At 55.1% G+C, this 56,586-nt stretch carries 58 protein-coding genes, 1 tRNA gene and 3 pseudogenes (2 of these 62 only partly in view); 42 read left to right on the top strand and 20 right to left on the bottom strand.

Translation table 11 applies throughout. From position 1 onward, the window contains the following. Together TRICHSKD4_RS05430 and TRICHSKD4_RS05425 are read left to right on the top strand one after the other, a co-directional pair. Positions 1–820, top strand: the end of a protein-coding gene (locus TRICHSKD4_RS05430; RefSeq protein WP_009466455.1) for an acyl-CoA dehydrogenase family protein. 869 nt of this gene lie to the left of the window's left edge; the window shows 820 of its 1,689 coding nt (coding positions 870–1,689); the start codon falls outside the window, past its left edge; it ends in the stop codon at positions 818–820. 98 nt (positions 821–918) lie between these two features. Next, positions 919–1,314: a YkvA family protein gene (locus TRICHSKD4_RS05425; RefSeq protein WP_009466454.1), complete on the top strand. Its 396-nt coding sequence runs from the start codon at positions 919–921 to the stop codon at positions 1,312–1,314. Here TRICHSKD4_RS05425 and TRICHSKD4_RS05420 read toward each other — a convergent pair. Continuing rightward, complete coding sequence (locus TRICHSKD4_RS05420) at positions 1,311–1,802, bottom strand: hypothetical protein (protein WP_009466453.1); 492 nt, start codon at positions 1,800–1,802, stop codon at positions 1,311–1,313. The two genes, TRICHSKD4_RS05425 and TRICHSKD4_RS05420, sit on opposite strands and share 4 nt — an antisense overlap. A gap of 303 nt (positions 1,803–2,105) precedes the next feature. Between TRICHSKD4_RS05420 and infC the strand changes: the two genes are divergently transcribed. Beyond that, positions 2,106–2,645, top strand: a complete 540-nt coding sequence (gene infC / locus TRICHSKD4_RS05415; RefSeq protein WP_083782732.1) for a translation initiation factor IF-3 — start codon at positions 2,106–2,108, stop codon at positions 2,643–2,645. 53 nt (positions 2,646–2,698) lie between these two features. Here the strand turns inward: infC and TRICHSKD4_RS05410 are convergent, their stop codons facing one another. Both TRICHSKD4_RS05410 and ppk2 read right to left on the bottom strand, forming a co-directional pair. Beyond that, positions 2,699–3,706 carry a Gfo/Idh/MocA family protein gene (locus TRICHSKD4_RS05410; protein WP_040616393.1) on the bottom strand — a complete coding sequence of 336 codons (1,008 nt, stop codon included), beginning with the start codon at positions 3,704–3,706 and terminating at the stop codon, positions 2,699–2,701. A gap of 163 nt (positions 3,707–3,869) precedes the next feature. Further along, the gene (gene ppk2 / locus TRICHSKD4_RS05405; protein WP_009466449.1) at positions 3,870–4,778 is read right to left on the bottom strand and encodes a polyphosphate kinase 2; all 909 of its coding nucleotides are present in this window, start codon (positions 4,776–4,778) and stop codon (positions 3,870–3,872) included. A 179-nt stretch (positions 4,779–4,957) separates the two neighbouring features. On the opposite strand from ppk2, the gene TRICHSKD4_RS05400 reads away from it, so the two are divergent. The 7 genes from TRICHSKD4_RS05400 to TRICHSKD4_RS05370 are packed head-to-tail and all read left to right on the top strand — an operon-like array spanning position 4,958 to position 12,899. Then, the gene (locus tag TRICHSKD4_RS05400) at positions 4,958–5,593 is read left to right on the top strand and encodes a TetR/AcrR family transcriptional regulator (protein ID WP_050763350.1); all 636 of its coding nucleotides are present in this window, start codon (positions 4,958–4,960) and stop codon (positions 5,591–5,593) included. After that, positions 5,590–7,197: a carboxyl transferase domain-containing protein gene (locus TRICHSKD4_RS05395; RefSeq protein ID WP_009466447.1), complete on the top strand. Its 1,608-nt coding sequence runs from the start codon at positions 5,590–5,592 to the stop codon at positions 7,195–7,197. Before TRICHSKD4_RS05400 ends, TRICHSKD4_RS05395 begins: the two co-directional genes overlap by 4 nt. A gap of 4 nt (positions 7,198–7,201) precedes the next feature. Further along, positions 7,202–7,624 carry an ASCH domain-containing protein gene (locus tag TRICHSKD4_RS05390; RefSeq protein WP_009466446.1) on the top strand — a complete coding sequence of 141 codons (423 nt, stop codon included), beginning with the start codon at positions 7,202–7,204 and terminating at the stop codon, positions 7,622–7,624. 1 nt (position 7,625) lies between these two features. After that, a complete protein-coding gene (locus TRICHSKD4_RS05385) occupies positions 7,626–9,620 on the top strand; it encodes an acetyl/propionyl/methylcrotonyl-CoA carboxylase subunit alpha (RefSeq protein ID WP_009466445.1) in 1,995 nt (664 codons plus the stop codon). Beyond that, entirely contained in the window at positions 9,604–11,244 is a 1,641-nt protein-coding gene (locus TRICHSKD4_RS05380) for an acyl-CoA synthetase (RefSeq protein WP_009466444.1), read from the top strand. The genes TRICHSKD4_RS05385 and TRICHSKD4_RS05380 overlap by 17 nt, the downstream gene beginning before the upstream one ends. 6 nt (positions 11,245–11,250) lie before the next feature. After that, complete coding sequence (locus TRICHSKD4_RS05375) at positions 11,251–12,111, top strand: hydroxymethylglutaryl-CoA lyase (protein ID WP_009466443.1); 861 nt, start codon at positions 11,251–11,253, stop codon at positions 12,109–12,111. Next, entirely contained in the window at positions 12,108–12,899 is a 792-nt protein-coding gene (locus TRICHSKD4_RS05370; RefSeq protein WP_009466442.1) for a crotonase/enoyl-CoA hydratase family protein, read from the top strand. The genes TRICHSKD4_RS05375 and TRICHSKD4_RS05370 overlap by 4 nt, the downstream gene beginning before the upstream one ends. Positions 12,900–12,917: 18 nt before the next feature. Here the strand turns inward: TRICHSKD4_RS05370 and TRICHSKD4_RS05365 are convergent, their stop codons facing one another. Then, entirely contained in the window at positions 12,918–13,679 is a 762-nt protein-coding gene (locus TRICHSKD4_RS05365) for a hypothetical protein (protein ID WP_040616390.1), read from the bottom strand. Positions 13,680–14,174: 495 nt separating this feature from the next. Between TRICHSKD4_RS05365 and TRICHSKD4_RS05360 the strand changes: the two genes are divergently transcribed. The 3 genes and pseudogenes from TRICHSKD4_RS05360 to TRICHSKD4_RS05350 all read left to right on the top strand — a co-directional run bounded on the left by TRICHSKD4_RS05360 (position 14,175) and on the right by TRICHSKD4_RS05350 (position 17,043). After that, on the top strand, positions 14,175–15,287 hold the full coding sequence (locus TRICHSKD4_RS05360; RefSeq protein WP_009466440.1) for an S-(hydroxymethyl)glutathione dehydrogenase/class III alcohol dehydrogenase: 1,113 nt from the start codon (positions 14,175–14,177) through the stop codon (positions 15,285–15,287). Positions 15,288–15,299: 12 nt separating this feature from the next. Then, positions 15,300–16,139, top strand: a complete 840-nt coding sequence (gene fghA / locus TRICHSKD4_RS05355) for an S-formylglutathione hydrolase (RefSeq protein WP_040616357.1) — start codon at positions 15,300–15,302, stop codon at positions 16,137–16,139. Between the two features lie 303 nt (positions 16,140–16,442). Next, positions 16,443–17,043: pseudogene (locus TRICHSKD4_RS05350) on the top strand (MarC family protein). Positions 17,044–17,131: 88 nt separating this feature from the next. Here the strand turns inward: TRICHSKD4_RS05350 and TRICHSKD4_RS05345 are convergent. The 5 genes from TRICHSKD4_RS05345 to hemC all read right to left on the bottom strand — a co-directional run bounded on the left by TRICHSKD4_RS05345 (position 17,132) and on the right by hemC (position 23,087). Further along, a tRNA-Thr gene (locus TRICHSKD4_RS05345) sits at positions 17,132–17,207 on the bottom strand. A 150-nt stretch (positions 17,208–17,357) separates the two neighbouring features. Further along, complete coding sequence (locus TRICHSKD4_RS05340; protein ID WP_009466436.1) at positions 17,358–19,328, bottom strand: heme biosynthesis HemY N-terminal domain-containing protein; 1,971 nt, start codon at positions 19,326–19,328, stop codon at positions 17,358–17,360. An 84-nt stretch (positions 19,329–19,412) separates the two neighbouring features. Beyond that, positions 19,413–21,326 (bottom strand): COG4223 family protein, encoded by a 1,914-nt coding sequence (locus tag TRICHSKD4_RS05335; protein ID WP_009466435.1) that lies wholly within the window; start codon positions 21,324–21,326, stop codon positions 19,413–19,415. A gap of 116 nt (positions 21,327–21,442) precedes the next feature. Continuing rightward, on the bottom strand, positions 21,443–22,150 hold the full coding sequence (locus TRICHSKD4_RS05330; RefSeq protein WP_009466434.1) for a uroporphyrinogen-III synthase: 708 nt from the start codon (positions 22,148–22,150) through the stop codon (positions 21,443–21,445). 13 nt (positions 22,151–22,163) lie between these two features. Further along, positions 22,164–23,087 carry a hydroxymethylbilane synthase gene (gene hemC / locus TRICHSKD4_RS05325; protein WP_009466433.1) on the bottom strand — a complete coding sequence of 308 codons (924 nt, stop codon included), beginning with the start codon at positions 23,085–23,087 and terminating at the stop codon, positions 22,164–22,166. 109 nt (positions 23,088–23,196) lie between these two features. Between hemC and tsaD the strand changes: the two genes are divergently transcribed. The 19 genes and pseudogenes from tsaD to TRICHSKD4_RS32210 all read left to right on the top strand — a co-directional run. Further along, on the top strand, positions 23,197–24,300 hold the full coding sequence (gene tsaD, locus TRICHSKD4_RS05320) for a tRNA (adenosine(37)-N6)-threonylcarbamoyltransferase complex transferase subunit TsaD (protein ID WP_040616384.1): 1,104 nt from the start codon (positions 23,197–23,199) through the stop codon (positions 24,298–24,300). Between the two features lie 19 nt (positions 24,301–24,319). After that, positions 24,320–24,805, top strand: coding sequence for an NUDIX domain-containing protein (locus TRICHSKD4_RS05315; protein ID WP_009466431.1), 486 nt, complete (start codon positions 24,320–24,322; stop codon positions 24,803–24,805). Beyond that, positions 24,802–25,797 (top strand): NAD(P)H-dependent glycerol-3-phosphate dehydrogenase, encoded by a 996-nt coding sequence (locus tag TRICHSKD4_RS05310; RefSeq protein ID WP_009466430.1) that lies wholly within the window; start codon positions 24,802–24,804, stop codon positions 25,795–25,797. Before TRICHSKD4_RS05315 ends, TRICHSKD4_RS05310 begins: the two co-directional genes overlap by 4 nt. 47 nt (positions 25,798–25,844) lie before the next feature. Next, positions 25,845–26,135, top strand: coding sequence for a YciI-like protein (locus TRICHSKD4_RS05305; protein WP_009466429.1), 291 nt, complete (start codon positions 25,845–25,847; stop codon positions 26,133–26,135). Then, positions 26,136–26,561: an EVE domain-containing protein gene (locus tag TRICHSKD4_RS05300; protein ID WP_009466428.1), complete on the top strand. Its 426-nt coding sequence runs from the start codon at positions 26,136–26,138 to the stop codon at positions 26,559–26,561. A gap of 7 nt (positions 26,562–26,568) precedes the next feature. Beyond that, positions 26,569–27,237 (top strand): methyltransferase, encoded by a 669-nt coding sequence (locus TRICHSKD4_RS05295; protein WP_009466427.1) that lies wholly within the window; start codon positions 26,569–26,571, stop codon positions 27,235–27,237. 109 nt (positions 27,238–27,346) lie between these two features. After that, entirely contained in the window at positions 27,347–28,519 is a 1,173-nt protein-coding gene (locus TRICHSKD4_RS05290) for a M20 aminoacylase family protein (protein ID WP_009466426.1), read from the top strand. 53 nt (positions 28,520–28,572) lie between these two features. After that, on the top strand, positions 28,573–29,370 hold the full coding sequence (locus TRICHSKD4_RS05285; protein ID WP_009466425.1) for a helix-turn-helix domain-containing protein: 798 nt from the start codon (positions 28,573–28,575) through the stop codon (positions 29,368–29,370). A gap of 9 nt (positions 29,371–29,379) precedes the next feature. Beyond that, a complete protein-coding gene (locus TRICHSKD4_RS05280; protein ID WP_009466424.1) occupies positions 29,380–29,940 on the top strand; it encodes a sulfite exporter TauE/SafE family protein in 561 nt (186 codons plus the stop codon). Next, positions 29,933–30,142 carry a hypothetical protein gene (locus TRICHSKD4_RS31135; RefSeq protein WP_208993003.1) on the top strand — a complete coding sequence of 70 codons (210 nt, stop codon included), beginning with the start codon at positions 29,933–29,935 and terminating at the stop codon, positions 30,140–30,142. Before TRICHSKD4_RS05280 ends, TRICHSKD4_RS31135 begins: the two co-directional genes overlap by 8 nt. 135 nt (positions 30,143–30,277) lie before the next feature. Next, positions 30,278–31,390, top strand: a complete 1,113-nt coding sequence (gene leuB, locus TRICHSKD4_RS05275) for a 3-isopropylmalate dehydrogenase (RefSeq protein WP_040616355.1) — start codon at positions 30,278–30,280, stop codon at positions 31,388–31,390. 80 nt (positions 31,391–31,470) lie between these two features. Next, entirely contained in the window at positions 31,471–31,890 is a 420-nt protein-coding gene (locus TRICHSKD4_RS05270) for a hypothetical protein (protein WP_009466421.1), read from the top strand. Between the two features lie 172 nt (positions 31,891–32,062). Further along, complete coding sequence (locus tag TRICHSKD4_RS30620) at positions 32,063–32,668, top strand: cache domain-containing protein (RefSeq protein WP_009466420.1); 606 nt, start codon at positions 32,063–32,065, stop codon at positions 32,666–32,668. Then, positions 32,625–34,238, top strand: a complete 1,614-nt coding sequence (locus tag TRICHSKD4_RS05265; RefSeq protein ID WP_168156980.1) for a methyl-accepting chemotaxis protein — start codon at positions 32,625–32,627, stop codon at positions 34,236–34,238. The genes TRICHSKD4_RS30620 and TRICHSKD4_RS05265 overlap by 44 nt, the downstream gene beginning before the upstream one ends. A 121-nt stretch (positions 34,239–34,359) precedes the next feature. Further along, positions 34,360–34,650, top strand: coding sequence for a VOC family protein (locus TRICHSKD4_RS05260; protein WP_009466418.1), 291 nt, complete (start codon positions 34,360–34,362; stop codon positions 34,648–34,650). Positions 34,651–34,709: 59 nt separating this feature from the next. Further along, positions 34,710–35,087: a transposase gene (locus TRICHSKD4_RS05255; protein WP_208992979.1), complete on the top strand. Its 378-nt coding sequence runs from the start codon at positions 34,710–34,712 to the stop codon at positions 35,085–35,087. A gap of 4 nt (positions 35,088–35,091) precedes the next feature. Next, a complete protein-coding gene (gene tnpB / locus TRICHSKD4_RS05250; RefSeq protein WP_009465501.1) occupies positions 35,092–35,439 on the top strand; it encodes an IS66 family insertion sequence element accessory protein TnpB in 348 nt (115 codons plus the stop codon). A gap of 69 nt (positions 35,440–35,508) precedes the next feature. Then, entirely contained in the window at positions 35,509–37,035 is a 1,527-nt protein-coding gene (locus TRICHSKD4_RS05245) for an IS66 family transposase (protein WP_009465942.1), read from the top strand. A 38-nt stretch (positions 37,036–37,073) separates the two neighbouring features. Continuing rightward, positions 37,074–37,217, top strand: a pseudogene (locus TRICHSKD4_RS32210) (VOC family protein); the annotation flags it as partial. A gap of 78 nt (positions 37,218–37,295) precedes the next feature. Here the strand turns inward: TRICHSKD4_RS32210 and TRICHSKD4_RS05240 are convergent. Further along, positions 37,296–38,153 (bottom strand): glycoside hydrolase family 75 protein, encoded by an 858-nt coding sequence (locus tag TRICHSKD4_RS05240; protein WP_168156979.1) that lies wholly within the window; start codon positions 38,151–38,153, stop codon positions 37,296–37,298. A gap of 107 nt (positions 38,154–38,260) precedes the next feature. Then, a pseudogene (locus TRICHSKD4_RS31580) lies at positions 38,261–39,477 on the bottom strand (esterase-like activity of phytase family protein). A gap of 1,227 nt (positions 39,478–40,704) precedes the next feature. Between TRICHSKD4_RS31580 and TRICHSKD4_RS05225 the strand changes: the two are divergent. The 8 genes from TRICHSKD4_RS05225 (at position 40,705) to TRICHSKD4_RS05195 (ending at position 47,374) form a co-directional block, all read left to right on the top strand. Further along, positions 40,705–41,787, top strand: a complete 1,083-nt coding sequence (locus TRICHSKD4_RS05225) for a pyridoxal-phosphate dependent enzyme (protein ID WP_009466413.1) — start codon at positions 40,705–40,707, stop codon at positions 41,785–41,787. Next, the gene (locus TRICHSKD4_RS05220) at positions 41,780–42,916 is read left to right on the top strand and encodes a Xaa-Pro peptidase family protein (RefSeq protein ID WP_009466412.1); all 1,137 of its coding nucleotides are present in this window, start codon (positions 41,780–41,782) and stop codon (positions 42,914–42,916) included. Before TRICHSKD4_RS05225 ends, TRICHSKD4_RS05220 begins: the two co-directional genes overlap by 8 nt. A gap of 19 nt (positions 42,917–42,935) precedes the next feature. Next, positions 42,936–43,679, top strand: coding sequence for an aspartate/glutamate racemase family protein (locus TRICHSKD4_RS05215; RefSeq protein WP_009466411.1), 744 nt, complete (start codon positions 42,936–42,938; stop codon positions 43,677–43,679). A gap of 112 nt (positions 43,680–43,791) precedes the next feature. Then, the gene (locus TRICHSKD4_RS30615; protein WP_009466410.1) at positions 43,792–43,929 is read left to right on the top strand and encodes a hypothetical protein; all 138 of its coding nucleotides are present in this window, start codon (positions 43,792–43,794) and stop codon (positions 43,927–43,929) included. A 108-nt stretch (positions 43,930–44,037) separates the two neighbouring features. Then, positions 44,038–45,072 carry an aspartate-semialdehyde dehydrogenase gene (locus tag TRICHSKD4_RS05210; RefSeq protein WP_040616350.1) on the top strand — a complete coding sequence of 345 codons (1,035 nt, stop codon included), beginning with the start codon at positions 44,038–44,040 and terminating at the stop codon, positions 45,070–45,072. A gap of 92 nt (positions 45,073–45,164) precedes the next feature. Next, positions 45,165–45,875, top strand: coding sequence for a TenA family protein (locus TRICHSKD4_RS05205; RefSeq protein WP_009466408.1), 711 nt, complete (start codon positions 45,165–45,167; stop codon positions 45,873–45,875). Positions 45,876–45,901: 26 nt separating this feature from the next. Next, positions 45,902–46,795: a DMT family transporter gene (locus TRICHSKD4_RS05200; protein ID WP_009466407.1), complete on the top strand. Its 894-nt coding sequence runs from the start codon at positions 45,902–45,904 to the stop codon at positions 46,793–46,795. 171 nt (positions 46,796–46,966) lie between these two features. After that, positions 46,967–47,374, top strand: coding sequence for a hypothetical protein (locus TRICHSKD4_RS05195; RefSeq protein WP_040616348.1), 408 nt, complete (start codon positions 46,967–46,969; stop codon positions 47,372–47,374). Positions 47,375–47,418: 44 nt separating this feature from the next. On the opposite strand, the gene TRICHSKD4_RS05190 is transcribed toward TRICHSKD4_RS05195, so the two are convergent. The 8 genes from TRICHSKD4_RS05190 to TRICHSKD4_RS05160 form a co-directional block, all read right to left on the bottom strand. Then, complete coding sequence (locus TRICHSKD4_RS05190; protein ID WP_040616379.1) at positions 47,419–48,210, bottom strand: TSUP family transporter; 792 nt, start codon at positions 48,208–48,210, stop codon at positions 47,419–47,421. 129 nt (positions 48,211–48,339) lie between these two features. After that, positions 48,340–48,831 (bottom strand): DinB family protein, encoded by a 492-nt coding sequence (locus tag TRICHSKD4_RS05185; protein WP_009466404.1) that lies wholly within the window; start codon positions 48,829–48,831, stop codon positions 48,340–48,342. 24 nt (positions 48,832–48,855) lie between these two features. Continuing rightward, positions 48,856–49,473, bottom strand: coding sequence for a carbonic anhydrase (locus tag TRICHSKD4_RS05180; protein ID WP_050763342.1), 618 nt, complete (start codon positions 49,471–49,473; stop codon positions 48,856–48,858). 144 nt (positions 49,474–49,617) lie between these two features. Next, positions 49,618–49,929, bottom strand: a complete 312-nt coding sequence (locus TRICHSKD4_RS05175) for a DUF3240 family protein (protein WP_009466402.1) — start codon at positions 49,927–49,929, stop codon at positions 49,618–49,620. Positions 49,930–49,933: 4 nt separating this feature from the next. Next, positions 49,934–50,923 (bottom strand): sodium-dependent bicarbonate transport family permease, encoded by a 990-nt coding sequence (locus tag TRICHSKD4_RS05170; protein ID WP_040616377.1) that lies wholly within the window; start codon positions 50,921–50,923, stop codon positions 49,934–49,936. Between the two features lie 180 nt (positions 50,924–51,103). Beyond that, on the bottom strand, positions 51,104–51,493 hold the full coding sequence (locus TRICHSKD4_RS05165) for a hypothetical protein (RefSeq protein WP_139051974.1): 390 nt from the start codon (positions 51,491–51,493) through the stop codon (positions 51,104–51,106). Positions 51,494–51,932: 439 nt separating this feature from the next. Next, complete coding sequence (locus TRICHSKD4_RS32205; RefSeq protein ID WP_009466398.1) at positions 51,933–52,238, bottom strand: hypothetical protein; 306 nt, start codon at positions 52,236–52,238, stop codon at positions 51,933–51,935. Further along, entirely contained in the window at positions 52,235–53,587 is a 1,353-nt protein-coding gene (locus tag TRICHSKD4_RS05160; RefSeq protein ID WP_009466009.1) for an IS1380 family transposase, read from the bottom strand. Before TRICHSKD4_RS05160 ends, TRICHSKD4_RS32205 begins: the two co-directional genes overlap by 4 nt. A gap of 199 nt (positions 53,588–53,786) precedes the next feature. Between TRICHSKD4_RS05160 and TRICHSKD4_RS31575 the strand changes: the two genes are divergently transcribed. Together TRICHSKD4_RS31575 and TRICHSKD4_RS31570 are read left to right on the top strand one after the other, a co-directional pair. Further along, positions 53,787–54,389 (top strand): MBL fold metallo-hydrolase, encoded by a 603-nt coding sequence (locus TRICHSKD4_RS31575; RefSeq protein WP_247642783.1) that lies wholly within the window; start codon positions 53,787–53,789, stop codon positions 54,387–54,389. A 57-nt stretch (positions 54,390–54,446) separates the two neighbouring features. Beyond that, a complete protein-coding gene (locus TRICHSKD4_RS31570) occupies positions 54,447–55,622 on the top strand; it encodes an alkyl/aryl-sulfatase (RefSeq protein ID WP_247642782.1) in 1,176 nt (391 codons plus the stop codon). A gap of 129 nt (positions 55,623–55,751) precedes the next feature. Here TRICHSKD4_RS31570 and typA read toward each other — a convergent pair whose 3' ends face one another. After that, positions 55,752–56,586, bottom strand: partial view of a translational GTPase TypA gene (gene typA, locus TRICHSKD4_RS05150; protein WP_009466395.1) — the final stretch only. The gene runs 992 nt beyond the window's last position; only the last 835 of its 1,827 coding nucleotides appear in the window; the start codon falls outside the window, past its right edge; it ends in the stop codon at positions 55,752–55,754.

The raw sequence follows: 56,586 nt of genomic DNA, 5'->3' as shown, positions 1-56,586 counted from the left end.
GGCCGTCTTCACAGAACCGAACACCGGCTCTGATCTGGCCTCATTGAAGACCCGCGCCATCAAGGAAGGCGACACTTGGAAAATTTCCGGCAACAAGACCTGGATCACCCATCCGGTTCGCGCCGACATTATGACGCTGTTGGCCCGAACCAACCCGAACGAACCGGGTTATAAAGGCCTCTCCATGTTCATTGCTGAAAAACCGCGCGGGGATGATGACACCCCGTTCCCGGCAGAAGGCATGAGCGGCGGCGAGATCGAGGTACTCGGCTATCGCGGCATGAAAGAGTATGAAATTGCCTTCGACGGGTTCGAAGTCAGCAATGAAAACCTCTTGGGTCAGGTTGAGGGACAGGGTTTCAAGCAGCTGATGCAGACCTTTGAAGGTGCCCGCATCCAGACTGCAGCCCGCGCTCTCGGTGTTGCGCAGTCTGCCCTTGATCTTGGCCTTCGCTATGCAGAAGATCGCATTCAGTTCGGCAAACCACTGATTTCCTTCCCACGTGTATCCGACAAACTTGCGCTTATGGCGGCTGAAGTCATGACTGCTCGCCAGCTCACTTACTTCTCTGCATGGGAAAAGGATTCAGGTCGTCGTTGCGATCTGGAGGCAGGTATGGCCAAGCTGCTCGGCGCCCGCGTCGCATGGGCCGCTGCCGACAATGCCTTGCAAATCCACGGCGGAAATGGGTTTGCGCTGGAATACGCGGTTTCCCGCGTTCTCTGCGATGCCCGCATCCTCAATATTTTTGAAGGCGCAGCAGAAATTCAGGCCCAGGTCATTGCCCGGCGCATTCTCGAAACCCGCGCTCTCGACTAGGCTGTGTCGCGAACAAACCGATGGCAAAACCCATCGCGATTTGCAAATGACCTTTCGCGTTCCTATCTTTTAGCAAGACAAGGAATGCGAAAGGCTTCATGACATCTCCTTTTGACGATATCGGATTTGATCCGCACAAGCTCGGCGATGAAGACGAGCAAAATCAATCCGTGCGCCAGAGACTGCTCGGAACCGCGCGCAAAGCCGCACGTCAGGTTCCGTTCATGGAAGATGTTGTTGCAGGATATTATTGCGCCCTTGATCCTGCAACACCCGCCAAGGTGCGCGGAGCCCTGCTTGCCGCACTAGCCTATTTCGTGTTGCCACTGGATGTCGTTCCCGATTTCATTTTCGGGCTCGGTTTTGGCGACGACGCGACTGTATTGATGGCGACCCTTGCCATGATCCGCGGTCACATTCGGCAAGAACATTTTGACCTCGCCCGCGAGGCGCTAAAAGACGATGACTTGCCAGAGCCACCAACGGAAAACTAACCCCCGCTTTCGGAATTAGCGACTGTAGCGCTCATCCAACAGCCGGAAAGCCGCCCGGCAACAAGCCAATAGGTAAATCCGGCCAAAAATCCGCCCGCCAGAACCACGGAAGACCCGGGCCGTAATCCGCTGGTCATGAGCTCGTTGCTGCCGAACATCCAGATACCAAGCGCAATCGCTCCGGCAACTCCCACATGAAACATAATACCGCGCAGCCGTAAAACTTCGGCAACAGCGATGGCAACCAAGGCCGGGAAAAACACCACACCGCCAATCGCGCTGGCCGCTATAGCCCCAGTGGAGAAAGTGGCCACGATTGCATAGGGCTCAGATGCATCGTCCCCGTGCCCGAAAAAGCCCCAGGCAATGAAAACACCAAGCACAAGAACCGCCAAAACGAACCCGAAGGAGATGCGGAGAAGCTGAAAAAACAGCCGCGAAGCGGAATACATTGCCTCGGATTCGTCCTGTGGGAGTTTGGTGGTCATAACGCGGTTCACGCTCCAGAATCAGATTTTTCGCCGCCGATGCTGACGAAGGCAAATCCAGTCAAGAATAGACAAACACCAAACAACAATGACAAATCAACCGCATTCAGGCGAGAAAGCGAAGAGAACCAGTGCCCCTCAGGGCTATTACCAGTTGACTTTTGGCCACTTTGGCTGGATTTTTAGACACGGCTACATAGTCAGAGCCAGCTAATCGCCTCGGCGCTTGCGATCGAGGGTTTTGGTGCATCCTGACCCAGCCAGTTTAACCGATGTTGTTTAACGTTAGAGGAGATAGCGACCATTCGTCGTCCGTTCCGCGCCCCACCTCCTGTAAAGGAAGGTCCGCGCACCAACCAAGAAATTCGCGTTCGCGAAGTGCAGTTGATCGATCACGAAGGTTCCAACCGCGGGATCGTTCCGACAGAAGAAGCCATGGACATCGCTATGGGTGCCGGGCTCGACCTTGTCGAAATCCAACCGAACGCTCAGCCGCCCGTTTGTAAAATTCTGGACTACGGACGGTACAAGTACCAAGCTCAGAAGAAAGCAGCAGAAGCTCGCAAAAAGCAGAAGACCGTCGAGATCAAGGAGATCAAGATGCGTCCGAACATCGACACCCATGATTATGAGGTGAAGATGAAGAACATGCTGCGCTTCTTCAACGACGGCGACAAGGTGAAGGTCACTCTCCGCTTCCGCGGACGTGAGATGGCCCACCAGGATCTGGGCGTGAAGCTTTTACACAAGGTTCGGGAAGAGACCGCGGAAATCGCCAAGGTCGAATCAAATCCGAAACTTGAAGGCCGCCAGATGGTGATGGTCCTCGCACCACTGAAATAAGATTTTTCAATCAAGAATTTGAAACCCCGCTGGAAACGGCGGGGTTTTTTGTTTCAATCTATCAGGCGCACCCAGCCTTCACGTTTTTCAGAGGCAAACAGGGCATCCAGAATTTTCATGTTCTGGACGGCGTCTTCCGGGCCATAAGCCAGCGGCTCTTCTCCCAATACAGCACGGCCAAATTTATCCGCCAGTTCTGCATATTGATCGGCAGATGCAATCACCTCGGTCTCTGCAGATCGATCACCAAGCTCAGCACCCGTGTCCACTTTCAAAAGGGTCTCCGCACCTTGCGGCGCATTAAACGGAACCACCATTTCCAGTCTCCCCTTTGTGCCAAAAAGGTTTAACCGCTGATACGGCACCAGCTGAGTGGAAACCGAAAATTCGAGACGGCACCCTTGACCGAAATCGAGAAGAGCACTTGTAAGCGTATCAGTGCCAAAAGCCGTATCTCGCTCTATCAGGGACAGGACCCGCACAGGCTCTCTTTCAAAAAAATACCGGCCAGCAACCATTGGATAACACCCGATATCCAACAGCGCCCCTCCTCCGATCTCCGCATTGTTTCGGATATTGGCTGGGTTTGCGTTGAAGTAACTGAAGAAGCCCTGAATGACCTTCACCTCGCCCAGCTGCCCGCTGCGCACAATCTCCCGCGCCCGCACCCACTGAGGGTGCGCTCGCACCATGAAACCTTCCGCCACCAGCTTGTCTTTCGGCAAATCAAGCAGCTGGCGCGCCTCCGCAGCATCGAGAGCGATCGGCTTTTCACACAAGACATGCTTTCCCGCTTCAACGGCTTGAAGCGTCAGCGGCACATGGAGGTGATTGGGCAGCGGATTATAAACCGCATCAATATCCGGATCAGCCAAGAGGTCTTCGTACGAACCATAAGCCTTCTCGATCCCGAGCTGATGTGCGGTTGCTTGCGCCGTCTCTAAGTTTCGCGAGGCAATTGCAGTGACCTCTCCGGTTTTGGAACGCTGCAGTCCGGGAATGAATTTCTCGCGGCCAATTTTTGCCGTCGACAGCACGCCCCACCTAATCGCCTTGCTCATGAAATGGCCCCCTACCTTGATCTGAACTTGTTTTAGCGGGTGAAAAGCATGGTGACCAGAAATCAGCCCCCCCGCCACTGTGAAGTGCTCTCCAAAAGGTGCCCCTGAAACAGAAAGAGCGCCCGAACGAGCGCTCTATCCATCATATTTCGGCGGCTCGTGCTCAGAACCTCTCCGGCACATAGAGGTGCTCGGGCAGAACCTTTCTCTCATAATCCGGATTGAACACGCGGTCAGGCAGTGAGATCGGATCATGCGGGATTTCCTGATAGGGCAACATCGACAGGAAATGGCTGATACAGTTCAGGCGCGCGCGCTTCTTGTCGTTGCCTTCCACGATGAACCATGGAGCTTCGGGAATGTTCGTTCGCTCAAACGTCTCTTCCTTTGCCTTGGTATAATCTTCCCAGCGGATGCGAGACTGCAGGTCCATTGGAGAGAGCTTCCACTGCTTCAAAGGGTCATGCACGCGCATTAAAAAGCGCAGCTGCTGTTCTTCATCGGTGATGGAGAACCAGTATTTAATCAAACGAATTCCGGACCGCACGAGCATACGCTCGAACTCCGGTACATCGTGGAAGAACTCCTCGACCTGACTTTCATTTGCAAAACCCATGACCCGCTCAACCCCAGAGCGGTTGTACCAGGACCGGTCAAAAAGGACGATTTCACCGCCTGCTGGCAGATGGGGTACATAACGCTGGAAGTACCACTGGGATTTTTCACGCTCGCTCGGCGCTGGCAAAGCTACGACCCGGCATACACGAGGGTTCAGGCGTTGGGTAATCCGCTTGATCACGCCGCCCTTGCCTGCGGCATCTCGGCCTTCAAAAATGACGACCACTTTCTCATTCGTGTGCTGCACCCAATCCTGAAGCTTCACAAGCTCGGACTGAAGGCGCAGCAACTCATGAAAATAGGTATTCCGATCAAGGGTCGACTTGTGCTTTTTTTCGGAAATGAAAGCCAAATCCTTGGCGATCAGGTTGTCGTCAATTTCCATTTCCAGTTCTTCATCCAGGCTGTCGGCCCATTCAGCTTCAACCCAGGTTTTTGCACTGTCGTCAGTCATCCTCACTCCCTTGCGTCGATGCGTCCTGAAACTGGTTTAGTGTGAACATTGTCACTGTAACAGCTGTGTAACAGCACCATCCGGAAAACACATTTAGCCAGATCAAAAGTGCTCTTGAGAAAATTTCTGGATTGAATATGAATGAACGTTCATTTATTTATCAGCATGATGGAGGGCAAATGAGCGCACCTGCAAGACAATCAACGCCCAAGGGAACGCAGACGGCTGCGAAAGTTCGCGCCGCTGCCCTGAAGCTGTTTGCGCGGAATGGCTACGCTGCTGTTTCCATGCGCGAGGTCGCACAGAATGTCGGCGTTCAGCCCGGTGCCCTCTACAATCACTTCGCGACCAAACAAGATATCCTGAAAGACCTTATGTTGGCCCATATGGCCGACCTGATCTCCGCTTGGGAGCGGGAAGCCGCAAACAAATCTTCCGGCGCTGACCCGCTCGACACATTCGTCCGCTTTCATATTCGTTACCACCTGGAAAAACGTGACGAAGTTTTTGTCTCCTACATGGAACTGCGCAATCTTGAGCCGGACAATTACCAGCAAGTTGGCGCTGAGCGCCGACGTTATGAAACGATATTGACGGATATCTTGTCAGCAGGCGCAAAAAGCGGACGGTATCAGGTTAAAGACGCGAAGGTCGCAACACGGGCCATCATCGCCATGTTGACCGGCATTCCCAGCTGGTATCAGCCCGGCGGCGCTCTCGACCCAACTGAAATTGAAAATCTCTACGCAGCGCTGGTGCAACGGTCCGTTGGCAGCGCGGCAAACGCCAACACGATAGGAGAGCGGGTGTCATGAGCATCCTGAAGTCCAGCCTGTCTTCGCGCAGTGAAACCTTCACGGCCAACAAAAAAGCCCATGAAACTGCCATGGCTGAAATCAAGGCAGCCGCTCAAACGGCCCTTGATGGTGGGGGCGCAGCTTCGCGAGACCGTCATGTTTCTCGTGGCAAGATCCTGCCGCGCGAGCGTGTCTCTCGCCTGCTTGATCCCGGCTCTCCGTTTATGGAAGTTGGGATGATGGCCGCACATGGCATGTATGATGGCGCAGCTCCGGCAGCTGGCATGATTGCGGGTATCGGGCGGGTGGAAGGCCAGGAAGTGATGATCCTCGCCAACGACGCCACCGTCAAAGGTGGCACCTACTATCCGCTTTCAGTGAAAAAGCACCTCCGCGCTCAAGAAATCGCTGAGCAGAACAATCTGCCCTGCATCTATCTGGTGGATTCAGGCGGCGCAAACCTGCCCAATCAGGACGAGGTCTTCCCGGACAAGGACCATTTCGGGCGGATTTTCTACAATCAGGCCAACATGTCAGCGAAAGGCATTGCGCAGATCGCGGTCGTCATGGGCTCCTGCACGGCAGGCGGTGCTTATGTTCCGGCCATGTCCGATGAGACGATCATCGTGAAGAACCAAGGCACGATTTTCCTGGCTGGCCCACCGCTGGTTAAAGCGGCCACCGGCGAGGAAGTGACGGCAGAAGACCTTGGTGGCGGCGATGTCCACACACGACTTTCCGGTGTTGCCGATCATTTGGCCCGCGACGATGCGCACGCTCTCGCCTTGGCCCGGCGAGCTGTTGCCAACCTCAACCGCGAAAAATTCGCCGATGTTGCCCTTCAGACACCAGAAGACCCGCTCTACGATCCGGACGAAATTCTCGGTGTTGTGCCCGCAGACCTTAAAACGCCTTACGACATTCGCGAAGTGATTGCCCGCGTCGTGGACGGCTCCCGATTTGACGAGTTCAAGGCCCGTTATGGCACGACCTTGGTCTGCGGCTTTGCCCATATCCACGGCATGCCGGTCGGGATCATCGCCAACAATGGCGTTCTCTTCTCTGAAAGTGCAGTCAAGGGCGCGCATTTCGTCGAGCTGTGCTCGCAACGAAAGATCCCGCTGGTCTTCCTGCAGAACATCACCGGCTTCATGGTTGGCCGAACCTACGAAAGCGGGGGCATAGCAAAGGACGGTGCCAAATTGGTGACAGCCGTCGCCACAACATCAGTTCCCAAAATCACCATGCTGGTCGGCGGCTCCTTTGGCGCGGGTAACTATGGCATGTGTGGCCGCGCCTATAATCCGCGCTTCTTGTGGACGTGGCCGAACTCTCGGATCTCAGTCATGGGCGGCGAGCAGGCCGCAGGTGTTCTAGCCACAGTTCGCCGCGACGGCATTGAGCGCAAGGGCGGCGGCTGGTCAACGGACGAAGAGGCCGCGTTCAAGCAACCGATCATCGATCAATTTGAGGAACAGGGACACCCGCTCTATGCCACGGCCCGCCTGTGGGATGATGGCATCATCGACCCGCGCAAGACGCGCGATATTCTGGGTCTCTCCCTCTCTGCAGCCCTCAACGCCCCAATCGAAGACACGCGCTTCGGCCTGTTCCGGATGTAAGGCCATGACTTTGGAACAACTAAAAACCAGATATCCGGACGCTGAAACCTTTACCTTCGGTGACAGCGAAGCCCTTTGCGAAGAGCTGTTGTCTTTGGTTCGCGCTGGCAAAAAAACGGCAACTTGCGGTGCATTGCATGATTTTCAAGAAGGCGGCGAGGCACTGCCGGTTGTGGGTCGAAAAGACATTTCCCTGCATTGGGATGGTCGGCCAGCCCTTGTCATCGAAACTGTTGAGGTGATTATTCGCCGGTTCTGCGATGTCGATGAGAGCTTCGCGCTTGCTGAGGGCGAGAATGAAACACTTGAAGGCTGGCGCAAAGATCACCGAGCCTATTTCGAGCGCAATGGCGGCTGTACCGAAGAAATGGAATTGGTCTGCGAACGTTTCAAACTGATTGAAGACCTGCAACGAGGAGCCAACTAAAATGTTCAAGAAGATCCTCATTGCCAATCGCGGAGAAATCGCCTGTCGGGTCATGGAAACCGCCAAACGCCTCGGCATCAAGACCGTTGCTGTGTATTCTGACGCCGATGCAGGTTCCAAACATGTGGCGATGGCGGACGAAGCCTATCGCATCGGCCCCGCTCCAGTTTCTGAGAGCTATCTCAAGGTTGAAACCCTGATCGACGTTTGCCGGAAAAGCGGCGCGGAAGCCGTCCACCCCGGTTATGGTTTCCTTTCCGAAAATCCAGACTTCGTGGATGCGCTGGACGCAGCCGGGATCACTTTTATAGGGCCAAGCGCTGACTCCATTCGTGCCATGGGCCTAAAGGACGCAGCAAAGGCCCTGATGGAAAAGGCAGGCGTTCCGGTCGTTCCCGGTTATCACCGGGAAACACAGGACGCAGGATTCCTGAAAATCCAGGCTGGCAAGATCGGCTATCCCGTGCTCATCAAGGCGCGCGCTGGCGGCGGCGGCAAGGGCATGCGCCGCGTTGACCATCCGGACGAGTTCATGAGCGCGCTCTCCTCCGCGCAGCGCGAAGGCGAAGCGAGTTTCGGCGATGGCCGGGTTTTGATCGAGAAATATGTCGCAAAGCCCCGTCACATTGAAATTCAGGTTTTCGGCGACAAGCATGGCAATGCGGTTCACCTGTTTGAACGCGACTGCTCCTTGCAACGCCGTCACCAGAAGGTGATCGAGGAAGCCCCAGCCCCCGACATGCCCGAAGACATGCGCAAGGCGATGGGTGAGGCTGCCGTGAAGGCCGCCAAAGCCATCAACTATGCCGGCGCAGGCACGATCGAGTTCATCGTTGATGTTTCCGAGGGCCTGCGCGCAGACCGCTTCTATTTCATGGAAATGAACACCCGTCTTCAGGTGGAGCACCCGGTTACGGAAATGATCACCGGCGAGGACCTTGTCGAGTGGCAGCTGCTTGTTGCCAGCGGCAAACCCTTGCCCAAAACGCAGGGCGACATCACCTTCTCCGGCCATGCTTTTGAAGCCCGCCTTTACGCGGAAGACGCTCCAAAAGGCTTCCTGCCCGCCATCGGCACACTCACGCACCTCAACCTTCCTGACGAGCAAGCCCGTGTTGACAGCGGCGTGCGCCCCGGCGACGAAATCAGCCCGTTCTACGACCCAATGATTGCCAAGGTGATCGTCCATGGCCCTAACCGTGAAGCTGCACTCGGACAATTGCTGGCAAGCCTTGAGGCGACCAAAGTCGCAGGCTGCGTGACCAATGCAGGTTTCCTTACCGCACTTTGCCGTCACGAAGGCTTTGCCAAAGGCGACGTCGACACAGGCCTGATTGATCGGGATCTGGAAAGCCTGGTTTCAGAGCCTGATATGCCGGAAGACGCATTGGCTCTGGCAGCCCTGACCGCCCTTGGCCTCACAAAAGCTCCAAAGAGCAGTGACCCATTTGACGCTTTGGCCGGATGGCGCATCTGGAGTGCATCCCGCCAATTTGCCTTGATGGAAGTCGCAGGTGACCGGCAGGATGTGGAAGTTCAGGTTCTGGGCGATCACGAATATGCGGTTCACCTTGGAGAGACACCTGCCACCTATAAGCTGATTTCGATAGACGGTTCGAAATTCACATATGTGCGGGATGGTGGGCGCAAGTTAGCTGTTGTGGTGCGGTCCGACAACGATCTGACAGTTTTCCTTGGCGGACACGCCTATTCGATTGTGCTGCCAGATGTCATGAGCTCAGACGACGATGCAGGCGAAGCCGGAGATCAGATCATCGCCCCGATGCCGGGCTTGGTCAAAGTTCTGAATGCGTCCGCCGGTGACGCCGTCACCAAGGACCAGCCATTGGTGATCCTGGAAGCCATGAAGATGGAGCATACTCTGAAAGCTCCGCGCGACGGCATTATCGCCGAAGTCATGGCGGATGCGGGCGAACAGGTTCTGGATGGAACAGTTCTTCTGGCGCTGGAGGCAAGCAATGAGACTGCTTCCTGACGCCGGAAGCTATGAAGACCTGACCAAGCGGTTCAAGTGGTCGATCCCCGAGCACTTCAACATCGGGGCGGCCATTTGTGATGACTGGGCGACAAAAGACCCGGACCGGGAAGCGCTGGCGTATGCCGAAGAAGATGGCCCGGTTTCCCGTTTCACCTATGGCGACTTGCGTGACCAATCCAACCGGTTGGCGAACCTCCTCAAAAGCCAAGGTGTAAATGCAGGAGACCGCGTCGCTGTCTTGATGCCACAGCGCCCCGAAACAGCGATCACACACATTGCGGCTTTGAAGCTAGCCGCAATCTCCATCCCGCTCTTTACGCTCTTTGGCGAAGAAGCTCTTCTCTACAGGTTACAAAACTCAGGTGCAAAAGCTGTTGTAACGGATAAAGCGGGGGCTAAAAAACTAGCGCACTTGCGAGAAAAATTGCCGGAGCTGGCAACCATTCTGTGTGCCGATGGCGAGCAGGGGGGCGCTCTAAACCTGCACGGCGCACTGCAGGGTCAAAGCAACGAATTTACCCCGGTGCAAACCCGCGCAAATGATCCCGCAATTATCATCTACACATCCGGGACCACTGGTCAGCCCAAAGGCGCACTGCACGCCCATCGGGTGTTACTGGGCCACCTTCCCGGCGTTGAGATGAGCCACGACTTTCTCGGCCAACCGGGTGACCGTATCTGGACCCCGGCGGACTGGGCCTGGATCGGCGGCTTGCTGGATGTCTTGATGCCAGCGCTTTATCTCGGCGTTCCTGTCGTCGCCTGCCGTTTCAAGAAATTTACCGCAGAAGCGGCCTTCCAGCTGCTGCAGGATCAGAAGATCCGAAACACCTTCCTGCCACCAACCGCTTTGAAGATGATGCGGCAAGTGGACAATCCCCGAGAGTGCTGGTCGCTGGACCTCCGGTCCGTAGCCTCTGGCGGTGAAACCCTCGGCAAGGAACTGATCGACTGGGGCCGCAAGACCTTCGGCCTGACAATCAATGAGTTCTATGGCCAGACCGAGTGCAACATGATCGTTTCCAGCTGCGCGAAGATCATGGAGGGGCGGCCCGGCATCATGGGCCGCGCTGCTCCCGGACATACGCTTGCAATTGTCGACGACAAAGGTGTCGAACTCCCCAGAAGCGAGCAAGGAAACATCGCCGTCAAACGCCCCGACCCGGTCATGTTCCTTGGCTACTGGAACAACGAGGACGCAACGGCTAAAAAGTTCGCAGGCGACTGGCTTTTGACCGGTGATACCGGCGTGATGGACAAGGACGGTTGGATCCGCTTTGTCGGACGAGATGATGATGTCATCACGTCCTCAGGCTATCGCATCGGGCCAGGTGAAATCGAGGACTGCCTCTTGCAACATCCAGCAGTCGCCATGGCCGGCGTGGTGGGCAAGCCTGATCCGCAGCGCACGGAAATCGTCAAGGCCTATATCGTTTTGAAACAAGAGCATGAGGCAAGCGCGGACCTAGGCGATGAGATCGCCAAGTTCGTCAAAACAAGACTGGCAGCTCACGAATACCCGCGCGAAGTTGCCTTCGTTGATGCCCTTCCCATGACCACGACTGGCAAAGTGATCCGCCGTGAACTGCGCGCCCGTGCTGCTACCGAGAATGAAAGCTGACCCAAGATGACGGACTTTGTCACAATCTTTGAAATGGGGCCGCGCGATGGCCTGCAAAACGAGAAGGTCTTTGTTGCCACTGACGACAAGATCAAACTGGTGGATCAGTTGTCTGACTGTGGCTTTCGCAAGATTGAAGTGACAAGCTTTGTCAGTCCGAAATGGGTGCCCCAAATGGCCGACGCCACGGATGTCATGGAAGGCATTTACCGGCATCCTGCCGTGACCTATGCCGTCCTGACCCCGAACGTCAAAGGCTATAGCGCCGCCAAACGCGCCTTGACCGATGAAGTCGCGATCTTCGGCTCCGCCTCGGAAGGCTTTTCAAAGAAGAATATCAATTGCTCAATTGACGAGAGCATTGAACGCTTCAAACCGCTGCTGGAAAAGGCTCAGCACGATGAAATCCCGGTGCGCGGCTACGTCTCCTGCGTCACCGACTGCCCTTATGATGGCCCCACCGACCCTGCAGATGTCGTACGTGTAGCTACGATGTTGTTTGAGCTTGGGTGCTACGAAATTTCGCTTGGCGATACGATTGGCGCGGGAACTCCCGAGACAATCGCCCGCATGTTGGATGCGGTCCTGAATGAAGTTCCGGCAGACAAGCTCGCCGGTCACTATCACGACACCAAAGGCAATGCGCTCGCTAATATCGAAGTCAGCCTTGAAAAAGGTCTTCGCACCTTCGATACGGCCATCGGCGGCCTGGGTGGCTGTCCCTATGCACCTGGCGCAAAGGGAAATGTCGCAACAGAAGCCGTGGCTCACCTGATGCAATCAAGAGGGTTTGAGACCGGACTCGACCTGCAAAAACTGGAAAGTGCCGCCGCCTTTGCAAAAACATTGCGGAGTGACAACCCATGAGCTTTGAAACAATCGCCCTGACCATTGACGACCGCGGCGTTGCCAGCTTGTCGCTCAACCGGCCCGAAAAACACAATTCCCTGTCCGCCCAAATGATCAACGAATTGACCGCGGCAGCGGATCAGATCAATGCGGACGACACAATTCGGGTCGTGGTTCTGACCGGGACTGGCGAGAGTTTTTGCGCCGGCGGTGATCTTGGCTGGATGCGCGAACAGTTTCATGCAGATCGCAAGACTCGCATGTCGGAAGCCCGCAAGCTAGCCATGATGCTTCGCGCGCTCAATGAGCTTGAAAAACCGCTGATCGGTCGGGTCCAAGGGCTGGCCTTTGGCGGCGGCATGGGCATGATGAGCGTCTGCGACACGGTGGTCGCGGTCGATACGGCGAAGTTCGGCCTGACAGAAGTCCGCCTCGGCCTCATTCCGGCGACCATCAGCCCCTATGTTTTGGCACGTATGGGCGAAGGCAAGGCGCGGCGCGTCTTCATGTCGGCGCGGATTTTCGGCGCAGAAGAGGCGAAGGAGCTCGATCTGGTTTCCAAGGTCGTCCTCGCCGCAGAGCTTGACGAAGCCATAGAGCGGGAAATCAAACCTTATCTCGGCGCTGCCCCGGCAGCCGTCGCAGCCTCAAAGGCACTCGCCCGCTCCCTTGGCCCGATCATCTCCGACGACGTGATCGACGACACGATCCAACAGTTGGCCGACACATGGGAAACGCCGGAAGCTCACGAAGGCATTTCAGCCTTTTTTGACAAACGGAAACCAAACTGGGTTGCAGCCAAGTAGGCTGTGGAAGCGAACCCATCACGGCTGATGGTTTTCGCTTTTGGCCTTGTCCAACTTAGCCTGCTCCAAAATCGCTGTAATTTTCAAAGCCTGCTCGCGTGGGCTGAGCTCTTGCACAGTGGTCTCAGATGATCCGCGATAAAGCCGTTGACGCTTCTTGCGGATCTTCTTGCGTTCCCGCTCACCGAAACCGTCCGGCAAGTCCACGCCAGCCCGGTCCATACCAATCAGGATACGTTGCAGATCTGGAATAACCTCGGACGACACGGCAAACTCTGTTCCGTCCTTGCGGGTGAAGACCAGCGTACGGCTGTGATCCGTGCCCGATAGAAGCGCAACCTTCCGCCGGGTCAAAGACCCAAGAGACAGCATGGCCCTCACCAGAGCACTGCCCGTCTGCCACTCTCTGATCTTGGCACTTTGCAGATCAACATAGCGGACGCGGGTCTTCATCCCCATGTCCGCAAACTCAAACCCATTGCCGAAAAACCGGACCCAGCTGGTGCGATGGCGCACAGCGATCAGAAAGATCGGAACACAAAACAGACCGGGGATGATCAGGATGACCATCCAGCGCCCACCCGTCCATTCACTCATGAACAAACCAATCATGGCAAGTGCAAGAAACGGCACTCCAACGAGAAATCCGATCAGATCAGTGCCCCAAACGGGCGGACTTGGGTTCGGTTGAATGACACCTGCCGGGGCGCGCGGCAAAGGCAAAGCGGCATAAATGCCAATCGCAACAGCAATGCAAGCCGAACTCGTCACAGGGGTCATAAAGCTCACAAAACCAACAAGGCCCAAAACTGCGAGAAACAGGGGCAGCAAACGCCTCAACACTTCCAGCTTTGCAACTTTTCCCAAAGGCCAACCCGCTCTAGCTCGAAACACGTCGTATGATAGAACAATTGAGCGCTCAAACACCAAAGAGGTCAAGCAAGCGCCTCGTGCAATACACGTAAAACTAGCCGGCATCTCGGATACGGGTGCAGAAAATGTGGGCTCTGAGACAGAAAAGTCTTTGTTTAATTGTTATTTTTTACAACCTCTTATACGGCCATTATGTCATTGCCAGCAATGTATTCATTCCGATCATTTTCCCAAAGACATCATGAGTTCATACGCTTATCCTCTGGTATAGAATCAGGTTTTAATCAGACCTCCTCTACGGCACCTTTCAAAGGCGTGTTCAATATCCGCCACAGTGTGTCGGTCACAGACAATTAAGCCCGCGTCCAAGCAGGCAAGAAGAACCAAACGGGAGAGAGTTTCATGCGGACGAGAGCAGCTGTTGCGGTTGGGGCTGGCAAGCCTCTTGAGGTTATGGAAGTAAACCTTGAGGGTCCGAGGGCGTTTGAGGTTCTGGTTGAAGTGAAGGCGACCGGGATTTGTCATACGGACGAGTTCACCCTGTCCGGCGCTGACCCTGAAGGTCTTTTTCCAGCCATTTTGGGCCATGAGGGCGCAGGCGTTGTTGTGGAAGTCGGGCCAGGCGTGACCACGTTGAAGCCGGGTGATCATGTCATCCCGCTCTATACGCCGGAATGCCGGACATGCGAATACTGCCTCAATCCCAAGACCAACCTCTGCCAGCAAATCCGGGCAACACAGGGCCAAGGCCTGATGCCGGACGGCTCATCGCGCTTTTCAACGCTCGATGGTGATCCGATCCTGCACTACATGGGCTGTTCCACCTTCGCCAACCACACGGTGGTGCCGGAAATCGCACTGGCCAAGATCAACCCGGACGCGCCTTTTGATAAGGTCTGCTACATCGGCTGCGGCGTGACCACGGGCATTGGCGCTGTCATCAACACCGCCAAGGTGGAAATCGGCTCACGGGCGATTGTCTTTGGTTTGGGCGGCATTGGCCTCAATGTCATTCAGGGCCTGCGTTTGGCGGGTGCGGACCAGATTGTCGGCGTTGACCTGAACCCGGCCAAGGTTGAAATGGCAACCCGCTTTGGGATGACCGACTTCGTCAACCCGACAGAGGTGGACGGCGATCTGGTGGCCCATCTGGTGGATCTGACCAAGGGCGGGGCCGACTACACATTTGATGCCACGGGCAATGTGAATGTCATGCGCACGGCGCTGGAAAGCGCGCACAAGGGCTGGGGCGAGAGCATCATCATCGGCGTTGCTCCGGCAGGGGCCGAGATTTCCACCCGTCCGTTCCAGCTGGTCACGGGCCGCTCATGGCGCGGCACGGCCTTTGGCGGGGCGCGTGGGCGCACGGATGTGCCGAAGATTGTCGACTGGTACATGGACGGCAAGATCGAGATTGATCCGATGATCACCCACACCATGGGTCTGGACGATATCAACAAGGCGTTTGACCTGATGCATTCCGGTGAATCGATCCGCTCCGTTGTGGTCTATTAAGGACGGGATGTGATGGAGCTTCTGTCCGAAAACCGCTGCTTTGAAGGTGTTCAGTCGGTCTACCGGCACACCTCGGAGGCCTGCGCTTGTGACATGACCTTTGCGGTCTATCTGCCGCCGCAGGCCAAGGACGGTCCGGTTCCCTGCCTTTGGTATCTGTCCGGCCTGACCTGCACCCACGAGAACGCCATGACCAAGGCGGGGCTTCAGGCGCATGCAGCGGAGTTCGGTCTGGCTGTTGTGTTCCCCGACACCAGCCCGCGGGGCGAGGGTGTTGCCGATGACGAGGCCTATGATCTGGGACAGGGCGCGGGCTTTTATGTCAACGCCACGAAGGAGCCGTGGGCCAGGCACTTTAAGATGTATGACTACATTGTCACGGAGTTGCGGGGTCTTCTGGTTGAAAAGCTGCCGCTGTCTGGCCAGCACGGCATCACCGGCCATTCCATGGGCGGTCACGGGGCCTTGACCATCGCGCTTTCCAATCCGGATCGATATCAGTCGGTGTCGGCCTTTGCGCCTATTGTCAATCCGGCAGCTAGCGACTGGGGGCGCAAGCAACTGGGCGCTTATCTCGGCTCTGATGAAGCTGCCTGGGCAGGGCATGACGCCACGTTTCTCTTGAAGGAAAAGGGCTGGCACAGCGATATCCTGATTGATCAGGGGGCGAGCGACCAGTTCCTGGATCTTCTAAAGCCGGAGGCCTTCTCCGCAGCCCTGGCAGAGACCCGCACGCCGTCGGTCATGCGCATGCAGGAAGGCTACGACCATTCCTACTACTTCGTCGCCACCTTCGCCCGCGACCACGTCGCATGGCACGCAGAGCGGCTTTACAGCCACTATGCGCTTTAGGATGTCAAAACACTAAGTCACAAAGAGAGAACGTGTGTCTTTCCCGCGTTCTCAACGAAGCGGCTTCGATCGTGTCATTCTGAAACCGACAACCGCGTCGCTTTTGTTTCGACTACGCTGTCCACGGATGTTAATAGGCAATCAATCACAAGATATTTGACCATACATGAAAATCTATTGGGAATCTTCGCTCAATCCGCAGGAAACAAAAACATTCTAACTCTACGGAATATCCAAAATATATATTTCCAAAATCAATAAACAAAGAATAGGGTATTCTTTCATATATCTGAGAGAATTCAAATGGACTGGCAAGAAGTAGTAAAAACTGCAACGATCCTAATACTCATTCTTGACCCTTTCGGGAATGCACTTGTATTTAACAGCATCTTGTCAGCCCATACAAAAAAACGCCGAGCCTGGATAATATTTCGCGAGCTTGTATTTGCTTTAGTATTTCTAATTGGCTTTCTCATAGCGGGAGAAAAGATACTCAGCTATCTGGGGCTCACTCAATACGCACTCAGTATTGCAGGTGGAGTCCTGCTATTTATGATTTCCTTGAAAATGATCTTTCCAGCAGTCAAAATCGCTGATGCACCAGAGGCAATGGATGAGCCTTTTATTGTGCCATTAGCCATGCCATTGGTTGCCGGACCTTCTGTGATAGCAGTGCTTCTGCTTATGCAGTTCAAGCAATCCCGGCAATACCACACAATCTGCGATCGCACTTTTTGGCGCATGGGGCTTCACATCAATTATACTGATCGCATCACCTTTTATCTTGGGTTACCTGGGACCCAAAATGTCAAACGCGCTCGAACGCCTGATGGGAATGATCTTGGTTATTCTATCCGTTCAAATGCTACTTAATGGAATTAGAGCGTTTGTAGACTCTCTCTAATAGAAACACATTCAGACGGTAGATTTGGTCTATCGAACTAGAGGGAGAACTGCGCTCAAGCAGCCCGAAGGGCGGTAGCGCCAGAATATGGTGCCGCTTACGTGACTCGAACACGTGACCCCATCATTACGAATGATGTGCTCTACCAACTGAGCTAAAGCGGCTTGGGACAAGTATACTGTCCGGGCGCGAAAGCGCCAGATCCGCAGCCGGATCATGATTGAAGCGGTTGATAACGGAGCGCTTCAAAAGATGCAAGAGCGTTTCAGCCCGAAAATCCAGATAGTATACGGGAGGGTTCTCCTCTCACTCGGCTAGTTGAAGAACCTTGGGCGCGTTGCCTTTTTCGGTTCGTCATCATCCTCTGGACCCGGATCATCCGGCATCCGGTCAAACGCAAACTCAATCGGTTTTTTCAGGTCCTTTTCCGCCTCGCCATTGCCGTCCTTTGACGGAGTGTCGGCACTTTCCACCTTCACATCGGCCTCTGCCTTGGAGGCTTCAGCAGTCTTGGCAGCGTCAGCCTTCTCCGGAGCGGCTTCACTTGAAGATGAACTTGTGTCCGCTTTGTCATCAGCGGGTGTGGATGTGGCCTCTGGTGGAGTTTCGGCAGCTTTCGGAGCGTGAGCTTCTGCAGGCGCATCTGGAAGATCTTTCAGTTTTGGAGAGATCGCCGCATCATCGATCGTTCCTTCCAGACCTGTTCGCTCAGGAACAACGGTTGCTGGAGGCGTCTTGTCCGCAGCCGGTTCTGCCGCTGCTTCCGCGTCCTTGGTCGGTTCGGAGGCAGATGAGGTATCCGTTTCTGGTTTGGATTCTGCTTCCGAAACACTGGACTCAGCTTTTGACGGCTCTTTTGGTTCCTGCGGCGGGTTCACCACCTTGGCGTTTTCAGCCGGATCGACGTCCACTATATCGTCCCCAAGCTCAGCAGTCGGCGCTGGTTGGGCCATGATCTGCGGCGCTTCAAACAAGCTGTCTTCGATCACCTGTGTTTCACGCTCGACATTGTTTGGCGTTGCCCATTCAAAGGCATCCAGTTGGCCCGTTACCGGAGAGACGGCGGCCCATTCAGCCTGCACCACGCCATCTGCAATCCATGCCTTGTCCAGCGGCGCATTGACCGCCTTGGCAAGCCATTCGCGCATGCGGCCACGATTACCATGTTCCAGTTCTTCCACCTCGGCCATCATCATGAACGCACCACGTGTGGGCTCGGACCGAAGAACTTTTTTCATTTGTTCGCGGGCTTCGTCAAACTCGCGCGCTTCCATGGCCGCCCGGGCAATCGCCAAGGCTCCTACAGCCGTATTCGTGCGTTGACCGGCCAGAGCCTTTACACGCTTCAAACGGTCAATTGCAGAATCCCCGGACCGGACATGTGCATAGGCATCAGCAAGCTCTGGATGCGGGGCCAGCCGCCATGTGGTCTCCAGCATCTTGGATGCCTTGCGGATATCCCCGCGGCGGGTCGCCAAACGCGCAGCGATTGTCGCGGCCGGAACAAGGTTTTGCGCCAGACCATGAGCTTCCTTTGCGTTTGCGAAAGCCTTGTCAGGATCCTGATCTTCGAGCTGCCGGGCATGCGCGGTCAAAATCACGGCCCGCTGGCGGCGGTAGGACTTTTTGTCCAGAAGTTTGGCAGAATAATTGCGTTCAAGACTTTGCAGCGCCTGTTCCCAATCGCTTGCAACCGCCTGATAGCCAAGCACTGCATTGCCCGCCCACTCAAGACCCGGCACGGCCTTGACAGCTTCTTCTGCATAATGACGGGCTGCAGCCGGCTCACCTTGTTTTTCAGCCTCAATAAAGAGGCCATGCAGGCCGAGGGACCGTGTCTGCGGATCAGCCAGCATGTCTTCAAAACGCTTGCGGGCTTCTTCGTCCTTGCCCGCCAGTTGCGCAGTTTGTGCCAGAAGAAGTTTGGTCGCCGGTTCATCAGAGAAGAACTTGTCCGCATCCAGAGCATGACGGCGGGCCAGCTTTGCATTGCCCGTGCCCAGCGCGATCAAACCTTGCGACAGGGACTGATACCCCTTGTCCTTGCGCCGTTGACGAAAGAACCGTGTTGCAATTTTGGGTGAGTTGAGAATGACCCGGATCACCCAAACGACAAACAGGAAAGCCGCCAGAAGCGATGCCAGAACAACGGCCACTACGACCGGAGGCTGCTCCCAAACATAACCATCCCAGCTGATGGAAACTACGCCGGGCAAGTCCGCCATCCTGGCAGCGCCAAGCGCCACCGCAAACAGGAGGGCAAAAAATACAAGGACGCGGATCATGCAGGTCGCTCCCGATTGTCGTGCCGGCCTTCTGCCGGTCTTGTGGTATCCCGATTGCTCAGACCAGGGCCCGAGCCGGTTTCATCAACTGTCTTTGCGCGCAAGACCCGCCAAAACGTCCTGAGACGCCTTATCGGTCAACGCATCAATTTGCACCCGGGCTTTCGCCCGCTCCACCCAGCCTGCGCCAACAGCCTGTGCGCTTTCCGGCAATTCACCGAACGCGTCAATGGCAGCGGAAAGGTTTCCCTTTGCCACCGCGTTTTCCATCCGCCGCAGCGCCGCATCAGGTCCGCTTCCGCTGACATCTCCCGGCCCGCGAACGCTCACAATGGAGCGCGCACTGGACCAAAGACTATCAAGCACATCTTCTTCAGGCTTTGCCTTGCCGAATGAGCCATGGATTTGTCTGGCAACAGCTGGAAACTCGGCGATGAGAACAGAAGTGGGGGCAACTCCGGTCTTGGCATGTGCTTCGAGCGCAGCCACATCCGTATCAGCGGAAAGCCCGGCCTTGACCGCTGCAAGTTCTGTCTCATAGGGCCGACCGGAATCAACGGCCGATTTCAGCGCCGAAACGGAAAGCGCCCGTGCCGCCAGCTCCCGTGCTGTCGCGTCTCCCATGGTTGCTTCCACTGCAGCCAACCGATCTGACAGGGCCGACAGCTCGCCTCGTAGAGCTTCCTGAGCAGCATTGCTCGCCTTGCCAACGCTTTCGATATCAGAAGACAGACTGGACAGTGTTTCTGCAGCCCTCGCCTGACTGTCGGCAAGGGTCTTGAGCGACGTGTCAGACGTTGAAACTGCTGTTTGCGCGGCCTTCGCGGTGGTCTCAGCATTTTGCAGACGGTCATTTACCTTTGTGAGCTGGGTCGAAAACTGACCAGACACCTCGTCAAGCTTCCCTTCTGCAGTTGCAAGCTTTTCTGAAAGCGCGTTGATTTCCACCTTCAGTACATCCGCGGCACCTGCGTCGTCACTTGATTGACCCTTGAGGTCCTCAACCGCTTTGGACAAGCTCTCGATCTGTTCTTTAAGCGGGTCGATGATTGCCGTGTCGATCGCATTTTCAGCGTCATCGACAACAACCGCACCGCGTTCGGCAACCTCGGTTTTCAGGGTTTCAAGGGACGCTTTCAGATCCTCAATTGCCGGACCAAAATCCTCCCCTGCTTGCTGAACTGCGTCACCGGCTGTCTTTTCAAGCTCGGCCAGACGGCCATTTAGCACAGTAATCAAATCCGATGGATTGCTGTCGCTGACTATCTGCGAAATTTCGCTGACTTTGCTTTGCAGGTCCGCAATCAGCGCCTCAGTCGCACTGCTCTCGTCGCCAGCATCCTCAGCAGTTGCTTGTTGGTTCGCGGGCTGGAGCGGCAACAGGCCGTTGTTGAGGAGCAAGTAAGCGCCGCCAAGTGACACCCAGCCTCCAACCACAGCAGCAGCCAGTAGACCGCCAACTCCCACACCTGTTTTGGCGGGAGCAGGCTCCTGCTTTCCAGAAAAACTGGAAGTCGAAGACGTGGATGAGGACAGTGACGGACCGGTCATCTGCTCCGACTTGGCATCAGTTGGCTTTGCGGTGCTGGACGTAGCAGCCGATTTCTCTGCAGAGGCTGCTTTGGGATCGGCCTTTGCCTCATCCTTCTTCACTACATCCTTGGCCGCATCTTTTTCAGGTGTCTCGTCTGAGCCCTTCGATTCTGATGCTGCGCCCGACTTAGCTGCTTGGCTGGCTTTGGCATCTGGCTTTTGCTCGTTGGCTTTTCCAACGGAAGGTGTGGTCTTTACAGCGCCCTCGGGCTTTGCTTCTGCCGACTTCGCCTCAACTTTCTCGGGCTTCAAATCAATTGTAACCGGGCGTTTTTTCCCGCCACCTGCTGCTGCAGGTGTTGGCTTGGCCGTGGCACTAGTGTCTTTTTCAGGTCCGGACGACTTATTTGACTCCGATCCCGCAGACGATCCCGGTTTTTTCGAAGTGTCTTTATCCGATGTCATCTGTCTTCCTCCAGACCTACCCGACACGGGCTACTATATACATTCGCTTACCAAGCGAAACAGACGATGCAAATTCTTTTATGCGCTGCGGTAACAAGCCGCTACCCTTCAATGGCCTAATGTGGATTTAAGGCAATATTGAGCAACGCTTCTTCAGTTGGCACTGCAGGTGCGATCACACAAGTCCAACCTTCGAGTGAATGTCCCGCAGATTGTGAAATGGCATAAACGGGAACATCACGCAGGGCATCTGCAACACCTGTCATTTGTGCTGCTTTCAGAAACGTTTCGCCTGTTCTTGCCGAGTAAATCAGCACGCCATCATAACGCCCTGCCTTGATGTCGTCTGCGACCCGGGCCGACAGGCATGCAACAGGCTCCATCGCGTAGGCTTCAACCAGATCACAGGAAAGGCCCGCCTTACCGAGGACATTTTCCAGACCCCCGGCGCGATCCCGCGCTGCGAGATAAAGCAAAGGACCGACGGGCTTATGATCCAGTATCAAGCGTTCGAGATCATCAACAGCCCCTTGGGCTGAACGAACATCCTGCCACCCCGCTTCTTGCATCGCGTGCGCGGAGCGGTCCCCGACTGCAAAGACCGGCAGATGTTTCAACCGCTCTGCAATTGGTGAAACTGTAAGAACATCGGCAACCCGCGCACTGGTAACGACAACTCCGCTGTAATCCTTGGCGGGCAAATCGGTCGGCAGGGTCACACGCAGCGTGAGCATCGGCTCTTCAACCGCCTCATGCCCGAACGCCCGCAGTTTCGCAGCCGTTCGGTGGCAATCCGGCAAGGGGCGTGTGACCAGAAATTTCATGCGCCAGCGAGCTCTAACTCGTCAGAAAGTTGGGTCCAGCCTTGGATTTTAGCTCTTCACCTGCAGCAAGGCCAATGGCCTCTGCGTCCTGAACCGATCCTGAGTGCTCGACTTCATGCATTTGCGATCCGTCTGGCTTCAAAATAACGCCTTTCAGGGTAAGCGTATCGCCGTCGACAGTTGCAAGTCCGCCAATCGGCGTTCTGCACGTCCCATCAAGAACGCCCAAAAACGCGCGTTCAGCTTCGAGGCGGACACGGGTTTCAGGATCATTGATTGCACTCAGCAAACCGTTGGTTTTCTCATCATCCAGACGGCTTTCAAGGCAAATGGCTCCTTGCCCAACCGCTGGCACAAAATCATCCGCTTCAATGACGCTGGTGACGACATCGCCAAGACCAAGACGCTTCAGACCGGCATGGGCAAGCAAGGTTGCATCGACGACACCCTCATCCAATTTTCTGAGCCGGGTTTGCACATTGCCGCGATACATCACAACGTCAATATCTGGTCGCAGGCGTTTGACCATCGCCTGACGGCGCAGCGAGCTGGACCCAACAACTGCGCCATGCGGCAAGTCGCGCAAGGTTTTGGCTTTTGGCGAAATAAACGCATCGCGAACATCTTCACGCGGCAAAAACGCAGTGATGTCCAAACCTGCGGGTAGAACGGTTGGCATGTCTTTGGAGGAGTGCACGGCCAGATCGAGAGACCCATCCAGAAGCATGTCCTCAATTTCCTTGGTGAAAAGGCCTTTGCCACCAACTTCGGAAAGCGGACGATCCTGTATCTGATCACCGGATGTCTTGACCACAACAATCTCAAATGCGTCTTCCGGCAAACCGTGAGCTGCCATCAAACGATCTCTGGTTTCATGTGCCTGCGCGAGTGCGAGTTGACTGCCGCGTGTTCCAATTCGCAAAAGAGTTGATTGCAAGGTAATTCATCCCGATGTTACGTCGAACCTGTGGCATGTCTAACCACTTCATCTGCTCCCGGCAAATGAAATGCCAATCACTTATTCCAAGGACCAACTTAGCGAGCCCATGACTTCAACCGATCCAGGAACCGGAAACCAGTTCACCGTTTTGGGCATTGAGACCAGTTGTGACGAAACCGCAGCAGCTGTTGTCCGTGGCCCGTCCGAGAAAGCCGTCTTGTCGAATGTCATTCGCTCGCAGATTGACGAACACTGCGCCTTTGGCGGTGTGGTGCCCGAAATTGCTGCCAGAGCTCATATCGAAATTCTGGACCACATCGTCAAGGAGGCGATGGATGAGGCCAGATGTGGCTGGGATGATATTGACGCAGTTGCAGCCACCGCAGGCCCAGGTCTGATCGGCGGAGTCATTGTCGGCTTCATGACCGCAAAAGCCATTGCCATGGCCGCAGGCAAGCCAATCATTGGCGTCAACCATCTGGAAGGCCATGCGCTGACAGCACGCTTGACCGATGATGTGGAGTTCCCGTTCCTCTTGCTGCTTGTGTCCGGCGGACACAGCCAGTTTTTGCTTGTGCGCGGTGTAGGTGATTACGAGCGCCTCGGCACAACGATTGACGATGCCATCGGAGAAGCTTTCGACAAGACAGCCAAACTGCTTGGCCTGCCTTATCCGGGAGGCCCAAACGTGGAACGGCAGGCAAAATCCGGCGATCGAAAGCGTTTCGCCCTGCCTCGGCCCTTGCTGGATCGCCCCAGTCTCGACATGTCCTTTGCCGGACTAAAAACCGCCGTCCGCACCCAAGCCAAGAAACTGGAACCCGTTGACGATCAAACCATCGCCGACTTGTGCGCCGGCTTTCAAACGGCCGTGTCCGATGTGCTCTCAGCCAGAACAAAACGCGCGTTGAACCTCTTTAAAGAGCGTCACATCAACACGCCTCCGGTTCTTGTGGTGGCAGGTGGGGTAGCAGCCAATCAGGAAATCCGCGCAGCGTTGCTTCAAACAACAGACGACGCGGGAGCACGTTTCATAGCTCCGCCACTTTCCTTGTGTACGGACAACGCCGCCATGATTGCCTGGGCCGGATTGGAGCGCCTGCAATTGGGGCCGGTTGACGACATGGGCCTGTCGCCCCGCCCACGCTGGCCGTTAGACAGCACCAACAGTGGCGTTCTCGGGTCAGGGAAGAAGGGCGCTAAAGTCTGATTTTTTGAGGAATTTTCAATTGAAAATCATCCACAAGGCCTATGTCTATCTGACATGCGGCAGCCATCTTCTGGTCTTTTCCGAGCCCGACCACCCGGAGATCGGCCTTCAGGTTCCCGGTGGCACGATTGATCCGGGCGAAAGCTATTTGATCGGTGCCCGGCGCGAGTTTTTTGAAGAAACCGGGCTCAATCCGGCTTTTGCCCTCACCCCGTTCTTTCAGGAAGACTACATCACCAAGGGCGAGGTCGATTTGGAAGGCGAGCAACGCCAAATGGCCGGGTGCCACAGACGCTGCATGTTCCATGCTGTTATCGCCAATCGCCCAAAGGAAGCGTGGGAGCATTTCGAAATGACACCTAGTATCGGTGGGGACCCGATCCGCTTTCACTTATTCTGGATTGATCTTTTTAGCTCCGAATGCCAAGAACCGGGAACCTTCTACGCCGGGTTTGACGCACCTCTCGCCGAGCTTCGCAAACACTTTGCAGGATCCTTGTCATGACAGACATTCAAGGCATTGGCGTTCTGGGAGCTGGAGCCTGGGGAACCGCGCTTGCACTGACCGCAGCAAGAGCCGGTAACAATGTAGTCCTGTGGGGCCGCGATGCAAATGCCGTTTCCCAGATGCGCTCGCGCAATATCAACGCAAAATATCTGCCCGGCATCACCTTCGACGAAGACCTAAATGCGACAACAGATATCAGTCAGGTTGCTGCGTGTGATCTCATTCTGGCCGTCACGCCCGCCCAGTCTACACGCGCAATATGCACCCTGTTAGCAGACCACAAGGTTGGCAGAACGCCGATAATCCTCTGCGCCAAAGGCATTGAACGCTCGAGCGGAAAGTTGCTCTCACAAGTGGTTTCCGAGGTCCTGCCTGCCGCCACCATCGGCATGTTATCCGGCCCGAGCTTTGCCGATGACGTCGCAAAAGGCCTTCCGACCGCAGTCACAGTTGCAGCCAATGAAATGGACGCGGCAAGTTCGTTCTGCGAAGCTCTCGCCTCGCCGTCTTTCCGGCCTTACGCTTCTGATGACCTGACCGGTGTCCAGATTGGCGGTGCCCTTAAAAACGTGCTTGCCATTGCCTGCGGGGCCGTTGTTGGTCGCAAACTTGGAGCCAGCGCACTGGCCGCTTTGACGGCCCGCGGATTCGCCGAACTCTCTCGGCTTGGGGCAGCCATGGGCGCACGTCCTGAAACCATGACCGGGCTGTCCGGCCTCGGCGATCTTGTCTTGACCTGTTCCAGCACCCAGTCCCGCAATTTCAGCTTCGGGATCAAGTTGGGACAAGGCACGCCCGCCCGAGATCTCATCGCAAATGGAACCAAACTGGCGGAAGGAGCGCATTCGGCGCGCATTGCCGTCGACCTTAGCGACAAGCTCGGCATTGATCTGCCAATTTGCAAAACCGTTGCCGGAATGATTGACAAGGATATATCGGTAGACGATGCCCTTTCCAACTTGATGGCACGTCCACTGCGGTCCGAATAACAAAAGCCAAACGGCATTCCGCCACCTGATACTCTGGAGGAGATTTCTTGCTTTACGCTCTCATCTGCACAGACAAGGCCGACGCCTTGCAAATCCGCATGGACAATCGTCCGGCCCATCTTGAGTATTTGGAAAGCCTTGGTGACAAACTGAAGGGCGCTGGCCCCTTTTTGGGTGAGGATGAGAAACCATCTGGCTCTCTTGTCATTGTTGAGGCCGCATCTCGCGATGAAGCAGCGGTTATTGCTGAGAACGACCCCTATGCCAAGGCAGGCCTTTTTGAGAACGTTGATATTCGCCCGTGGAAGTGGCTGATCAAGAACCCGGAGGCAAACTAAGTGCAATACTGGTTGATCAAATCCGAGCCGGACAAATGGTCCTGGGAACAGCAGAAGGCCAAAGGCGAAGCTGGCGAAGAATGGGACGGCATTCGCAACTATCAAGCGCGCAACAACATGCGAGCGATGGAAATTGGCGATAAGGCGTTCTTCTACCATTCCAATATCGGCAAGGAGATTGTCGGCATTGTTGAGGTGTGCAGCGAAATCCATCCGGACAGCACAACCGATGACCCGCGCTGGGAATGCGTCGACTTCAAGGCTGTTTGCGATGTGCCCAAACCCGTGACACTTGCCGATGTGAAGGGCGAGCCCCGCCTTGCCGACATGTCACTGGTAACCTCGATGCGCCTATCGGTGCAGCCGGTGAAAAAGGAAGAATGGGATCTGGTTTGCCAAATGGCCGGGTTCAAAGAACCCGTCTGAGACCAGTGTGGCGATTTCCGACAAGAAGGGCTTCATCCGGGCAGAAACCATGGTGAAGCCCGTGCCTCATGTGCCAGAAATTCAGCTTCACCTTGCCGATGAAGCAATGTCCTTGTGGCAAAAGACTGAAGATGAACTGGGTGATCTGGGGCTACCGCCCCCATTCTGGGCCTTTGCATGGGCGGGCGGACAGGCGCTCGGACGTTACATTCTCGATCATGAATCCGAGTTTCTGGGCAAGACAGTGATAGACTTTGCCTGCGGTTCAGGATTGGTTGGCATTGCCGCCATGAAGGCAGGAGCAAGTCATTGCACGGCGATCGACATTGACCCATTTGCAATTACAGCAACTAAGCTCAATGCGCAGCTAAATGAGGTCACTCTGGAGGTCGTTCAAGCCGACATCACCGACAAAGTCCCGCAGGAGGTGAATGTTCTTTTTTGCGGCGATGTTTTTTACGATCAGGACATGGCGGCCAAGGTTCTCAAATTCCTTGATCGCAGCTTGGCAAAGGGAACAAGGGTCCTTGTCGGTGATCCTGGCCGGTCCTATTTGCCAAAAAATCGACTGGAGCATCTTGCGACCTACGAGGTTCCTATCGTCGGGGATCTTGAGGATTTGGAGATGAAACGATCCAGCGTGTTTGAATTGAAGACCGATATCACCGCGCAATAGGCTTGCACAGCATGGCCAACTTGCTGCATGAGTTGTGTCTTCCAGTTTTCGCTGCCGGGCGTGTTTTCGCCAGCAAGCACTCCAGAAATACTGTTTCAGGGAGCAGAGTATGCCCATTGTGAACCGCCTTGCCGACATGAGTGATGAAATCACCGCGTGGCGTCGGGATTTCCATGAAAACCCGGAAATCCTCTATGAAACCGTCCGCACGGGTCAAAAGGTGGCCGAACTTCTGGAAAGCTTCGGCGTGGATGAAATCGCGACAGGGCTCGGCAAAACTGGCGTAGTTGGCGTCATCAAGGGCCGCAACGGCGGCGCAGGCAAAACAATTGGCCTACGCGCTGACATGGACGCCCTGCCGATAGAAGAGCAGACCGGCAAACCCTACGCCTCGAAAATTGACGGCAAAATGCACGCTTGTGGCCATGATGGTCACACCGCAATGCTTCTGGGCGCGGCCAAATATCTGGCCGAAACCCGCAATTTCGATGGCACAGTTATCGTGATCTTCCAGCCAGCTGAAGAAGGTGGGGCGGGTGCAAAAGCCATGATCGATGACGGTCTAATGACCCGTTGGCCAATTGAAGAAGTCTACGGCATGCATAACTTCCCGGGCCTTCCGGTTGGCGAGTTTGCCATCCGCAAGGGCGGCATCATGGCCGCAACAGACGAATTCCGTATCACCATCACCGGGCGCGGCGGGCACGCGGCCAAGCCGCATGAAACGATTGACCCCATCGTTGTTGGCAGTCAGCTAGTCCAAGCTCTGCAAACCATTGCCAGCCGAAACGCTGATCCGCTGAAGTCAGTCGTGGTGTCCGTCACCACTTTTAATGGCGGCAACGCGTTCAATGTCATTCCGCAGGAAGTGGTTCTGCGCGGAACGGTCAGAACCCTTGATGCCGACGTGCGTGATCAGGCTGAAGAGCGCATGAAGGCCATCACCACCTCAATCTGTGAGGCTTTTGGCGCCACAGCAGATTTCCATTTCCGCCGCGGGTATCCGGTTACAGTCAACCATGATGATCAAACCGACTTTGCCGTTGGCATTGCCGAAGAAATTGCAGGCGTTGGTAAGGTCAACACCAACATCGACCCGATGATGGGCGGCGAGGACTTCTCCTACATGCTGGAAGAGCGCCCGGGTGCTTTCATCTTTGTCGGAAATGGTGACAGCGCCGGATTGCACCACCCGCAATACGACTTCAATGACGAGCTGATCCCGGTTGGATGTTCCTATTGGGTACGTCTGGTCGAAACGGCCCTGCCAACTGCTGCATAAACAATCCAAAGGCCGGTGCACACCGGCCTTTTTCTTTTATCGAAATGATCTCAATGCTGAAGACCTTTCAAAACTCTGCCTCTATGTTGGCTGCCTATCTGGTCATGGGGGCCGTTGTCGGCGTCTTGATCATCCACCCGTTGAACCTGATTGTGGTGTGGTGGGAGCTCTCCCGATTTTCCGAAACCGCACCCAGCCTGATTGAATTTCTGGAAGCCCGCTTGTGGTTGCTGGTCCTGCCACGACATTTCGACATTGCCATTGCATTTGCCCTTGTTGGCGCGGTTGTCGGATTTACGTTCGGCCTGTTCACCCGAAACTACGTCACAGCGACAAAGGCTTACCAGTCCTTGCGCGAAGAACAGACCGCGCTTATCCCCGACATCATCAAAGGCGGCGAGACCTCGCGCGTCGAATTCAAATCGACAGTTCGATGGGATGTGAAGGAAAACCGGATCAATCGCGGCCTTGAAAAAGTCATTGCCAAAACCGTGTCCGGTTTCTTCAACGCACAAGGCGGCTATCTTCTGATCGGTGTCGACGATGATGGTACCCCGTTGGGCCTCGACAAGGACCTATCAACCTTGCGACAACCCACCCTTGATGCATTTGAACGCACAATTGTCGACATTGTTACAAAAATGCTTGGCGGGGACCTCAGCCCCTACATCCACACGGTTTTCACGCAAGTCGGCGAAAAAGACGTCGCCATGGTCATTGTGCGACCGGCACCAAGAGCGGTTTATCTAACCGATGGCAATAAGACAGTCTTTTACGTGCGAAGTGGAAACTCCACGCGGTCTCTGGATGTCAAGGAAGCGCTGACCTATGCCCGCGAGCGGTGGTCTTGATTGCCCGCGATGATGGACCTTGCATCCGGCCTGCTACCTGGTGGCTTTGAACCCCTCTTTGCCCTTATTTTATTGGTCCCCAGTTTCTTCACATCAGCCTTGACAGCAGCGCTGGGATTGGGCGGCGGCATCGCACTGATCACCATTATGGCCTCGGTCATGCCAACGGCTGCCCTAGTGCCAGTCCATGGGGTAGTCCAGATTGGATCCAATGCCGGGCGCGCCCTCGTGCAAATTCGACATGTTGACTGGATGATCGCCCTCTGGTTTGCAGGCGGTGCCATTTTGGGGGCTTTGGCTGGCGGCGCAATTGCAATTCAATTGCCCGAGACCCTGCTAAAAGCCGGCATTGGCCTCTTTGTGCTTTGGACCGTTTGGGGCAAGGCACCCCGGTTTCAAAAAGCTGCCCGCAAGGCAATGGGAATAGCCGGATTTATCTCTACATTCCTATCGATGTTTTTTGGTGCAGCCGGTCCCATTGGTGGCGCGGTGCTCTCGCACCCTCGGCTTGACGCGCCATCAATTCGTGGCAAATCAGGCACTGACAGCCTTGACCATGCATGTGTTTAAGATTTTTGCCTTTGGCTTGCTTGGCTTTGCCTTTGCTCCGTGGCTGCCTTTGATTACTGGCATGATCGCGAAAGGGTTTCTGGGCACCCTTGCGGGCTCCAAAGTGCTCGGACGACTGGACGAAGCTCTCTTCCGCCTCGGTTTCAAGATCATTATGACCGGTCTTGCCCTAAACCTGATTTGGCGGGCCGTGTTCTCATAGCCCCCAGCCAGTTGCCAGTTGACCTTTCCACCGCTCGAACTTGAACTCTTCGCAACTGGCTTGATCTTGTCAGCGCACCAACAAACCGCTAACCCATCCTCACAGAATTTTCTTTGCAAAACGGGATGGAACTTCATGGCTAAGCAGAAGCTGCTTCTTCTTCCGGGCGACGGCATTGGGCCGGAAATTATGGAAGAAGTGAAAAAGGTAATCGCATGGTTTAATGCCAATGGCGGCACCAACTTCACCACCGATGATGGCCTTGTCGGCGGGTCGGCTTATGACGCGCATGGTCAAGCGATTTCCGAAGAAGACATGGCCAACGCCATGGCCGCAGATGCGGTGATCTTCGGAGCGGTCGGCGGACCGAAATGGGATGATGTTCCTTATGACGTGCGTCCAGAAGCGGGTCTCTTGCGCTTGCGCAAGGACATGCAACTCTTCGCCAACCTGCGCCCTGCCATCTGCTACCCGGCGCTGGCCGACGCTTCCTCTCTGAAAAAGCACGTAATTGAAGGTCTCGATATCCTGATCGTGCGCGAGCTGACAGGCGGTGTCTATTTCGGCGAGCCAAAAGAAATCACTGATCTCGGCAATGGCCAGAAGCGCGGCGTCGACACTCAGGTTTACGAGACATACGAAATCGAGCGCATCTCCAAGGTGGCCTTTGAACTGGCGCGGACTCGCGACAACAAGGTCTGCTCCATGGAAAAACGCAACGTGATGAAATCCGGTGTCCTGTGGAACGAGGTTGTCACGCAAACACACAAGAACGGCTTTAAAGACGTTCAACTCGAGCACATGCTGGCAGATGCTGGCGGAATGCAGCTGGTTCGCTGGCCAAAGCAGTTCGACGTCATCGTGACCGACAACCTTTTTGGCGACATGCTGTCAGACGTTGCCGCGATGCTGACAGGCTCGCTCGGCATGCTGCCATCTGCCTCCCTCGGCGCACCCGATGCGTCAACCGGCAAACGCAAGGCCCTCTATGAGCCGGTGCACGGCTCTGCTCCGGATATTGCCGGAACAGGCGCGGCCAACCCGATCGCCATGATTGCGTCCTTCGGTATGGCGCTTCGTTACTCATTTGAGTTGATCGAAGCAGCCGACAAGCTGGACAAGGCCATTGCAAACGCACTCGACAAGGGTCTGCGGACGAAAGACATTGCAGCAGAGGGCGATGCCATCATTTCAACTTCTGAGATGGGCGATGCCATCGTTGCAGAACTGGCAGCACTGAGCGCCTGATCGGCCCAATTGCATTCAAGGCTGTCACCGATTAGGACGGTGGCAGCCTTTTTTTATGACCTGCCTGAACCGGACAAAACATGACCGAAGACAAGCTTGGCCCCTTCCTCGGCACCTGGATTCTCGACACCGAAGAAAGTGATTTCGAGCAAGGCGAACCTCCGAAAAGTGCTACGATGAAAATCGAAGACAATTTCGGCATGGCCCGCTTCTCCATGAACCAGGTCAGCCAAGAGGGCGAAGTCACCAACGACGAGTTTGAGGCGCTACCCGACGGCCCCGAAGTCAAGCTGGGCAAGAGCGGCCTTGTGGACGCCATGCGGCTTGTTTTTGAAGGTGATCACAAGCTGGTTTCAGAGGCCCGACGCGGCCATTTGACCATCATGAAGGCCGAACGCGAATTGTCTGATAACGGCGCAACTTTGACCGTCACGCAAACTGTCCATCTTGTCGATGTTGCTTCTTTCAAGAACATATCCGTCTATCGCAAGGCTCAATAAAACACTGATTAAATTCACCAAGACAAATATTGCAAAATATAAAACTAAGTATAATTGCTTATAATGTGTATTTATATTTTTTATATTTTGTAATAGTGCGATTTATACTTGTTTTTAGGATTGCATTAACGATCCAAAGCACATCTTCCGAAGACTTTCTTTGGAGGATTTTATGTGGAACCGCTTATCAATCGGATATAAAATACCTGCAGCAATTCTGGGATTTGCCCTGATTGTTGGCGTGGGTGTGGGCGCCAGCAGCTACATGTCTGCAGCACGGGAACTCAATCACCAAGCTGAAGAACGGCTACAAACGATTGCGGAAAGCCGGGTAACCGAACTAAACGACTACCTTGAGAGTATTCGCAAGGACCTTCAGCTGGTCAGCACGCTTCCCTTAACGGCAGAGGCAATCGAGAGTTTCTCCAAGGCATGGGAAGAGTTGGACGGCGACAAGACAGGTATTCTGAAGAAAGCCTATATTCAGGATAATCCAAATCCGCTTGGCGAAAAGCACTTGCTCAACAGTGCAGACACGGGAACGGTCTATGACCTAAACCATGAAGACTACCATCCTTGGTTCCGCGAATTGCTTACCGAGAACGGGTACTACGACATCTTCCTGTTCGATAAGGCCGGGAACCTCATTTACTCCGTGTTCAAGGAGGAGGATTTCGCCACAAACTTCTTGCGCGGCGGACAATGGGCCCAAACGGATCTCGGCCAAGCCTTTCGTGCGGCGATTGAGTCAGGACCTGATACCGCCCCCTTTTTTTGATTTCAAGCCTTATGCCCCCAGCAATGACGCGCCGGCCAGCTTTATTTCAACGGCCGTCGAGAATGACGGGGAAATCATTGGTGCATTGGTTTTCCAGATGCCAATCGACGCCATCAATGCCTTGATGAACCGGTCCGTTGGCCTTGGAGAAACGGGAGAAACGCTGATTGTTGGCGCTGACCACCGTTTGCGCAATGATACCCGCTTTACTTCAAAAAACGATATTCTGAACACGCGCATGGAAAGCCGGGCCACGGAAACCGCACTGGCCGGATCCTCAGCTTTATTCACCGGAAGCACCTACAGAGGCGATGATTTTATTCAGGTCGGTTACCCGGTTGATTTCCTTGGAACACGCTGGGCCGTGATCGCGCTGAAATCTCAAGAAGAAGCGCTTACAGCACTCAACAATCTGAAATTCTGGATGCTCTCGGTTGGGCTCGGATTTTTTGTCGTTGCAGGCTTTTGCGGATACAGACTGGCGCTCACAATGACACGCCCGCTCGACAAGGTCATTGCCAACATCAAAGACTTGATTGATGGCAAATTGGACACGGACGTGACCAATACTGACCGTGCTGACGAGATCGGAGACATGAAACGCGCGATCTTGGTTTTCCGCGACAATGCCGTCAAATCCCGGAACGCGGATCTGGCAGCCGAAACACGGCGGGAGACAGAAGAAACCCGCCGCCAGGAGATGGATCGGATCGTCGCGCAGTTTAAAACCAAAGTCTCCGACATTCAGAACCAGCTCGCCCAACAGACGGCGAAAATGAGCCAGACATCGGACGACATGGTCACCATCGCCGAACAGGCCTCAACCGCCGCCAACGGGGCCCTTCAAGCCTCCAAAGGCTCTGACGAGAGTGTTCAAGCCTCTGCAGCAGCGGCAGAACAGTTGCGGATCTCGATTGAAGAAATCAACCAACACACAAACCGGGCGCTGAAAATTGCAAGGGATGCCTCTTCGTCCGTGGAGGCAACCAACACTGACGTAACCGACCTATCGAGCGCGGCAGACAAAATCGGTGCGGTTATCAGCATGATCCGGGAGATCGCGGAACAGACGAACCTTCTTGCCCTGAATGCCACCATTGAGGCGGCACGCGCCGGCGAAGCGGGCAAGGGTTTTGCCGTGGTCGCAGCGGAAGTGAAGGAACTGTCTGACCAGACCGCAAAGGCCACGGATCAAATCTCGACCCAGATTGCAGGTGTTCAGTCATCAACTCATCGTGCTGTCAACGCAATCCGGGATATCAGCACCCAGATTAGCGGTGTGGAAGAGGTAACTGCGGCCATTGCCTCCGCAGTTGAGGAACAGGGTGCGGCGACAGGTGAAATAAGCAACGCCATCACGATGGCAGCTCAAAGCAGCACCAAGGCCGCAGAGAACGTTGCTCAATTGCAGGACAACATCGATCAGACACGAGAAAGCTCGACCGATGTTGAAAACCTGACCCAGATTTTGAGCGATGTCAGTGAAACCTTGAACGGCGCGGTTGAGGAATTTCTCAGCGCAGATGTTTGGGTACAAAGTGAAGTCGACGAGCAGGATCAAGCAGCTTAACCGCTAGGGTTAGACCCCCAGTCCAAGTCGTTCACTTTTCCCTCAAGAACCGCCGCGCTCTTCAAGGCGTGGCGGATTCGTGTCATGACGACGCCCCAATACGAAAAGCGGTGTACCAGTCATGACACATCAGTTTCTTTCCGCAATCTCTGTGGTCGTGCCGGACTACGACGAAGCCCTTGAGTTTTATGTCGGGCAACTGGGGTTTGACCTCATTGAGGATACCACCCTTAGTCAGACAAAACGCTGGGTGCTTGTTGCCCCGCCCGGAAGCACCGAAACCCGATTGCTTCTGGCCAAGGCAGATGGACCGAAACAACGCGAATCCATCGGCAATCAAACAGGTGGCAGGGTCTTCCTGTTTCTACAGACAGACGATTTTGAACGTGAGCGTTCGGTATTCCCGCTCTGACGGGGAGCGCAGTGGGGTGATAATGTCCATTTTCGTTAATGGACATTGTGAGGCACATTTTGGGTACGAAGAAGGGCAGCAAGAAGCGGTTTTGGTCGGATGACGAGAAGCGGTCGATCTGTTTGCAGGCCAGAGTGCCGGGGGTTTCGGTTGCGCAGGTTGCGCGCCGCTCTGCGATGAATGCGAACCTGATCCACAACTGGCTGCGTGATGAGCGGTTTGCGCCAGAAGACAGCGATTGCGTCCTTGATGGAGCGGCGTTTCTACCAGTGGAGATAGAGGCCCGCAGGCCGCACCAGGCCACCAGATCGCGGCGCTTGCCTCGGATATGCCGTTGTCGGCTCAGCGGGTTGATATCACGCTGTCGGACGGGCGGCGGGTATTGGTGGAAGGGACGACGGCGCTGCCGACGGTGCTGGCTTTGGTTGAAGGTCTAATGCCGTGATCCCCGTGCCATCCAACGCGCGGGTTTGGCTGGCTGCCGGGGTGACGGACATGCGGCGCGGGTTCAACACTTTGGCGGCTCAGGCGGAGAAGGTTCTGGAGCTTGAACCCTATTCTGGACATCTGTTTGTGTTCCGGGGACGGCGCGGTGATCTGCTGAAGATCATCTGGTGGGATCGACAGGGCGCATGCCTGTTCAGCAAGCGCCTTGAGAAGGGCCGGTTTGTTTGGCCTGCTGCGAAGGACGGTAAGGTCAGCGTGACGCCCGCGCAATTGTCGATGTTGCTTGAAGGCATAGACTGGCGGATGCCGCAAAAAACATGGCGGCCCCTGAGCGTCGGATAGGCCAATATATTGGCGTTTGCGCGCCTCTCGGGATTCAACTTACGCCCTTGATCTGATATAAGATCGAAGATGCTGAAGGACCTTGATATCACCCCGGAGGACCCCGCCGAATTGAGGGCGGTGAACCGCCTTCTGGCCGACGAGGTCAAGGCTCTGAGCCTCAAGGTCGAGCAGCTTCAACACCAGTTGCACGGGGCCAATCGGCATCGGTTCGGCTCCAAGTCTGAGGGTCTGGATCAGCTCAATCTCGATCTGCTCGAGGACGCCGAGATTGTTGAGGCCGCTGAAGACCAGGCAAAACAGCCCGCCCCGTCGCAGGAGGGAGTTGATCCAAAGCCGAAGCGCAAACACAGCCGCAAGCCCTTGCCGGATCATCTGGATCGGGAAGACGAGGAGCTCTCTCCCGGTGATGAATGTGGTCGTTGTGGTGGCAACTTGCGCACCCTGGGTGAGGATGTCACCGAAGAGTTGGAATACGTGCCGGGACGCTTCAAGGTGAAGCGGATCATCCGGCCCCGCAAAGCCTGTTCATGGTGCGAGGCGATTGTGCAAGCGCCGCTGCCATCGCGCCCCATTGAGCGTGGGCGGCCCGGACCGGGATTGTTGGCCCATGTTCTGGTAAGCAAATATGCCGATCATTTACCCCTCTATCGCCTGAGCCAGATCTTTGCCCGTGAAGGCGTCGATCTGGACCGCTCGACCATGGCCGACTGGGTTGGTCGCTCGACGGCCCTGCTGGAACCTCTTGCCGATGCCATCGGACGGATGGTGCGGCAAGGACCTGCGCTTTTTGCCGACGATACGCCCATCAAAATGCTGGCCCCCGGCAACAAGAAGACCAAAACGGCGCGGGTCTGGACCTATGTGCGGGATGAGCGTGCCTGGTCTGGCCAATCGCCACCCTGTGCATGGTATCAGTTCACGGTGGATCGCAAAGGAGAGCATCCCGTTGCTCATTTGTCGGGATACAAGGGCTGGGTCCATGCGGATGGATATTCCGGGTTCAACGGTGTGTTCGGTGACGACAAAGCCGATGAGATGGCCTGCATGGCGCATGTACGACGCAAGTTCGTGGATGTCTTCTCCTCGCAGGGCAGCGCCATTGCCGAAGAAGTCATCCGCCGGATTGCTGAGCTTTACGCTATCGAGAAAGAGATCAGGGGCATGCCCCCCGAAGACCGCGCTACCATCCGGCAGGCTAGGGCAAAACCGATCTTTGACGCCTTGGAAGAATGGTTGCAGACGCAATTGCCCAAAATCTCGGGAAAGTCACCACTCGCGCAGGCCATCCGCTATGCCTTGGGCCGAATGCCGAAAGCACGCCCATACCTTGAGCTCGGCCATCTGGAATTGGATAACAACACCGCCGAGCGCGCCGTTAAACCCGTCGCCATCGGACGCAAAAATTGGATGTTCTCAGGCTCCCAAGGCGGCGGCAAAGCCATGGCTATCGCTTATACCCTGATCGAAACGGCCAAGCTCAACGGTGTTGACCCTCAGGCCTGGCTGACCTGGGTCCTCGGTCAAGTCGCCGACCACAAAATCACACGCCTCGACGAACTTCTGCCCTGGCGTTACGCTGCTCAGGCAGCGTAACAGGCCGCATCGGTGTCGCGCCAGAGCGCCTTCGCCGGACGGTCACTTTTGAACGGGACCACAGAAAACTTATTTCAAATGGCGTCAGCTTTCTCGAAGAACCGCGTTATGAAAACTATGGAACCGTCGCAGTCTTTCAGGACCCGTTTGGAAACAAATGGGATTTGATCGAACCAAGCTAAGCGCAACGTTCCTCAAGTTCCCTACCAACGAACCACAAACGGCACCAAGATAGCGCCGTTTTTATTAGTCCTTTCAGCTTAATCGGTTTTCAGATCCTGAAAAAGTGTTATGGCCTTGGCCGAGACTTTCTCATAGATGTTTTCAGGAGTGGCATCTTTCACTGCAGAATTTGGAAAGAGGAAATACAGCACGGGCTTTGACAAGCTGTAATTCAACACTTCAGTGCAATAGTCTGGATATTCGGAATGCCTTTTCCCGCATCTGGTCACGCCAATCTCATCAAAAGCTGCGAGCGAGCCCTCACCAATCTTGTTGTGCGGACCACCATCGGCTACAAGAACGGGAACCACCTTGTCCCGATAAACGATGACACCGACATCGCCCATCGTGATACCTGTCAGTTTTGAAAACTCTTTCGGATCTGCATCATACCGTCCGGATGCCCAGGGAATGACCAAATAAGGCAATTTGTCCGAATTCGCGTATGCCTTGCGCCAATTCTTCTTTCGCTTTGCCTCAGACCAACCTCGAGCCTGATCAAAAATATAGGTTGTGGGGCAAAGATCCGTCTTTCCCGGTGTTCCAGCACAGGGCTTATAGCCACCATCCACGTCCACAGCCATCTTAGCATCAAACATGATTGCGCCACTGGGGAACTTGATCAACCCATTCAAATTGTTCGGGTCTTTGTATCTGTCATTGTAACAGCGACGATACCCCTTCATTTTCTCGCCACGGAAAACATTCTGCTCATCGCATTTCTTGAACTGCAAACGATAGTCTTCGCTCAAATTTTCCGCCTGTGAAAACTTAATACCTTTGACAGCGTTCTCGTAGCCACTTGGCGGCTGATACGAAGTTCCTGCCGATGAAAACTGAGTTGCTGCAATGACAAATGAAACCGCGAACAGGCTTCTAACTGAAAATCGAAACATCAATTCCTCCAAAACCATCAAAAACAACGTAGCGTAACAAAAATAAGGAACGCCCGGAAGAGATCCCTCCGGGCGAACGAGCATGTGTTTCATTGGAGCAGTGAGCGTTAGTTCAGACGCGAGACCGGGCCGAGATTGATCAGCTGGGTTTCCCCCGGTGCATCATCAACACCGTCATTGTCGGTCACAAGAATGAGCTGGCCATCAGCTGTCACAGTCAAGCCTTCCGGCTTGTCCATGATCCATCCCTTGGCCTGTGCCATCGCAGGGAGAATGCCCATAGCAAAGCGCTTTTTGAGAACTGGAAGAGCCTCACCATGGGCGGCCGAGGTTACACCTTTCAAGGAGACACGGGTGATCTGCTTGATCGCTGCGTCTTCACCGCCCTTGTTGTCGCGTTCGAGAAGTGCGAATTCACCTTCACCGAGAGACACGATCTCAGAAAGGCCAACCCAGCCACCAGCGGCACTGGCCGGCGCGTCCAATGGATAGTGAACAAACCCCACGTCCTATCAGCCGGATTGTAGATGCCGAGCTTGGTAAGCCCCTTCGGGTCATCGTTCCACTCACGCTGAACGGCAACAGCAACCAGTGTCTGACCGTTCATTTCGAACTCGGCAACACCTTCCAAAGAGAACCGCTCTGCCTGATCGACAAGGGATTGCGGCAGAGAGATCTGCTCTTGAACAGCACCGGTCGCATCAACTTTGACAAGAAGGTGCTTCAGCTCTTTTTTTGGATGTCCTTCAGAGGCCAACCAAAAGCCACCATCCTTGGCAACTGAAATCCCTTCCAGATCAAGTTTGGCTTGCTCCCCGCCTTGAACCGTCACATAGGAGACGATCTTTGTAGGGGAAGTAGACGTGTCGATCGTGTAGATGCGGGCATCGTCATAAAAGCTGTCGCTGACAGCATAGAGCTTTTTGGTGTCGATCGGATCAGCCGCCAGAGCAGAAAGCGCACCCCAACCAATTGGAGCCCCCTTCTCAACGTCTATATCGGAGACGAGAGACGGATAAGATGGGGAGGCCGCACCGAACTGATAAAGCGACAGGTGCGCACGTACACCATCTTCATCCACTTCGTTGGCAACGACAAAGAGATCGCGGTTTGGGATCGCAAGCAGTCCTTCGGGGCCCACATGGGTCGGCAGGAACTGAACAAACTCAGGATCAGCGCCCGTATCCTTGTAAACAGCTACAAAGTTGCCACGTTCGGAGTTGACGAAGATCAGCGTTTCGCCGCCAAACTCGCCGACAGCAACGCCTTCCGGCTCAGTGCCCTTCTTGTGCGCACGCTTAGCCGGGTAATGACCATGAGACATCCCCAAATGCTCCATCTGGTTGCCGCTGTCAAACAGCACGTCTCCCGACTTGTTCCAGATGGTGAAACCGCGCGATCCGCCTTCGTAGTCCCCTTCGTTGGCGGTGACAAAACGGTCGTTGTCGATCCAGGCAACCGCATCCGGCTCGCGGCGAACATTCTCCGAAGACCCTGAGGCATCGCTCATGCGGGCCTTCTTCACTGGAACATTTTCAGCCGTCGCAGACCCGGCAGAAAAATGCGCCTTCACTTCGCCAGTGGCCAAGTCAACGATGGCAAGGTGGTTGTTTTCCTGCAAGGTCACAACGGCTTCGTTCAGGCCATTGATCGACACGAACTCCGGCTCCGGATCGGTGCCAGCAACATCAGCCAGACCCGTCATGTCAACAATGCGTGCATTGTCACAGTTTGTCGGCTGCCCGTTTGCATCAAGATCAAAAATCGTCAGATGACCTGCTGGCATTTGCGGGATCACGCCATCATTCAGGTCTTCATCCCGCTCGTTTTCAATCGCAATAGCAACGAATTTGCCATCATCAGAAAGGGCAACAGAATCTGGCTGCCCCTTGGCATCACATGTCTTGGTAACTTTCAAGGTTTCCAGATCAATGACAGCCAGATGGCCAGAGGCATTGATGAAATCTTCGGAGGTGTTCACACCAGCGTAAGCGGCCTTGGCACCGACGGAAACAGAGGTCGGTTCACCGCCAAGTGCTGCGCGGCCTTTCGGCTGGATGTTCAGCGGGTTTGCCGCGTTGACGAACACAATGTCCTCGCCCGAGCTATCCGTGAACGCCAAGACACGACCGTCCTTGGAAGCTGAAACAATCTCGGCAACCGTTTCTGTCGAAAGGTCTGCGCCTTCCGGCAGCGTTTTGTAAACCGGGTAGGAGTTGATCCGCTCAAAGAACGAACCCGCCTCCGCTGTCACAGCCCCAACGCCAAGTGCAACGGCGAAGCTGACGCCTGCCAAAAACTGCTTCCTCAAGTTAGACATTTTTGTTCCCTGTCTTGTCTTGGTCTCAGAAAAGTTTCAGCGGACGCTAAGGGCCTCCCATCTAGTAAAGATGACGGTGACTTGAACCTTTTATGACATTTTGCAATCGCTAGATCTTCCAGTCCACACACTCCTCAGTCTCGTCCGATACCAACCATCCACTGTCGGAATAGGCCTTGCTGTATGCCGCAGCGTCACCCATGCTGTTTCCCTGATGATTTGGGAGAGAGCATGAAGGTCATAGCGAACCCTTGGCGGGGCTCTGGACTGCCGCGAACTGAAGATCTGGCAGAAGGCACGGTGTCAACAAATGCTGCAGCGGCGGCGAAACTTTATGCCACCTGCCCAAAAGCAAACACGACACCTCTCCTGGAGAGACCCGACCTTGCAACCGCCTTTGACGTTTCTGCCCTTCATCTCAAGGATGAGCGCCCCCGGATGGGGTTGGGCAGCTTCAAGGCGCTTGGCGCGGCCTACACAATTGCAAAACGAGCCGATGCACAGATTTCAAGAGGAAAAGCCAACACCCACGAAACTGCGCTGTCTGGCGTCACCTTTGCCTGTGCGAGTGCCGGAAATCATGGGATGTCTCTTGCAGCAGGCGCGCCTTTGTTTGGAGCCAAGGCGGTCGTCTTCATCGCGGAAACTGTTCCTGAAGCCTTTGCCGAGCGTTTGAGGGCAAAGGGCGCGGACGTCATTCGGGCTGGCACCACCTATGAGGAAGGTATGGCAGAAGCCAAAAGGCGATCTGCCGACAAAGGCTGGCATCTATTGCCAGACAGCACATGGCCGGGTGAAACAGACGCAGCCCGTGATGTGATGGAAGGCTATCTGATCATGGGCACGGAAATCGCCATCCAAATGGCGGAACCGCCAACGCATATCTTCTTGCAGGCTGGTGTTGGCGGATTGGCAGCAGCTGCCACGGTGAGCGCCCGTGCGACATGGGGCGATGACCCAATCATCGTAATTGTTGAGCCAGATGCCGCCCCCGCTCTTCAAGCCAGTATTGAAGAAGGACGCGCTGTCTTGACCGATGGCCCGGTGTCCAACATGGGCCGCCTTGACTGCAAGGACCCCTCTCATTTGGCGCTGAAACGATTGGCAGCAGATGCGGATTACTTCATGACCATTCGCGATGAAGACGCCACTGAGTGTGTTCATTTTCTCAGCACCAACGGGCTTCAAACAACACCCTCCGGCGCGGCAGGCGTGGCTGGGCTGTTCGCTGCGTGTCGGTCTCCTGATCAAGTGAAGCTTACGCCAAAATCGCGCGTTCTTTGTTATCTGTCCGAAGGACCGGAGGATGGCTGAACAGGACTTTCCGGTAACAGAGTTTGAAAATCGGACGGCGCACGCGCAGGCCCTCATGCATGCGCAAGGTCTGGACGCCCTGTTTTTCACCAGCGAAGCAGAGGTTAGATATTTCACCGGCTTTCGAACGCTTTTCTGGCAAAGCCCGACCCGCCCCTGGTTTTTAATTGTTCCAAGCACTGGAAAACCGATAGCCGTCATTCCGCAAATCGGCGCGCATTTGATGCAAGCCACCTGGCTAGAGGACATCCGCACGTTTCCAGCCCCACACCCGACCGACGAAGGCATCTCCCAGCTGACAGACGCCTTGTCAAACTTCACGCGCATCGGCATGCCCATGGGCCGTGAAAGCACTTTACGCATGCCCTTGCACGACTTTCAAAAGCTGATGTCCCTTTTGCCGAAAAGCCAATTCTCAGATTGCACCCGGCTCATTCAACGCCTGCGCCAGGTAAAGTCAGAGGCTGAGATTGCCATTCTACGAGACATTTGTGGCATTGCCTCACGGAGTTTTGCCAAGGCTAAGACACTGTTTCACGAAGGCCAAACACTCCGGGACGCGTTTCAAGTTTTCAAAACAAACTTGCTTCAGGAAGGCGCAGACGATGTGCCGTATCTCGTCGGCGGAGCAGGACAAGGCGGATATGGTGATGTGATTTCACCACCATCAGATCAACGCCTGATGGCTGGTGACGTGTTGATGCTCGATACTGGCGCAACGCTGAAGGGCTACTTATGCGACTTTGACCGCAATTTCGCCATTGGCACAGCGAGTGACCCTGTCCGAGCAGCCCATCGCGCGCTCGTGGAGGCAGTAGAAGCCGCCGCTGAGATTGCACGGCCCGGCAAAACCTGCGCTGACCTCTTCAAAGCCATGACCGACCGTTTGGGACAAACCGATGGCGATGTTGGACGCATGGGACATGGCCTCGGCATGCAGCTCACGGAAACACCCTCCATCACCGACTTCGATCAAACACCCTTGCGGGAAAACATGGTCCTCACGCTGGAGCCCAGCATCAACCTCGGCGACGGCAAGATGATGGTTCACGAGGAAAACATCGTCATTCGGGATGGAGCACCCGAATGGCTCAGCACCCCGTCCCCACCGGAGATCCCCGTGATCTGACAAGACGAAAGGCAGCAGCATGAACCTGGCATTTACCTGTGACGAAGGCACGGCGCAAAAAGCTGCCCTTGGCCTGATTGTTCTCAAAGCAGATGAAACGCTGGAAGCAGAAGTATCTCCCGCGCTGCGCTCAGACGGAGTGGCTGTCTTTCACACACGGATCGAAAGCCCGCCGGAAATCACTTCTGAAACACTCAGTGAAATGAAATCACGCATAACCGATGTTGCAAGCTTGCTGCCAGCCTATCACCCTCTGGATGTTGTCGGTTTTGCCTGCACATCCGGAGCCACGGTCATCGGGTCGAGTGAAGTCTCCAGATGTGTGCGAGCGGTTCACCCAGACGCAAAGGTGACCAACCCTGCTGATGCCGTAATCGCCGCATGCAAAGCCCTGGACATTAAACGCCTCGGACTGGTCACCCCGTATATTGCGGAAGTCTCCAACGCCGTGCGTGCCCTTCTGGAAGAACACGGTATCTCCGTTGCAATTTCAGGGTCGTTCGGCCAATCCAGCGAAACCACCGTGGCCCGCATTTCTCTCTCGTCCACGGAAGCCGCGATCTGCGAGTTGGGACAAGACGAAACCGTCGACGCGATCTTTGCCTCATGCACAAACCTGCGAACCTTTCCTATTGTTGAGGCATGCGAACAAAAACTCGGCAAACCGGTCCTGAGTTCAAATCTCGCGCTTGCTTGGCACATGCTCACGCTGGCCGGATTGCCCACAAAGGCCCAAGGGCCCGGACGGCTATTTGAACGATAGTTCACCCCACCGCGACGAAAGCTCAATTCCCAAGCCACGCTTTGCAGGTTGACTTCACGCCATTTCCGGGCAAAAAGACGCCGTCTTACAGTTTTGAAGAATGCGATCTGACATGAACCGGCTTGGTGCCGACATTCTGAACGCCATGAAGATGGCCATCCGCAGCGCAACCTTTGCGCCGGTGACCACCCGTGCGCGCACGACCGCAACAACCAAACACTTCACAAAAACGACCAAGACCACCGCTTGACGGTACCGCTCGTCCCGCACTCCCCGGGGATGGGGGGTGCCGAAAGGCCCGGCTGCGAAATCAAGTCAGCAGCGGGTGGAGCGGGGAGACGGACGAGGATCTGATTTAATGGGTTACAACATTGCAATCGCCGGGGCGACCGGAAATGTCGGACGTGAAATGCTCGACATTCTCGCAGAGCGCGGCTTTCCGGCAGACGAAGTCGTGGCGCTGGCCTCCCGCCGCTCACAAGGAACCGAAGTTTCCTTTGGCGACAAGACCCTAACCGTTAAGGCCATGGAGAACTACGACTTCTCCGACACAGACATCTGCCTGATGTCCGCAGGTGGCACCATCTCCAAGGAGTGGTCGCCGCGCATTGGTGCCAAGGGCTGCGTTGTCATCGATAACTCGTCTGCATGGCGCTATGATGCGGATGTACCGCTGATCGTTCCGGAAGTGAATGCAGATGATATCGTTGGCTTTTCCAAGAAGAACATCATCGCGAACCCGAACTGCTCCACCGCGCAGCTCGTGGTTGCCTTGAAGCCGCTGCATGAAGCAGCCAAAATCAAGCGCATCGTCGTGTCCACCTACCAGTCCGTTTCCGGCGGCGGCAAGGAGGCAATGGAAGAGCTGTTCAACCAGACCCGCGGCGTGTTCGTGAACGACCCGATCGAGCCGAACAAGTTCACCAAGCGCATTGCCTTCAATGTCATTCCGCACATCGACAGCTTCATGGAAGACGGCTACACGAAGGAAGAGTGGAAGGTTCTGGCGGAAACCAAGAAGATGCTGGACCCGAAGATCAAGGTCACTTGCACCGCCGTGCGTGTGCCGGTCTTCATCGGGCACTCCGAGAGCGTCAACATTGAGTTTGAAAACCCGCTTTCACCGGATGAGGCACGGAACATCCTGCGCGAAGCCCCGGGTTGTCTTGTCATCGACAAGCAGGAAGATGGTGGCTATATCACGCCGTACGAAAGCGCTGGCGAAGACGCGACCTACATCTCCCGTATCCGGGAAGATGCGACCATTGAGAACGGCCTCAACATGTGGGTTGTGTCTGACAACCTGCGCAAAGGCGCTGCGCTCAACACGGTTCAGATCGCAGAAGTTCTGGTCAACCGCGGCCTGATCAAGCCGAAAGCACAGGCTGCCTAAACCCAACTGTTCTCAGGCACGCGCATTCAATTTCGCGCGTGCCTGTCCCTCCCCCTTTGCCTTTTCCAAAATTCTATTGACCGGAGCGCAACTTGGCCGACGCACCCTTTTCCTATTCCGCTTATCAATCTGAAAACTCGAACGCCCGCTTTACCGACTGGCTGGCAGCGAGCGGAGAGCCGTATTGGACGGCTGCCTGCACACACCCCTTCACGGTTGCCATCGGGGATGACACCATGGCGGAGGAGGCCTATGCCCGCTATCTGGTGCAGGACTACGTGTTCATCACCGACCTTGCCTCGGTGCTTGGCTACCTTATTGCCATGGCGCCAACCATGGCAGCCAAATCGCGCCTGAGCGCCTTTCTTGCCCTGCTGACATCAGAAGAAAACGACTATTTCCTGCGCTCGTTTGAAGCGCTCGGGGTTCCGCGCGAAACTTACCAAAACGCGGCGCAAACCGAGACCACCCAAGCCTTTGCCGGCCTGATGCTCGCTTCAGCGCAAAACACTTATGCTGAAGGATTAGCTTGTCTTTTATGCGCCGAATGGTGCTACTTGAGTTGGGGTGAACGGGAAGCCCTGAAACCTCGGCCAACACGATTTTACCTCAGCGAATGGATTGACCTTCATGCAGGCCCCGGCTTCAGCGGGTTCGTCAACTGGATCCGGGAGGAGATGGATCAGGTTGGCGAGGCGCTGGATGCAAAGAGCCAAGACAAGGTGGCGCGAACCTTCAATCGCATGTGCGAGCTTGAAGTTGCCTTCTTTGATGATGCCTGGAAGGGACCAAACCAGAGCTGATTGTTCCGGGAGGAGTACCGGTCACAATGTTCGCATTTGAACTTGCAGCCCTTGCGGCTGCGACCTGCTGGGCGTTGACCGGCATGATTTCAGCCGGACCGTCACAGGCTCTGGGCGCAATTGCGTTCAACCGCTTGCGCATGGTGTTGGTCTTCATCATGCTGTCCGCCTATGTCGGCCTGACAACCGGGTGGAGCTCCATTCCCGTAGCGACCGTTGGGCCCCTCATGCTCTCCGGTTTGATCGGCATCTATATGGGCGACACAGCCCTCTTTTTGACGCTCAACCGCTTGGGACCGCGGCGCACCGCAATGGTGTTTTCGCTGAACGCCCCAATGTCCGCCATTTTGGGTTTTCTGTTCCTCGGCGAAGCACTCAATCTGACACAGATTTCGGGCATCGCCCTCACCTTTTTGGGCGTATTGCTGGCCATTCGCTTCGGCAAGCGGAAATCCCAATTGCATCAATGGGAAGACATTCGAGGCCCGCTCTGGATCGGCATTTCACTTGGCGTGATTGCAGCCCTTTCCCAATCCGTCGGCTCGCTGATTGCCCGCCCGGTGATGGAAACCGGCAGTGTTGACCCGGTTGCCGCGTCCACCATCCGCGTTGGTGTCGCCGCCCTTTGCCTGTCCCTGATGATGGCCCTGCCCTATCAGCGGTTCAAACCGCTCGGCCCCGTTACCTTGAAACTGGCAGCTCTCGTGGGCTTTTCCGGCATGCTTGGCATGGGCCTTGGAATGACGTTGATCCTCTACGCTCTGTCTGGCGGCGAAGTCGGCATCATCGCAACCCTCTCGGCAACAACACCCGCCATCCTGCTCCCGCTCATCTGGTGGCGCACCGGCGAAATGCCCGCGCTTGGCGCTTGGGCAGGTGCTGCCCTTGTCGTCATCGGCTGCGCGATGTTGTTTACGTAGTAAGCTCAACCAAAATGCATAACTCTGCTGTAAAGGTGCAAATTTATGGATTTAGAAGTTGAGAAGCTGGAACTGTTTGGAAAAATTCTCAAGGTCTGCTTTTTCGCACTGATTTGCTCGGCGATCGCACTTTTCTTGCTTTCAATTTTCTTCAACGCATTCCCATAGGAGATGCCTGACGTTGAAAAATGGTTTTTCCCAAAAATTACAAAAGGAAAGGAACTCATCATAAAGAACGGAAATATCGCATTCTACAATACAGCCGGAGTTGCACTGATAAAAGATTATGTAATCGCAGCAGTAGTTATTGGACTGAGTACACGACTATATCTCAAGTCACCACTCAAAATCAGGTTCAACGCGATCACGTACCTGATAATAGCTCTAGCAGCATTGTATTTCTTTGTAAGCTATGTCGGCGGCACCCCATCTCCACATGGAAAGTATAATTCTCTATATCGAGCTGAAATTTTCGGAACGCTGATAATCCCAATTTTTACTATACCATTCATAAATATGGCCATTTTCTTTTTGCTTATATTAAAATGCAGCGATGTTGGCAGTACAAAAAATGAGTGAAGGAATAGACTAAGAATTCTGTCGAAGCGCACATGGTGCGGACCTCAGAAACCCAACCACACCCTTATCGGAAAATCGGCTTCTAGGATGAGCTTGGTTGCCATGGCAATGCAGGACAGGACTAGCATGGGGCGGATGATTTTCGAGCCGTTTTTCATGGCAAGGCGCGATCCAAGTTGTGCGCCGATTGTCTGGCCGAGCGCCATCAGGAGACCGACTTTCCAGATCACGGCACCGCCAACAAAGAAGACGGCAAATCCACCGAGGTTGGACGCAAAGTTCAGAACTTTCGTGTGTGCGGTTGCCTTCAAGATGCCGAACCCGGCCAGACTGACAAAGGCAAACATGAAAAACGAACCGGTTCCCGGCCCAAAGAGCCCATCATAAAAGCCGATCAACGGCACAATCGTCAGGCCAAAGACAAACAGCGACAGCCGCGGGTGACGCTCAACAACGCCAATATCCGGCTTGACGGCGAAATAGATCGCAATTGCGATCAGGATCACCGGCAATCCGGCCCGCAGCACGTCAATCGGCAGGATCGTCGCGACCATTGCCCCAAGGACAGCCCCACAAAAAGATATGACGGCCATGGGGAAGATCTTGCGCAAATCCACATGTCCTTGCCGCGCATAGGCAATTGTCGCTGATCCGGACCCGAACAGCGCTTGCAGCTTGGACGTTCCAAGCACCTCCAAGGGCGGCAACCCCGTCATTAGCAGCGCAGGAATGGCAATCAGTCCGCCGCCACCTGCAATCGCATCGACAAACCCGGCGACAAACGCCACGACAAACAGAAACAGCAACACATGGGTTGCAAGGTCAGCTTCAGACAAAATGCGGAACCGTTTAACGCCCAAACGCGGTAGTGCGAAAAGTCCACCGGCGCCAGGACTGCAGGAAGGGAAGTTGCCCCTTCATAGGCTGAGTAGTTCAGGAAATCCAGCAGCTTGAAGTCAAAAAGCTCAGTCCGGCATCCACGGCAAATCTGTCACGCCAATGTCGATCTCTGCCTGATTGAGCAGCGTGGACAATTGGCCGCGATGGTGTGTTTGATGATTGAAGAGGTGTGTCAACAGTACCCATTGTGGCCGCGTATTGGTCCGGTTCCCAGCTACGCTCGTCCAGGTCAAATCTGCCACCAGCCACTCCGATGTCAGGTCATCGGTGAAAGCAATAATATCCTGACACATGCCCAGATGGGCAGCTTTCAGTTCTTCATAATCTTCAAAGAGATCAACGCCCATGCCCTTGATCTCATAAGGCGTACCCGTAAAGCGCCGCATCCATGCGCGGTCCGCAAACAGGATATGGTTCAAGGTGGAATGAACGGATTTGAAAAACGCGCCGCGGTCCTGTTTACGCTCGGCGTCACTCATTTTATCTGCGGCTACATAAGCCTTTTCGGTCATCCAGAGATTGTAGCCAGCCAGGCGCTGATAAAGGTCAGGTGACATCGGATTCTCACGTGTTGAGCTGGTTTATTCCGCTGCCTGAATAGACGCTGGCTCTGCCGGTGCAAAGCGTTCCGTATCGGGGTCCATCACCCGAAGCTCGCCCGACCCGATATCAAACCATGCACCATGAAGGCTTAAGGAGCCGTTCTGGATCGCCTCTTCCACAAACGGGAATGTTCCCAAATTGACGAGGGACTGCCGCACCCCGGCATATTCCATGGCCAATTGCGGGTCATCAATCTTGTCCACCGGCATACAGGCCAGTGAGATCGCTGCTGGTTCCAGCAGCTTGATCCAGCGACCGATGAAGGCCCCTTCAAGATTTGAAGTGCCGGCATTTTCGCGGAAGGCCTGAATGCCGCCGCATTTGGCATGGCCCATAACCACAATATGCTTCACCTTGAGCGCAGTCACCGCATATTCAATTGCGGCGCTGGTACCGTGATGGCCAGAATCTGTCTCACAAGGCGGAACCAGATTGGCGACATTTCGAAATACAAACAGTTCTCCCGGTCCAACATTAAAAATGCCTTCCGGAGTTACCCGGCTGTCGCAGCAGGAAATCACCATGACCTCTGGCGTCTGCCCGTAAACAGCCAGATGCTCGTGGGTTTCCTTGTGGCGAACATAGCCTTTCGCCATATACCGGCCATAGCCGGAAAGCAATGCGTGCGGGAAACTCAAGCCGATGTCCGCCTGTCCTAGGTGTCGAAAATACCAAGGCAGTATACCGGGCCGGCTAGATCAACGCATAGATAAGGGAGACTACTTACTTTGCGGAATTCTTCAGAAGCGCTCGGCGCGCAGCACTTCGCAGTCAGACACACTTACCACACCGATATGGCGCTTCACGACTTTGAATGCTGCTTCCAGTAGATCATCCAGGCGCTCTTCGCGAATGATGCAAATCACGGCGACCATGCCGCCCGCGCGCGACACCTGTCCTTCGCGGCTCCAGCGCCCGGAGCGCCCGCTGCCGCCCAGAACCGGCAGAACGGTGAACCCGGTCACACCGGCGTTTTCCAGCGCGCCGGTCAGGCGTTCCTCCATCGGGGCTTCAATGATGATCTCAACCCGTTTTGCCTTGTTCGTTTCCATGAGATCAGTTCCCGATGAGCGTTGCGAGCGTCAAATAAAGCGGAATGCCAAGCGTGAGGTTGAAGGGGAACGTAACACCCAGCGACATGGTTAGATATACGGAAGGATTGGCTTCCGGCAAGGCCACACGCATGGCAGCAGGCACCGCAATATAAGAGGCGGAGGCAGAAAGGGTCATCATCAGCACCGTTCCGCCAAGCGACAGACCGACAAGCATGGACGCCAAAAGGCCCAGCAAACTGCCAACAACCGGCATCAAGACACCGAAAGAAATCAGCCCAACGGTCAAAACACCCCGGCTAGAGCGCAGGCCCCGACCAGCGACCAGCCCCATATCCAGCAAGAACAGACACAAGACGCCCTTGAATGGCGAGACGATAAAGCTCTCGATTTCCGCAAGCCCATCCTTGCCGGTGATAAACCCGATCAGGAACGAGCCGACCAACATCACGATGGAGCCGTTGAGCAGGATTTCCCGCAGCAGACCTTCGCGCTCCTCCGTTTCCTCCGCAGACGGCTTGGACCCGCGCGACACCAGCCAAAGCGCTGACAGGATCGCGGGCGCTTCCATAGCCGCAGCAATCGCCACCATATAGCCTTCGCTCGCAATACCCTGACTTTGCAAGACGGAGGTCGCCGCAACAAATGTCACGATGGATATGGAGCCATAGTGACCGGCCACAGCTGCTGCATCGGTTCGGCTGAGTTTCGTCATCACTTGCAACAAGCCAAAGGCAATCAGAGGCAGGGCGAAGGACAGCACAATGCCCATCACAAGTGTTGATAGAAGGGTTTGGTCAATTCCGTGATCGCTGACGCTGACCCCGCCTTTGTAACCGATCGCAAACAAAAGGTAGATCGACATGCCCTTGGCCACCGCCTCGGGGATAGAGAGATCTGATCGCAAAAACGATGCCAAAAGCCCAAGCACGAAGAACAGGATGATTGGCGACAGCAAGTTGTCGGCAGCAAGGCCGATAACGGTGTCGAGCATGACGTTCGCCCCTTCCAGATGCAGCAAAAGCGCACAACCGAACCGCAACAACGGCCCAGCGCGCGCTCAAGATATACGTGTTACACCGTATAAATGTACGGTTGCCCGCCTGCAAGATGCAGTCAGGCGTTTTAGGGGCTTTTTCGTCGCAGTGTTCTAAGCCGTCAATTGCCGAAAGTGTCAGGTCGCAAGATTGACGGCGTGTGGATCATCAATGTCGCCATGGTCCTCATAAGCATGACGAACGGTATCCGCCGCCTGTCTGTCCGGCTTCGGGAACAGGGGATGACGTTCACCGGGCTGATACCCAGGAACCAGAACAGATTTTGCCGCAGCTCGATAAGCTGCAACCCCGTCCAGACGGTGATCTTCCAGATGATGTGCGTCTATGACCACAGCTGGAGCGTTTGGCTCCACAGCCGCGTCGTGCTGGTCGTCTGTGCGCTGCGACGAAGACTCATTACCATGCTGTTTGCTTTTCTCCCGCTCGCGCTTTTCGCGATCGGTCGGATACTCAGTCGCATGCGCCACGACATTGGCCGGTACAGGCCGTTCTACTGTCGATGGCATATTGGCCTCCTGGCCGGTTTCAGTCAGCTGCGGAGCGCCTTCTGGCACCCACGCATTTATTTTTCCAAACAAACCTTAACATAGGTTTACCGGAAATTAACCCCTTGCGCATGGGCGCAATAGGGCGGTGTGAACAGAAGAGTTTACAATCGAACATCCGTTTCCCGGCTCGTGATGCCACCATTCCAGCTATGATCATCAGGTTCTCGCTCAAACCGGAGAATGCCGCTCCTGCGCAGGCAGGAGCCTGAAACAAACGAGATCCCTGCATTCGCAGGGATGGCTCACCGGATGAGATGGCAACTGCATTCCACCTCTAAAACCCGCACTCACCCTCTAAAACCCGCACTCACCGTCATCACGAAACACAATTAAACTCAACGACAAACGGTGCAGCAAAGTCGCAAATGTAAACCTCATGACAGAAAAGGCTCTACACTCAAGCGCCCAACTTCAATAAATGATACTCGATAAAATTGCGTATTATATTTGGTGAAAACACAGATTGCACCCTAACTGGGCTTAATCTAAGCGGATATTTCCCAAGTAACTGTGTGTTGCGACGAGGTTGACCGTTTTCACGGACGTTTGCAACTCTGACGGCAGCGTTGTCGGGGCGATTATCGATTTTGACGGTTACGTAAGCGCGGTTTTTGAGCTTTTCGTGGACTTTATCCCGTTTGGGCTGCGACAAGACACAGCTGTGGAGCCGCATTTGTGTTGGTTTCGTTGTTTGGAGCGTCATGCAGGCCTCGGCGGGGGCTTGAGGGCGCGGATTGCGGCGAGGATTCGTCCGAAGACGTAGCCTGATACAGCCACCTCTGCCAGTTGGAACGTGATTTTGCGCGCATGGCGTACGACCTTTGCCCCGATTTTGATGAGGCGGCTCTGGATACTTGTCAGCGACCAGTCGGCGACCTCTTCCGGGAGGTCTAGCCCTTGCAGGAAGACACCAAGGTTATACGCCAATGCGTGAAGCTGAAGCCGGACCTCATTGTCACAGAACCGCTTGCAGGACAGGCGGGTCCAAGTGATGGCGTTCTTGCCTTCTTTGATGTGCTGTTCGGCTGTGCCGCGCTGATTGTAGAAGCGGATGATCCATTCCGGCTCCATCGGCAAGTTGGTGACGACAAAACCCACGCGAGGGAATAGATCACCGGGATACCATTCGATCTTGGCAACCACCTGACGGGGCTTGCTCCATGAAGCAGCCTGATACTCAAAAACCTCATAGAAGCGCTTGATCTTTGTCTTTGAGGGACGTCCCACGGGGCGGGTCAGCTGATGGCTGATCTTCTCTTCCAGCACAGCGTTCTTTTTGAGGCGGATGGCGTAGCGGTACCCTTCAGCCTCTAAAGTCTCGTAAAGTTCCGGAATGGCAAAGGCGGCATCAGCGCGAAAGAAGCGCATGATGTCGCGCTCTGCATAGCGCGCAATGACGGGTATCAGAAGAGCCTTCCAGTCATCCGCGCTGTGGACGCTGCCATTGCGCAGGGCACAGCGTTCCAAGTGGCCAAACTGATTGAAGATGAACAATGGGTGATAGCAGTTGCAGCCGAAATGCCCGTTCCATGCGGTTCCCTCCTGAGCGCCATGGGTGGGGCTGACAGAGCTATCCATGTCCAAGGTGATGTAGTTCAGTCCTTGGCGACCATGCACCGCATCAATCCATTGACCGGGCATATCGGCCAAGGCTTCCCTGTTGGCGGCAGTCGCGAGCACCTCAGTCTCAAAGCGGCCCATCTGGGAGGAGGATGCCGCCTGAGTGTCAACGGCACGGCCCCCGATAATCTGGCGCATTACCGGGTCACGCGACAGACGCACGGCATCATTCACATCTTCATAGCCCGCAAGGCGACCAAATATCGATTGGCGCAGCAGGCCCATCAAGGTGTGAACGCCATTCTTACCTTTGCGGGTATCCCGAAGGAACCGAACCGCTTTGCCGAAAAGGCCAAGGGCGTCATCAAGCTCCCGGTAAAGCAGAAGACCGCCATCAGAACTGATCTTTGAACCGTGGAATTCCAACCGCACCCGAGGGTCAAAATCCAGCCGAAAATCGCTCTCAGAACCCGCACCCGTTGGGTGTGCCATTTTTCAGCCCTCCGTCATCAAGTAACACGCTGTAATATAAAGAGAAAAATAGGATAGAAGAAGCTAAATCAGCTGACTACTTGGGAAATCCGGGATAAACATACTGGAAGAAGCTCGTAAGTCTTTGCCATTCTCTGACACCCGAGATTTCGAGGAAAATGAGAAAGGTTTGATCGCAAAAATGCCCGACGATCAGATCATGGCAGATGCCGGAAACATCGCTTGGGATATGAAAAGCTTTGATTTCTTTAACGAAGACAAGGACTGGCCAAGTATCCACCCATCGCTTCAACGCATCTCGCGGCTGAATCAAAACTACGGTCTTTATGAAGTTATTACCGGTATCTATCAGGTGCGTGGTCTTGATCTCTCTCAGATGACGATCGTTCGCGGCAAGTCAGGCTGGATCCTGTTTGATGTACTGCTGAGCACTGAGACTGCACGAGCCGCTTGGGCCTTGTTCCAAGAGCATGTTGGCGAAGGTCTGCCTGTTACAGCCGTCATATACTCACACTCTCATGCGGATCACTGGGGTGGTGTTCGTGGGGTTGTTGATGAGGCAGATGTAAGGGCCAATAAAGTTGAGATCATCGCGCCGCGCGATTTCATGCAATACACAATCTCGGAAAACGTGTATGCGGGTAATGCGATGAACCGTCGCCTGTCCTACCAATATGGACAGCAACTTGACATCCACCCCAACGGCTTCGCCGGACAAGGACTGGGCCATCGTGTTTCTTTTGGCTCTCCAGGGCTCATAGCGCCGACCAAGGTTGTAGAAGACGCCATTGAAGAATTTTAAGTCGATGGCGTGAGGATGATTTTCCAAAACACCACGGGAACCGAGGCCCCGTCGGAGATGAATACCTACATCCCCGACATGAAAGCCCTGTGGATGGCGGAGAATGTAACCGCAACTCTGCACAACATCTACACCCTGCGGGGCGCACCCATTCGAGACGCTTTGCTGTGGTCAAAATATATCTCCGAGGCGCTTTACCGTTTCGGGACAGAGGCAGAGGTCATTATCGCCTCTCACCACTTCCCACGTTGGGGAAATGACCGTGTTCAGGAGATTCTGCGGGCACAGCGTGATCTTTATGCCCACATGAACAATCAAGTGCTGGACCTTGCCAACCAAGGTGTGACAATCAACGAAATCCATAACGTCTACCAGCTTCCGAAAAGCTTGCAGGACCAATGGCATTGCCGCGGCTATCACGGCTCCCCTGAACATAACAGCCGCGGAGTGATCCAAAGCTATCTTGGGTTCTGGGACTGTAATCCAGCCACCTTGAAGCCCCTCTCACCCACGGATTCGGCACCTCTCTATGTAGAAATGATGGGCGGCGCGGACCCAATCATTGCCAAGGGTCAGGAACTTCATAACGCTGGTGAATACCTTTCAGCGATAGAGATCTTGAACAAGCTATGCTTGGCAGAGACCAATAATCAGGAGGCGCGGGACCTTTTGGCCGATTGCTATGAGCAGATTGGATATCAGCAAGAGAACCCTGGTCTCCGTAACAGCTACCTCGCAGGGGCCTACGAGCTACGCTCTGGAATCTCTGCAGCCCCAACAGCAAAGTCTTCTTCTCCGGACACCATACGAGCCATGTCCACCGAGCTCTTCCTCAATTTCCTTGGAATTCGGATGGATAGCCGGAAAGCGGAAGGAATGCGTTTCACGATAAATCTGATCACGCCCGACAATGGTGAGAAATTCCTAATTGAGTTGGAGAACGCAACGCTTACCAACATTGAAGGGCATCTGGCAGAGAACCCAGATCTGACGCTTACAATCAATCGTATAGATCTGGAACGGACGATGGCCGGAGAAATTACCCTCGAAGCCCAGATCGAGGATGGAACTGCAACGGTTGAAGGTGATGTCGGTGTGCTAACACAACTTGCCTCAACAATGGTTGATTTCGACCCGTTGTTTGAAATCCTCCCCGGAACAACTAACACCGTTACGGAAATCGACGGGGCCGACGCGTTCGAGGCCGTTCCAGGATCACCAATACCTGAATGATAAATACAATGAGGCAGGGCTTAGAATAGAAGCCCTGCCTTTTCAGGGATGGAGACGAAGCCCCCAAAATAAAAAACCCGGGCCAATGACCCGGGTTTTTCAATTCTCAGCGCTCAGAAAAAACTCCGCTTAGGCGGCGGTTTCTTTCTTGGCGGCGCGTTCGGCGCGCTTGCGCTCGTGCGGGTCAAGCTCGGCCTTGCGCAGGCGAATGCTGTCCGGCGTGACTTCCACCAGCTCATCGTCAGCGATGTAGGAGAGAGCTGCTTCCAGCGTCAGGCGGATCGGCGTGGTGAGTTTCACCGCATCATCCTTGCCGGCAGAGCGGATGTTGGTCAACTGCTTGCCCTTTAGGACGTTCACTTCCAGATCGTTGCCCCGGGTGTGCTCGCCGATAATCATGCCCGGATACACCTTGGTGCCCGGATCGATCATCATCGGGCCGCGATCTTCCAGGTTGAACAGCGCATAGGCCACGGCTTCGCCGGTGCCATTGGACAAAAGAACCCCGGTGTGGCGACCCTGGATCGGGCCTTTATACGGCTGATAATCATGGAACAGGCGGTTGAAGATCGCAGAGCCGCGTGTGTCGGACATTAGTTCCGCCTGATAGCCGATCAGGCCACGGGTCGGGGCGTGGAACACAAGACGCGTGCGGCCACCACCGGACGGCTTCATTTCCAGAAGGTCGGCTTTGCGCTCCTGCAGCTTTTGAACCACCGCACCGGAGAACTCTTCATCCACATCGATGATAACCTCTTCGATCGGCTCCAGACGGTTGCCAGCCTCGTCAAACTGGAACACGACGCGCGGACGGCCAACGCCCAGCTCAAAGCCTTCACGGCGCATGTTTTCGATCAGGATGGCGAGCAGCAATTCGCCGCGACCGGAGACGATGAACGCATCCGGCTCGTCGGTATCTTCAACGCGCAGGGCAACGTTGCCTTCCGCCTCCTTCATTAGGCGC

Source organism: Roseibium sp. TrichSKD4 (genome assembly GCF_000148725.1).
In the GTDB taxonomy this organism is placed as follows: domain Bacteria; phylum Pseudomonadota; class Alphaproteobacteria; order Rhizobiales; family Stappiaceae; genus Roseibium.
The sequence above is the reverse complement of the archived record's forward strand: the minus strand, read 5'-3'. Positions and strand labels throughout refer to the sequence as shown.

Excerpts from the sequence above, each read along its gene's own strand:
- TRICHSKD4_RS32205 (WP_009466398.1), bottom strand. The coding sequence starts at position 52,238 with ATGACGCTCCAAACAACGAAACCAACACAAATGCGGCTCCACAGCTGT.
- TRICHSKD4_RS05370 (WP_009466442.1), top strand. The coding sequence starts at position 12,108 with ATGAGCTTTGAAACAATCGCCCTGACCATTGACGACCGCGGCGTTGCC.
- fghA (WP_040616357.1), top strand. The coding sequence starts at position 15,300 with ATGGAGCTTCTGTCCGAAAACCGCTGCTTTGAAGGTGTTCAGTCGGTC.
- leuB (WP_040616355.1), top strand. The coding sequence starts at position 30,278 with ATGGCTAAGCAGAAGCTGCTTCTTCTTCCGGGCGACGGCATTGGGCCG.
- TRICHSKD4_RS05335 (WP_009466435.1), bottom strand. The coding sequence starts at position 21,326 with ATGACATCGGATAAAGACACTTCGAAAAAACCGGGATCGTCTGCGGGA.
- TRICHSKD4_RS05395 (WP_009466447.1), top strand. The coding sequence starts at position 5,590 with ATGAGCATCCTGAAGTCCAGCCTGTCTTCGCGCAGTGAAACCTTCACG.
- TRICHSKD4_RS05195 (WP_040616348.1), top strand. The coding sequence starts at position 46,967 with ATGCCTGACGTTGAAAAATGGTTTTTCCCAAAAATTACAAAAGGAAAG.
- TRICHSKD4_RS05340 (WP_009466436.1), bottom strand. The coding sequence starts at position 19,328 with ATGATCCGCGTCCTTGTATTTTTTGCCCTCCTGTTTGCGGTGGCGCTT.
- TRICHSKD4_RS05215 (WP_009466411.1), top strand. The coding sequence starts at position 42,936 with ATGAACCTGGCATTTACCTGTGACGAAGGCACGGCGCAAAAAGCTGCC.
- TRICHSKD4_RS05385 (WP_009466445.1), top strand. The coding sequence starts at position 7,626 with ATGTTCAAGAAGATCCTCATTGCCAATCGCGGAGAAATCGCCTGTCGG.
- TRICHSKD4_RS05225 (WP_009466413.1), top strand. The coding sequence starts at position 40,705 with ATGAAGGTCATAGCGAACCCTTGGCGGGGCTCTGGACTGCCGCGAACT.
- TRICHSKD4_RS05390 (WP_009466446.1), top strand. The coding sequence starts at position 7,202 with ATGACTTTGGAACAACTAAAAACCAGATATCCGGACGCTGAAACCTTT.
- TRICHSKD4_RS05280 (WP_009466424.1), top strand. The coding sequence starts at position 29,380 with ATGATGGACCTTGCATCCGGCCTGCTACCTGGTGGCTTTGAACCCCTC.
- TRICHSKD4_RS05165 (WP_139051974.1), bottom strand. The coding sequence starts at position 51,493 with ATGCCATCGACAGTAGAACGGCCTGTACCGGCCAATGTCGTGGCGCAT.
- TRICHSKD4_RS05330 (WP_009466434.1), bottom strand. The coding sequence starts at position 22,150 with ATGAAATTTCTGGTCACACGCCCCTTGCCGGATTGCCACCGAACGGCT.
- ppk2 (WP_009466449.1), bottom strand. The coding sequence starts at position 4,778 with ATGACTGACGACAGTGCAAAAACCTGGGTTGAAGCTGAATGGGCCGAC.
- TRICHSKD4_RS05180 (WP_050763342.1), bottom strand. The coding sequence starts at position 49,473 with ATGGCGAAAGGCTATGTTCGCCACAAGGAAACCCACGAGCATCTGGCT.
- TRICHSKD4_RS05420 (WP_009466453.1), bottom strand. The coding sequence starts at position 1,802 with ATGACCACCAAACTCCCACAGGACGAATCCGAGGCAATGTATTCCGCT.
- TRICHSKD4_RS05220 (WP_009466412.1), top strand. The coding sequence starts at position 41,780 with ATGGCTGAACAGGACTTTCCGGTAACAGAGTTTGAAAATCGGACGGCG.
- TRICHSKD4_RS05425 (WP_009466454.1), top strand. The coding sequence starts at position 919 with ATGACATCTCCTTTTGACGATATCGGATTTGATCCGCACAAGCTCGGC.
- TRICHSKD4_RS31575 (WP_247642783.1), top strand. The coding sequence starts at position 53,787 with ATGGCAGATGCCGGAAACATCGCTTGGGATATGAAAAGCTTTGATTTC.
- TRICHSKD4_RS05260 (WP_009466418.1), top strand. The coding sequence starts at position 34,360 with ATGACACATCAGTTTCTTTCCGCAATCTCTGTGGTCGTGCCGGACTAC.
- TRICHSKD4_RS05245 (WP_009465942.1), top strand. The coding sequence starts at position 35,509 with ATGCTGAAGGACCTTGATATCACCCCGGAGGACCCCGCCGAATTGAGG.
- TRICHSKD4_RS05185 (WP_009466404.1), bottom strand. The coding sequence starts at position 48,831 with ATGTCACCTGACCTTTATCAGCGCCTGGCTGGCTACAATCTCTGGATG.
- TRICHSKD4_RS05240 (WP_168156979.1), bottom strand. The coding sequence starts at position 38,153 with ATGTTTCGATTTTCAGTTAGAAGCCTGTTCGCGGTTTCATTTGTCATT.
- TRICHSKD4_RS05270 (WP_009466421.1), top strand. The coding sequence starts at position 31,471 with ATGACCGAAGACAAGCTTGGCCCCTTCCTCGGCACCTGGATTCTCGAC.
- tsaD (WP_040616384.1), top strand. The coding sequence starts at position 23,197 with ATGACTTCAACCGATCCAGGAACCGGAAACCAGTTCACCGTTTTGGGC.
- TRICHSKD4_RS05400 (WP_050763350.1), top strand. The coding sequence starts at position 4,958 with ATGAGCGCACCTGCAAGACAATCAACGCCCAAGGGAACGCAGACGGCT.
- TRICHSKD4_RS05285 (WP_009466425.1), top strand. The coding sequence starts at position 28,573 with ATGCTGAAGACCTTTCAAAACTCTGCCTCTATGTTGGCTGCCTATCTG.
- TRICHSKD4_RS05290 (WP_009466426.1), top strand. The coding sequence starts at position 27,347 with ATGCCCATTGTGAACCGCCTTGCCGACATGAGTGATGAAATCACCGCG.
- TRICHSKD4_RS30615 (WP_009466410.1), top strand. The coding sequence starts at position 43,792 with ATGAACCGGCTTGGTGCCGACATTCTGAACGCCATGAAGATGGCCATC.
- TRICHSKD4_RS05310 (WP_009466430.1), top strand. The coding sequence starts at position 24,802 with ATGACAGACATTCAAGGCATTGGCGTTCTGGGAGCTGGAGCCTGGGGA.
- TRICHSKD4_RS31570 (WP_247642782.1), top strand. The coding sequence starts at position 54,447 with ATGAATACCTACATCCCCGACATGAAAGCCCTGTGGATGGCGGAGAAT.
- TRICHSKD4_RS05380 (WP_009466444.1), top strand. The coding sequence starts at position 9,604 with ATGAGACTGCTTCCTGACGCCGGAAGCTATGAAGACCTGACCAAGCGG.
- TRICHSKD4_RS05410 (WP_040616393.1), bottom strand. The coding sequence starts at position 3,706 with ATGAGCAAGGCGATTAGGTGGGGCGTGCTGTCGACGGCAAAAATTGGC.
- TRICHSKD4_RS05375 (WP_009466443.1), top strand. The coding sequence starts at position 11,251 with ATGACGGACTTTGTCACAATCTTTGAAATGGGGCCGCGCGATGGCCTG.
- TRICHSKD4_RS05365 (WP_040616390.1), bottom strand. The coding sequence starts at position 13,679 with ATGACCCCTGTGACGAGTTCGGCTTGCATTGCTGTTGCGATTGGCATT.
- TRICHSKD4_RS05210 (WP_040616350.1), top strand. The coding sequence starts at position 44,038 with ATGGGTTACAACATTGCAATCGCCGGGGCGACCGGAAATGTCGGACGT.
- TRICHSKD4_RS30620 (WP_009466420.1), top strand. The coding sequence starts at position 32,063 with ATGTGGAACCGCTTATCAATCGGATATAAAATACCTGCAGCAATTCTG.
- TRICHSKD4_RS05160 (WP_009466009.1), bottom strand. The coding sequence starts at position 53,587 with ATGGCACACCCAACGGGTGCGGGTTCTGAGAGCGATTTTCGGCTGGAT.
- TRICHSKD4_RS05175 (WP_009466402.1), bottom strand. The coding sequence starts at position 49,929 with ATGGAAACGAACAAGGCAAAACGGGTTGAGATCATCATTGAAGCCCCG.
- TRICHSKD4_RS05360 (WP_009466440.1), top strand. The coding sequence starts at position 14,175 with ATGCGGACGAGAGCAGCTGTTGCGGTTGGGGCTGGCAAGCCTCTTGAG.
- TRICHSKD4_RS05170 (WP_040616377.1), bottom strand. The coding sequence starts at position 50,923 with ATGCTCGACACCGTTATCGGCCTTGCTGCCGACAACTTGCTGTCGCCA.
- TRICHSKD4_RS05200 (WP_009466407.1), top strand. The coding sequence starts at position 45,902 with ATGTTCGCATTTGAACTTGCAGCCCTTGCGGCTGCGACCTGCTGGGCG.